We start from the raw sequence: 56,329 nt of genomic DNA, 5'->3' as shown, positions 1-56,329 counted from the left end.
ACGCGCAGGGCTTCCACGGGGCGGACGGCGCGGTGGCGCGGCGGCTGGAGGGGGTGGGCATCGCCACGGACACCCTCGCGGTGCTTCCCGGCGACCACCGCTTCATCGAGACCCGGGGCGGCCTGGGGGCGCCGTGGGTGCTCTTCCTGGGCACGGTGCGCCTGCGCCAGTTCGGCTACCACGAGATCCGCCAGTTCGCCGTCCGCGCGCTCCAGCTCCTGGAACCCCGCCCGGCCCTCCGCCACGTCGCGTGCACGGTGCACGGCCCCAACTACGGGCTCGACGAGGACGAAGCCGTGCTGGCCCTGGTGGGCGGGTTCGTGGAGGCCTTCCAGCGGGGCGTGGGGCCGCGCGACCTGGAGCGCCTCACGGTGGTGGAGATCAATCCCAAACGGATGGAGCGGATGCGCAAGGCCCTGGCGACAGGCCTGGGCGCCACCGCGGGGGTGGAGCCACTGCCCGGCGGCATGGGTTTCCGCGTCCGGCGCACGTCCCGGTTCGTCGCGGCGGCCCCCATGGCCAGCGCGGGCGCGAATTCAAACGAGAAGCCCCATGCCTTCGTGGCGATGCCCTTCGCGCCGGAGCTGGAGGACACCTACCACTACGGCATCCTGGGCCCGGTGAAGGCGGCCGGGCTGCTCTGCGAGCGTGTCGACCAGGCCACCTTCGACGGCCCCATCATCCAGCGCATCCGGGACCGCATCGACACCGCGAAGGTCGTCATCGCGGACCTGTCGCTGGCGAACCCCAATGTGTATCTGGAGGTGGGCTACGCCTGGGGGCGGGGCAAGCCCACGCTGATGCTGGTGCGGGACGTGCGGGAGCTGCGCTTCGACGTGTCCAGCTATCGCTGTCTCGTCTATCGCAACATCCGGCACCTGGAAGAGGTGCTCAGCCAGGAACTGCAGCGGCTCCTCTGACAGCCGGACGCGTGAACGCTTCGGCGGATGAAAAGCTGGCCCCCCTCGTGGCCTTGTTGCCGCGAGGTCCATCTCCAATTTTCCATCAGCGACACGTGGAGGTGGAGCCATGCGTGAAACAGACGGATATCGTGATGCATTGCTGAGGATTGCCGATGTGGCTCGGCAGGCGTTGCAGGAAGACGCGCTGCTGGAACGGCGGCAGGGGGATGGTCAGGGACGCGCGCAGTTCACGGCCGCGAGCCACACCGGCTGTACGCTGAAGGTCCTTCCCGGTCGCCTGCTGGTGAGGGCGGCGGAGGTCGCCAGGAAGATCAACCCGGTCAATGCGCCGCTGCCAGGGCTCGTGGCCGCGTTGGGTTCGGACCTTCCGCTGACCCCGATGCGGATCGCGCTCCTGACGTCGAAGTACTGGGGACCGGCCACCCGCGAGCTGACCGTCAGCTTCATGGAGTCCGCGCCGGCCGACCTTCGCGCCCGCATCGTCAGCCACCTGAACGCCTGGTCGACGAGCGGCGGCATCTCCTTCGTCGAAACGAATGGGACCGGCGACGTGAGGATCTCACGGGAGCCGGGGGGCTACTGGTCGTACCTCGGGACGGACGTGAAGCTCATCCCGACCGACGAGCCGACGATGAACCTGGAGGCGTTCTCGATGAACACCCCGGATTCCGAATACAGCCGTGTCATCCGGCACGAGGCGGGGCACACGCTCGGCTTCCCGCATGAACACATGCGGCGCGAGCTGGTGGCGCGAATCGATCCCGACAAGGCCTACGCGTATTTCCTCGCGACCCAGGGCTGGGATAAGGCCACGGTCGATGAGCAGGTGCTCAGTCCGCTCGATGACCAGTCCATCTTCGCCACCCCGGCGGATCAGACCTCCATCATGTGCTACCAGCTCCCCAGTTCCATCACCCGGGACGGGCTGCCCATCCTGGGGGGCACGGACATCAACGTGACGGATTACGTGTTCGCGGGCCTCATCTACCCGAAGCTCAACTTCGAGGACATCCAGGCCGTCCGCAAGACGAAGCCCAAGCTTGGAGAGGACATCGCCGCTTCGATGCGGCAGGTGGGCGTCAAGGACTGGGGCGCGGCGCGGGACCCGCACCTGAGCATGTAGCGATTCAGCGGCGGTGGGTCTCCTGCCTGAGGGCCGGGAGGCCTACCAGCCGCGCGCCGCGACCTCCCAGGTCGCCACGGCTGTTTCGCCTCGGACGACGTGCAGTCGCGGGTGCATGGGGACCGAAACACAGACATGGTTCGGCACCACGCGCACGCGGTCACCGATGCGCGGTCGCCACGTCGAGGCGGACACGTCCAGCAGTCCGTGTTCCTCCGACAGGTTCTTCACCACGACCTCCGGCCGTTCCAACAGGACGCCGTACCCCGGGGCCAGTCCCTCTTCTTTCGCGAGCGCCTTGGCCCCCGCGTCGATGACCACCTGCCCGGACACGGCGGTGCTCACCACGGTGGCCAGGACCGAGTAGGCGCACTCCGTCCAGTCATTGGCGCCGATGACGGTGCTGTTGCGGTCGTTCAGCGCATTGAGGCCCGGACGGATCTCCGTGAGGCCGTGCACGGCGTGGGATTGCCAGAGGGTGGGGGTGGAGCCGCCGCTCACGACCTCGGGCGAAAGTCCCGCACCGCGCAGGGCGTCCACGAACGACGCCAGTGTCTGGGATTGGGCGTGCATCGCGGCGGGCAGCTCCGCTTGTGGGATGCGGATGTGGCCCGCATAGAACGTCACCCCCCGAAACGCCACGCCCGGCGTGGAGGCCGCCGCGCGGGCCAGGGCCACGGCTTCGTCCGGCGTGCGCAGGCCGACCCGGCGCATGCCCAGGTCCAACTCCACCAGCACGCCCACGGTGCGTCCCGCATTCCGCGCCGCGAGTGCCAGCCCGTCCAATACCTCCACGGAATCAAGCGCCACGGAGATGCGCACGTGCTGGGGAAGGGCCATCAGCCGCGCGAGCCGGCGGGCTCCCACGGGTGGGTACGCGAGCAACACGTCGTCGGACACGGAGGCCATGACCTCGGCTTCCAGGACCGTGGCCACCGTGACACCTGAAGCGCCCGCAGCCACCTGGAGCGCGCCCAGTTCCACCGTCTTGTGGGTCTTCGTGTGGGGCCTCCAGCGCAGCCCGTGCTCGCGCGCATAGGTCGCGACGCGCTGGAGGTTCCGCTCGACGCGGTCCAGGTCGACGAGGGCGGCGGGGGTGTCGAGCGAGTCGAAGGAGGGCATGCGGCCCATGCTGGCAGTTGGCGCGGATGCCCTCCAGCACTCCCGTCGTGGGTGCTCGAACCGACGTGTGGCAGGCAACGTCACCCGAGGCGATTCACTTCCTGGGGTGGGCTTCCAACCCAGGATGGAAGCCGGCTCAAGCGTGCTTCTTCGTTTCGGTGAAGACCGGTTCGTTCCGCCGGATGCGTTCAAAGAGTTCGTCGTGGTCGATTTCGCCGAGATCGATGTTCCAGAGCCCGGGCACCAGGAAGGCGGAGGCCTGCGACGCCGCCTCTTCGTCGGAGCGCCCGTTCTCGAAGCGATACTCCGCGTGGAGTTCTCCGTAGCACGCGACTTCGTGATCATTCTCATCCAGGAAGCGCGTCGTCAGGTTGCCCGCCACGATGAGACTCTCATCGTTGTAGACGCCCTGGATGACGTCCCGGACCACAAGGTCGCCCAGGACCAGGAAGTTCCCCGACGTTCGCAGCCCCTTCGCGACACAGCGGCCCAGGACCACGATGGTCGAATCCGGCCCGCAGTCGTCCAGGAATCCATTGACCTCCAGGTCGCCCAGCACGAGGAGGGGGCAGGTGACGAGCAGCGAACCGGGAGCCTTCGCGTTCCCCGTCACGACCGTGGACCTGGACAGCGACGCGTCCAGCACGGCGTCCACGGGTTCGAGGAACTCGCGCATCACCACGGCCGCCAGGCCGACATGCGAGACAGGCCCGGGACACAGCGCCTTGGCGAGTCCGGCGGGTTCAAGGGGCGCGTCCTTGGGGAACGCCCTCCCCAGGGAGGTGACCAGGGGCGCGCCCTGATGGGAGAGCGCATCCCTGCGGGCACCGTCCAGCCGGGCGAGCGTGGCCTCCGCGCGCGCAAGGAAGTCGTTCTTGGAAAGGAGCATGGGCGCATCCTATCCAGCGCGAAGAAGCGCGGTGGGTCTGATTCACGCACCAGCCCATCGACTCCCGTCCAGCCCTGACCTTCGTCGGGTGCTGTTAGTGTCCGGCCCTCCCATGCACGAACACCTCCTCGACCGCGATGGAGTCCGCATCTCCTACCAGGTGGCCGGACCCCTCCAGGCTCCACCCGTGCTCCTGCTCGCCGGCAACGGGTGCGGCGCCAGCTATTGGCCCGATGCGTTCTGCGCGCCGCTGCTTCACGCCGGCCTGGGTGTCATCCGCTTCGACTACCGCGACACGGGGGCGTCCACGCACCGCGCCTTCGAGGCACATCCCTACGACCTCGACGACCTGTCCGGCGACGTCCTCGCGATCCTCGATGCATTGGACGTGGAGCGGGCGCATCTGGTGGGGCTGTCGATGGGAGGCTTCCTGGCGCAGCGGATGGCCCTCCGCACGCCACGACGCGTGGCCTCGCTGACGAGCATGCTGTCCACGCCGGACTATGGGGTGATGCTCCACACGTTCTGCGGAAGCGAAGCCCCCACGTCGGGACTGCCGCCTCCTTCGGCCCAATGGCTCGCGGAGCTCGGACGCCTGTCGCCAGACCTGTCCCCGGCAGAGCTGGTCAGCGAGAGCTGGCGGCTCGCCAACGGTTCGCGCGCACCCTTCGATGCGGCCTATTGGCGGGACCTGGTAGCGAGCGCCGCCGCGCGGGGTGAAGACACGGCGGCAGGAGATGCCCACCGACAGGCCTGCCTGCGCAGCTCCCAGAAGGATCAGCTCCAGGCCTTGCGCCGCCTCACGGTGCCTGCCCTGTTCATTGGCGGCTCCGAGGACCCCATCTTCCCGCCAGGACATGCCGCCGCGGCAGCCGACGTCTCCGGAGGGAAGGCCTTGCTCATCGACGGAATGGGGCACGCCCTGAATCCCGCTTACTTCAATGTCCTCACGGCGGCGATCCTCACGCACGTCCAGGCTTGAGCCTCGGTGGAGTGCGGCCGCGCTTCGTCGCGGCTTAAGCCGCCGGCTCGAAGCCGATGCGCGGGCGCTGCCATGCCCAGCCGCCCGACTTCAGCGCCGCCATCGCCTGCGCATCCAGCTCCCGCAGCGCCGCCAGCACCGCCGCCGGAGGACGGGGCGCACCCGGCGCGCTCTCCACCTCGAAGCGGCCCGGAATGGCGCTGGCGTCCTGGCCGCCCATCACCACGCGGACCTGACAGTTCTGCGGCGACAGCTCCGTCTCCCCGGACCACGACACGTCCTGGACGAACAGGTCCACCGCGCCCAATACCTTCTGCCCTCGCAGCTTCGCCACCACCGCGTCCAGCGACCCCTTCGCGCGTTCGTTCCGCCGCTTCCCAATGCGGGTGAGCGTGAACCAGGCCAGGCCGCCCGCGACGATGGGCGAAAGGATGAAGAAGGGGATGAGCGGGCTCATGGGGCGCCAGGGTGCCACGAAACACGGGAAAGGAAACGCCCATCCCTCCGCTCGGGAAGGGATGGGCGCGGATGAAACCGACTACTGCGGCGCGGGAGCGGTGGGCTTCTTCGTCGCGTTGGGCTTGTACGTCATGCCCAGCTCATTGAAGACGAAGGAGTAGACGTCCACCTCCTCCTCGATGCGCGCGGCCAGCGGCGTGCCCAGGCCGTGGCCCGTCTCCGCGTCGGCGCGCAGCAGGATGGGCTTCGGGGCGCTGGTGGCCGCCTGCATCCGGGCCACCATCTTGCGCGAGTGGAACGGATCCACGCGCGGATCATTCGCCCCGGAGGTGAAGAGCACCGACGGGTACTTCGTCCCGTCCTTCACGTGGTGCACCGGCGAATAGGCATACAGCGCCTTGAACTGCTCCGGGTCCTTCACCGTGCCGTACTCCGTCACGTTGAACTGGCCGTTGGGCGTCAGCTCCGTGCGCAGCATGTCGTAGATGCCCACGCGCGCCACCACCGCGCCGTACTGCTCCGGGTGCTGCGTCACGGCCGCGCCCATCAGCAGGCCGCCGTTGCTGCCGCCCTGGATGGCCAGCTTCTTCGGCTGCGTGTACTTCTGGTCCACCAGCAGCTTCGCGCACGCGTAGAAGTCGTCGAACACGTTCTGCTTCTTCGTCAGCGAACCCGCTTGGTGCCAGGCCTCACCGAACTCCGAGCCGCCGCGCAGGTTCGCCACCGCGAACACGCCGCCCTGCTCCAGCCACAGGCCCGCCGTCGCGCTGTAGCCGGGCGTGATGGAGATGTTGAAGCCGCCGTAGCCCGTGAGCCACGCCGGGTTCTTCCCGTTCAGCTTCGTGCCCTTCTTCTTCAGGATGGTCAGCGGCACCTTGGTGCCGTCCTTCGACGTGGCCTCCGTGCGCACCACCTCCACGTCGCTCATGTCGATGGCCGCCGTGCGCGCCAGCGCCGTCTTCGTCACCTTGCCGTCCGCCGCCGAGTACCGGTACCACGCGGCCGGCGTCGTGAAGCTGGTGTTGGCGAACAGCACGTCGTCCGCGCCCTGCCGCACCGCGCCGCCCACCGACGACACCGGCAGCGTGGGCACCAGCCCCAGCGCCTTGCCCGTCAGGTCCACGATGCGCATCTGCGACGGCCCGCCCAGCTGCTCCATCAGGTACAGGCGGCTCTTCGTGGGCAGGATGGACTGCACCGTGGCCTCGCCCTCCGGGACGAGCACCGTCGCCTTGTCCAACGTCGGCGTGTTGAGCGGCAGGCGCAGCACCTTGCCGCGCGAGGCGTCCTTGCGGCTGAGCAGGTACGCCGCGCCGTCGCTGCCGAAGCGCGCCGACACCACCTTGTCCGTGAACTTCGCCACCTGCGTCCACGTGCCCTTGGGGCCGTGCAGGTACAGCTCGTACTCGCCGCCGTCCCCGTTGGCCACGCGCGCGAACGTGTACTGGCCGTCGTCGCTGGCCTCCAGCTCCGTCATCGCGATGCGCGGGAAGTCCTTGCCCAGCGCGTACGTGTCCTTCTCCGTGGGCGTGCCCAGCGCGTGGAAGTACACCTGCTGGTACACCTCGCGGTCGATGGCGGGACGCTCCTCGCCGCGCGGATAGCGCGTGTAGAAGAAGCCCGTGCCCTGCGCGTTCCACGCGAGGCTGCCGCCCGCCGTGCCGCCGTTGACGCGGGGGACGACCTCGTTGGCCAGCGCCTTCGACGTGGCCACGTCGTACACCGACACGTCACCGCTCTCCGTGCCGCTCTTGGACAGCGACACCGCCACCTTCTTGCCGTCGTTCGTGAGCTGGAACCAGTCGATGGTCGTCTTGCCGGACGGGTCCACCTGCGTGGGATCCAACAGCACGCGCTCCTTCGACGTGTCGTCCAGCGAGCCCAGGATGACGAGCGTCGGCTGCTGCTTCGGCGGCTGGAACTTCATCGCCACGATGACGCCGCCCTTCTCCTCCAGGGCCCCGTACGCGGGAGACTTCCACGACAGCAGTTCGGTGATGCGCTGGCGCAAGCCCTCGCGCCCCGGCAGCTTGTCCAGCGTCGCGCGGGTGTACGCGTTCTGGGTGTCCGTCCACTGCTGCACCTTGGGGTCGGTGGCGGACTCCATCCACTGGTAGGGATCCGCCACCGTGGTGCCGTGGTACGTGGTCTCCACGGGCTGCTTCTCCGTGGCGGCGGGCTTCGCGGGCGCCTTGCCCGCCGCTGCGGACACGAGCGGCAGGAGCAGCGCGGCGGTGGTCACTGCGGTCTTCAGCTTCACGGTTCACCTCGCATGGGTGCTGTGCCCTGGGAAGAGTGCGCCCCGCAGCTTCAATGCAGGGGCAGCTCCACCAGGGCGGTGGAGAAGACGTCGAAGGTCTCGTTGGCGTTGGGCTTCGTGCCCTCGTCCATGTTGCCGAGCATCAGCGCGAAGACGACGCGCGGGTGCTCCACGTCATTGGGGCGCTCGGCCACGCCCACGAAGCACTTCTGGCCCGTCAGCGTGCCCGTCTTCGCGCGCACGCGGCCCGCGGTGGCCTGCGTGGTGGGCCGGCCCGCCAGCGTCCCGTCCACGCCCAGCACCGGCAGGCTGTCCACCAGCGCCGGGCCATAGGGCTCCTGGAGGCTGGTGAGGATGACGCGCGCCATGCCCCGGGGCGTGGCCAGGTTGTAGCGGGACAAGCCGCTGCCATCCACCGGGCGCAGGTCCTTGGAAGGCACGCCCCGGCGCAGCAGCTCCGCGGCCAGCGCCGTGCGCAGCGCGGTGTAGCCCTCCTGGCCGGTGCGCTCGCGCGCGAAGCGCATGCCCAGCCGCTCCGCGTACAGGTTGAGGCTCTCCTTGTTCGTCACGCGCACCAGCTCCGACAGGGGCGGGCTGGTCAGCTCCACCAGCGGCACCGGCACCGGGGGCATGGGCGAGGTGGGGGCCTCCAGCGTGAGGGGCAGCCGCGTCACGCCCTTGCGCGCCAGCGCGTCGTCCACGCACGCGGCGAAGAGCTCTTGCGGCGCGTCCACGGCCAGCTTCACGCCCGCGGACTGGGGGCAGGGGCCGCCCTGGGGCGAGCGCCACGTGCAGCGCACGCCGGTGCCCCCGCGCATGCAGGACAGGTTCGTGCGCTCCGCGTTGACGTCCACGCGCACCACCGCGCTCAGCGTGGCGAAGGTGGGGGTGAGCTGCACGGAGGGCGCGTCCGCGCAGGTGGCGCCGGGCGCGCGGGTGAGGGCCAGGTCCACCACGTTCTCGCGGAAGACGAAGGGCGTGGGCGCCGCGCTGTAGGCATACGCGGCGTCGTCCCAGGCCCAGCCGGGCCCCATCAGGCCGTCCACGCCGTCGGTGCCGGCGATGCGCACGCTGCCGCGCCACTGGTGGATGCCGCGCGCCTGGAAGGCCTCCGCGATGCGGTCACACGCGAGCGCTGTCTCCGGGAAGCGCCACGAGCCCAGGGACGGGTCGCCGGAGGCCTGCGCCACCACGTCGCCCAGGAACAGGCCCCCCACCTGCGAGCCCTCCAGGGACACCGGCGTCACGAAGCGGAAGTCCGCCCCCAGCGCGGACAGCGCCGCGGACGTGGACACCACCTTCATCACGGACGCGGGCAACAGCCGCACGTTCTCCCGGTGCGTGAAGAGCGGCTCGCCGGTGCGCGCGTCCACCACATACGCGCCCGCGAGCGCCCCGTCGGCCTCCAGGGTCTCCAGCAGGGCCTTCGTCACCCCGGTCAGGGTGTGGCCCGGGGGGCCCTCCGGTGTGGAGGGCGCGTGGGCGCAGGCGGTCAGGAGGACGCAGACGGTGGAGACGCGGAGGGCGCGGCGCATGGCGGCGGCCACCGTATGTCGCGCTCCTGGGAGTGTCATCGTTTCCGGCCAGCGGGGGAGGGCGGAGGCGTGCTCGGGTGAACGCCCGGCAGGGGACTTCGGGGCGCGCAACGCCCTGGACGGCCGGCTATTCCCAGCGCCCCACGTCCAGCCACGCCGAGTGCCTTGACGCCACGGCACTGGACGCCCATCCTGCCGCGCCCCATGCCTGTCCTCCGTGGTGCCGTGACCTTTTCGCGCTTCCGGACCGAGCCTTCCAAGGAAGCTCCGTCCGATGTGAAGCGCTGGTTGACGAAGGGACTCAAGTCCCATGCGTTCGAACCCATCGACCGTCGCTCCGAAGATGAGCGCGCGGCCGGTTTCGTGGAGCTGGAGAACGCGGAAGCGTCCGACTTCTCCACCAGCAACCTCTTCTACGGCGAGTACGCCCTGTTCTCCTTCCGCATCGACACGCTGAAGGTGCCCGCGTCGATGATGAAGGCGGAGCTGGACAAGTGGACGTCCGCCTTCACCAAGGAGAACAGCCGCCCGCCCGCGCGCGCGGAGAAGAACAAGCAGAAGCTGGAGCTGAAGCAGCTGCTGCGCCAGCGCGCGGTGCCCCGCACCAGCGTGCTGGACGTGACGTGGAACCTGAAGACGCAGCAGGTGCAGATCTGGGCCGCGTCCCGCAAGACGGTGGATGAGATCTCCGTCGCGCTGGAAGGCGCCCTGGCGGTGAAGGTGATTGGCATCACGCCCGCGTCCATGGCGCAGCGCGCGGGCATCGACGACAAGGCCCTGGGCCCCACGGCGGAGCTCATCGGAATGGACCTGCCGGCGACGGCTTCGGTGGAGGACAGCCATGGCGAAGGGTGAGCAGGCGCGGATCGAGGCGGCATTCGCCCGGGGTGACGTGGGCATCGACGGAGCCTCCACCGAAGAGGTGAAGGACGAGGCGGAGCTCGAACAGGGCAAGGCGCGCGAACAGCTCCTGCGCGGCCGGGCCTACCTGGGCCGCGAGTTCCTGACGTGGCTGCTGTGGCGCTCGGAGTCCGGCGACCCGCTGGTGGACCATGACGGTTCGGGCATCACCGCGCTCTACCTGGGCAAGGTGGTGCTGCGCGGCGTCGCGGGCGACGTCACGGAGCTGAGCGCGCGCGGCACGCTGGCGCCGTATTCGGAGAACGTGCGGCACTCGCTGGACCGGGGCCTGCTCGTGTCCCAGGCCCGGCTGCGCATCTCCCACGGCGAGCGCGAGTTCGAGCTCACCCTGGATGCGGAGTTCCTGGACATCCGCGCCGCCAAGCTGCCCGCCCTGATGACCGAGGAGGAGGATGATCAGCTCACCGAGCGCCTGGAGCTGACCGAACAGCTCTCCACCCTGGTGGACGCGCTGGTGAACGACTTCCTCACCGTGCGCGGTGGCAAGGCCTGGAGCAAGACGGTGGTCCCCGCCATGAAGGCGTGGATGAAGGGCGAGGAGAAAGGCTCCGACCTGCTCTCCAAGGCCGCCCGCGCCAAGGGCCGCGACGCCCGGGCCGCTCGCGGCTGAGCCGGCTGAAACATCCAGATTAAAACAAGGAAGAATTGGACTCTTGGAAAAATCCGGGAGGGATGACACACTGCGAAAAGCGGTTTATCCTCTCTCCTGGAGTTTTTTGATGAAGCATCCCTTCCTGTCGTTGGTGGCCGCCCTGGCCTTCCTCCTGCCGCTGCACGCGAACGCTCAGACGAGCATCGTCGCGTTCGGCGACAGCCTCAGTGACAATGGCAACAACGGCACCGCCACCAGCGGTCCGACGACGAACCCCTCCAGCCAGATCTCCGGCACCTGGGTGAAGCAGCTCGCGACGCAGTTGGGCCTGCCCCTGACGGCCTCCGACAACGGTGGCACGAACTACGCACGGGGCGGCGCCGTCACCAGCGGCATGTCCGGCCAGGTGAACACCTACCTGGCGGCCCACCCGACGGCGTCCGCCACCGCGCTGTACGTCCTCTGGGGCGGCGGCAACGACATCAACTACAAGGCCCAGGCGAACCCGTTCGACTCGGCGGGCATCAAGGCCGCCGCCACGACGGCCGCCAACAACATCAACGCGCAGATCCGCAAGCTCGTCGCCGCCGGCGCGAAGCGCATCCTGTGGGTCAACATGCCGCCCCTGAACAAGACGCCAGCGGCGCTGTCCGTGCCGGGCGGTCTTGGCAACACGGTGCTCGCGCCCCCCGTCACCCAGTTCAATTCGCTCTGGACCTCGCACCTGACGCAGCTGCGCAAGGACTTCCCGTCCGTCACCTTCATCGGGATGAGCGCCTACAACCAGTTCAACGCCATCCTCGCGTCGCCTTCCGCGTACGGCCTGACGAACGTCACCGGCACCGCGAAGGGCAAGGCGGTCAACCCGGACAAGTACCTGTTCTGGGATGAGATCCACCCCACCAGCTACAGCCACCGCATCTTCGCGGATTACGGCTACGACCTCGTGTCGGACGCGTTCGGCTTCAGCGCCGGCCTCTCCGCCGACGAGTGGACCGTGCAGGACTGGAGCGTGCAGCCGTGAAGACCCCCTTCCTGATGCTGTCGGCCGCGCTCGTGGCCCTCGCCCCTTTCCAGGCGGATGCGCAGAGCGGCATCGTCGCGTTCGGCGACAGCCTGAGTGACAACGGCAAGTACAGCACCGCCACCAGCGGCCCCACGACGAACCCGTCCAGCCAGATCTCCGGCCCCTGGGTGAAGCAGCTCGCGAACCAGTTGGACCTGCCGCTCGTGGCCTCCGACGAAGGTGGCACGAACTACGCGCAGGGCGGCTCGGTCACCGCCGACATGACAGGCCAGGTGAACGCCTACCTCAAGGTCAGCCCCACGGCGTCCCCCACCGTGCTGTACGTCCTCTGGGGCGGCGGCAACGACATCCATCACAAGGCGATGGACAACCCGTTCGACACCGCGGGCATCAAGGCAACGGCGACGAAGGCCGTCTCCAACATCGAAGGGCAGATCCGCAAGCTCGTCGCGGCGGGCGCGAAGCGCGTCCTCTGGGTGAACATGCCGCCCTTGCACAAGACGCCCGCGGCGCTGGCCATCCCGTTCGGCCTGGGCAGCAGCGTGCTGTCTCCGCCCAGCAGCCAGTTCAACACGCTCTGGTCCCAGTCCCTGACGCGGCTGCGCGGTGAGTTCCCGTCCGTCACCTTCATCGGGATGAATGCCTACACCAAGTTCAACGCCATCATCGCGGCCCCGTCCGCGTATGGCCTGACGAACGTCACCGGCACCTCCAAGGGCAAGGCGGTCAACCCGGACAAGTACCTGTTCTGGGATGAGATCCACCCCACCAGCTACAGCCACCGCATCTTCGCGGACTACGCATACGACCTGGTCTCCGACGCCTTCGGCTTCAGCCCTGGCTTCACCGCCGACGAGTGGACCGTGGAGGCGTGGGGCGCGCAGGCACAGTAGGCAGCACCGCACCGGTCTGGACCGCCGCCCGCCCCGGAATGGAGCGGGCGGCTGTTCCAGTCCGATGCGCGGTGGAACCGTTCCGGGGCGGGGAGGGGGCGGCACGCGGCTGGCAATGACACACGGATGAACCTTCCACCGTGTGAGCAGGTGTCCCGTGCCTTCCGCCCTCCCCAGCACCGAAGCCATCCAACGCATCTCCCTGAAGAACCGCGAGTACGCCTACATCGAGGACGCGAACCGGGGCGTGGTGCTGATGGAGGTGGGCCCCCGGGTCCTCACGTTGGAAGCGCACCTGACGCTCGTCGCCAAGGAGCGGATGGTGGAGGTGGGCGCCGGCAACTGGTGCGTCGTGCGCAACCCCGTGGTGCGCGAGAACGGCCAGGTGGCGCTGGACGACTTCGGCCAGGCGCGGGTGGCGGTGGGGGACCGCGAGGTCCGCGTGGGCCCCAAGGTGTTCCCGCTGTATCCGGGCGAGGAGCTGGAAGGGGACATCATCCCCGAGTACGTGCTGGGCGTGTCGGAAGCGCTGCGCCTGCGCGCGCTCACCGCCTTCACGGACGACCGCGCCAAGGACGCGCCCCGCCGCCGCGAGGCCGGTGACGAGTGGCTGATGCGCGGCCCCGGCCGCTACGTGCCCGGTGAGGCCGTCTCCGTCGAGTCGCTGGAGAAGGCCCGCGTCCTCAAGGAGACCGAGTACTGCGTCATCTTGAATCCGGTGGACCGCGCCACCGGCCGCATCCAGGAAGGCCGCCGCAAGGTCGTCTCCGGTCCGGATGTCTTCTTCCTGGAGCCCGGCGAGGCGCTGGAGGGCGACGTGCGCCGCAAGCACGTCCTGTCGGAACTCCAGGGCTTGAAGCTCCAGGCGCTGGACGATCTCACGGAGGAGGAGGGCGGAGAGCCCCGCCTGCGCAAGGCCGGTGACACGTGGATCGTCCGCGGCCCGCGCACCTACGTGCCCAGCGAGAAGGTGCTCATCCACAAGGAGATCGCCGCGCTGTCGCTGGGGCAGGGCGAGGGCCTGTACGTGAGGGACCTGCGCTCTGGCAAGGTGACGCTCGTGCAGGGCCCCTGCCAGTTCATGCCGGAGGCGCACCAGGAACTGCACGAGAAGCGCCTGTCCCCGGAAGCCGAGGCCCTGCTGGGCCTGTCCCCGCCGCCCGCGTCCACGGAGCCGAAGGAGGCCCGCGCGCCGCGCCCCACGTCGGCGCCGGAGAAGGGGGACCGCACGCGCGCCATCGTGCTGCGCATCGAGGACAACACGGCGGTGCTCATCAACGACTTCGAGAGCAACCAGGCGCGGGTGGAGTTCGGTCCGGCGAAGGTGATGCTGCGCCCGTACGAGGACGTCACCGTGCTGGACTTGTCCGGCAGCACGCCCAAGCGCCCCCGGCAGCTCAAGGTGCTGATGCTGCGGCTGGGGCCGGACTTCGCCACGGACCTGTTCGAAGTGGCCACGCGCGACCACGCGCGGCTGCGCATCAAGCTCTCCTACAAGTGGCAGTTCGACGTGGTGGGCGACCCGGAGAAGGACAAGGCCATCTTCCGGGTGAACGACTTCATCGGCTACGTGTGTGAGAACCTCGCGTCGCGCATCCGCCAGGTGGCCGCGGAGAACGAGTTCGAGACCTTTCACAAGAACGCCAGCGTGCTCATCCGCCGCGCCATCTTCGGCATGGACGACGCGGGCCGCGCGCGCAAGGACCGGCTCTTCTCCGAGAACCAGCTGCGCATCATCGACATCGACATCAAGGACATCGCCCCCGTCGATGAGAAGACGGCCCTGAAGCTGCGCGAGGCCATCGACACCAACATCCAGATCCAGCTGGACGCCTCGCGGCAGGAAGCGCAGGCCGCCGCGGAGCTGAAGCGCATCCGCAGCGAGGAGGAGAAGCAGTTGGCGGACATCTCCAGCCACCGCAAGTCGGAGGCGGAACGCCAATCCCTCATCGAATTGCAGAACCGCAACCACCAGCTCGAAACGCTCAGCCGCGCGAAGGTGGAGGCGGAGGCTCAGTTGGAGAAGGCGCGCGTGGAGAGCGAGGAGGCCCTGGCCCGCGCCGAGTCCGACGCCCGCGCCTCCCGCATCCGCTCCGAGGCGGAGCTGGAGCGCGAACGCCTCACCATCCAGATGGCCCTGGAGCGCCAGCAGCGCCTCAACGACCTGGAGGTGGAGCGTCAGTCACGGCTCGCGGAGGTGGAGGCCTCGCAGTTCCGTCAGCGCGTGGAGTCGCTGGGCGGCGGGGAGAACTTCGTGAAGGTCGTCGCGGCGCAGGCGCAGGCCGCCGTCGTCGGGGGGTTGGAGAAGGTCGTCTTCCTGCCCACCGGCTCCAACCTCAACCTGTTCGACGCCATGCAGGGTCTGCTGGGCCCGGGCAGCGCGCCCCGCCTGTCCACCCTCAATGCGCCGAAGCCGGAGGACACCTCCGCATGAAAGTGTGTTTTCGATATTGAAAATGAGAATCGTTATCGATATGGATGGGCACCTTCGACGAGGGCGGAGTTCCGCATCGAAAGGTGACGACGATGGGCTTTCCTGGAGGCGTGGTCCTGAAGCGCGGTGCAGGGCGGTTCGGCATGGGGGCCCTCGCGGTCCTCGCGCTGACGCTGGCGGCGGGGGGATGCAGCGGCGACGAGTGCGTCGATGCGTTCGACTGTCGTGACAAGGGAGCGCCCCCAGAGGGCCAGGCGTATGTCTGCAATGCCGATAACGCGTGCGAACTGCGCACCCTGACCCCCGTGCCCGAGGAGGACGCGGGCACCGGGACGGATGCCGGGACGACGACGGACGCGGGCACGACGACGGATGCCGGGACGACGACGGACGCGGGCACGACGACGGACGCCGGGACGACGACGGACGCGGGCACGGAGACGGACGCGGGCACCCCCACGGACGGCGGCTCGCAGGTGTGCGGCGGCGCGGTGGCGTGCAAGGAGCAGAGCATCGACGAGCTGTCCCTGCGCACCAACATCGCGACGGGCACCCTCGTGGAGGAGGGCACCACGCCGGGGCAGTTCTTCACGCTCATGGATGGGCGGGCCGGTGGATTGTCCGCGCCGGAGTCGTACACCTACGCGCGCTTCACGCCGACGGGGCTGGTGAAGGTGGAGATTGATGATCAGTCCGCGCTCGCGTCGACGGCGTGGGACATCGCGGTGCGCCGCAGCGTCATCCGCGTGAACAGTGGCGTGTCCGGTCCGTCCTGCGTGACGGTGGCCCAGACGGTCGCGGGCACCACGTTCGACGCGGTCACCACCGTGGAGCCGACCGCGAGCTTCGCCGCGGAGGCGTACTTCACCGCCAACACCTGCGAGCTCATCGTGGACGGCTCGGGCATCAGCTCCCCGGCCACGGCGCTGGCCTCGTTCTGGCGCTACAACAACTGCCTCGTGATGACGGACAAGGTCTTCCTGTTGCAACTGGCGGACGGGCGTCACGTGAAGTTGCAGGTGGCGTCGTACTACGAGCCCGCCGCGCAGGCGCAGTGCAACTCCACCGGCACGTTACCGGCGGTGACGGGCTCGGGCCAGTACCGCTTCAAGTGGGCGTACCTGCCGTGATGGTCCCCGGGGTTCCCGCGCTGCTCCTGCTGCTGACCGGCGCGGGGACTCCGCACCGCCTCCTCCACGAGGAGGCGGTGGCGCCGTGGGCGGTCGCCGAGTCCGGACGGCCCACCTCGGCCACCGCGCCCGCGCCACGCTTCGAGCCGACGGATACGGTGGAGTCCGCTGTCTCCGAGGGCAATCGCTTCCGCATCCACTTCACCCGCCAGGGGCCGAACGCGGTGCCGCTGGCGGACACGGATGGCAGTGGCGTGCCCGACTTCGTGGAACTCGTCGGACGCACCTACGAACGCGTGGCGACGTTCTACGCGGGCCTGGGCTTCCACCTGCCACCCGACGACGCGACGACGCCGGGAGACAACGGCGGCGACGGCCGCTTCGACGTGTACCTGGTGGACTTCGCCCTGCGCGCCGATGGTGCCTTCCGGATGGAGGCCTGCCTGGACGGCACCACGCGCTGCACCGGCTACATGCTCCAGGAGAACGACTTCACGGGCTATGGCTACCCGTCCGACCAGGAGGCCGTGGAGATCCTGGCGAGCCACGAGTTCTTCCACGCCGTCCAGGCCGCGTACCGCCCCGACCTGGGAGGCATCGCGTCCGAGGGCACCGCCGTCTGGGCCACCGAGCGCTTCGAGCCCGCGCTGGATGACCTGGAGGGCTTCAGCCACTCCTACCTGGAGCTCCCGGACCGCAGCCTGCTGACGGATCCGAGCGGTCCCGGCGTGGGCTTCAGCTACGGCGCGGGACTCTTCTTCCAGTTCGCGGGCGAGCGCTTCGGGGATGCACTCCTGGTCGCGCTGCTGGAGGAGTCCGTGCGGCAGCCGGAGGTGCGCTGGCCGCTGCTGCTGGACACCTGTCTGCGCCGCGACTTCGCGTCGTCCTTCGATGCGGCCTTCGCGCAGTTCTCCGCTTGGAACCTGGGCACCGGTTCGCGCGCGACGCCCGGTTTCGGCTACGCGCGAGGGGAGGGGTATGCGCCGCTGGTGACGACCGCCTCGGCGCTGCCCACGTCACTCGCCTCCGTGCGGGTGGCCGGTGCCTCCTCGCGCATCTTCGAGGTCGCGGGCGGTGCGTCCTTCGTCTCGGCCTCGTTCGAGCCCGAAGCTGGTACGGACCCCGCCGCGCTGTATCTGCTCGTGGCGGCCGTCACCGACGACGCCGTGCTGCGAGTCCAACAGGTGGGCGGTCCGGAGCCCCTGCGTGCCCAGGTGGCCGCGGAGGATGCGACGCGGGTCCTGGTCGCCGTCGTGGATGGAAGGACGCAGGGCCTGGGGCGCTATGGCCAGCTGTGCATCGCGGCCACCGGCCAGGATGCGGGCTGTGCACCGGTGCTGCCTCCTCCTCCCGATGCCGGGGCGGACGCCGGTACGGAAGACGCCGGGACCGTGGACGCCGGGACGGGTGATGCAGGCTCCGCGGATGCCGGACGGCCCCAGGAGCCCATCGATGACCCGCGGGACCCGTCAGGGTCGGATGGCGGATGTCAGGCTGCGGGGGGCCCTTTGTCGGGTGCGCTCATCGCGCTGCTTCTGGGTGGAGGGCTCAGGCTCCGACGACGGCGGTTGGGAGCGGATCGCCCTGAGCGGATGCGCAGCGACGACTGACCTGGCTCCGCACGGCGAGGCCGCGCCAGCCGGACGACTGTCAGGAGTTGTCTTTCCAGCAGGGATGCCTTACGACCAGCGGACCGGGCTGTTTGTATTTGCTCGTTCGCACGCGCGCTTCCGTCAAGATTTCGGAGGACGCGGAGTGCTCCTCGAATGAGCATCCGCGGCCCCCTCATCTGGTAGAAGGCGCGAGGAACGCATCCGCGCAGGAAGTAGGAGTGAACCGTGGCCTCGAACAACATCGCTCATCCCGGTGGACCTGGGCTGTCAATCCTCGCCGTGGGCGATGTCTTCGTGGACCGCGATGACCCGGCGACGGCCTTCCACTCCGCCCGCGACGTCCTGCGCTCCGGTGACGTCGTCTTCGGCAACTGCGAGGGCGTCTTCAGCGACGACATCCAGCGTGCCCCCAGCGCCGGCTCGACGCTCACGGCGCCCGCGGCGAACGCCGCCCCATTGGCCAAGGCGGGCTTCGACATCATGTCATTGGCCAACAACCACAGTCTCGACGGAGGACATGCCGCGCTGCTGTCCATGCGCCGGACACTGGCCGATCTGGACATCGCCACGGTGGGTGCGGGCGCGAATCTCGCGGAGGCCACCGCGCCCGGGTATCTCGATCGCAATGGAACACGGCTGGCCTTTCTGGCTTTCAGCTCCGTGTTTCCCTACGGCTATGAGGCGCGCCCGGGTGTCCCCGGCCTGGCTCCCTTCCGTGCACACACCCGATACACTCCCCTGGATCTGAACGCATGGAATCCGGGCATGGCCCCTCTGGTGAGCACCGAGCCGCTGGTCGAGGATCAGAAGGCGTTCATCGACAGCATCACCGAAGCACGCGCGAAGGCCGACATCGTCGTCGTCAGCTTCCACTGGGGTGACTCCACCGTGCCGTTCTCGCTGACCGACCACGAACGACGGACGGCCAGGCTCGCCATCGACAACGGGGCCGACGTCGTCGTGGGCCACCATCATCACATGCTCCGCGGCGTCGAGTTCCATTCCGGAAAACCCATCTTCTACGGTCTGGGACACTATGTGTTCGACCTGCCGAACCTCGCTGAGCGCCTCGCGAAAGACGGTTACCTGGGCGTGGGACGGCCGGGAGAGATGGCGGCATGGGCCCGCAAGTTCGGCGAGTTCATGATTCGCCCGCGGCAGGGCTACCCGTTGCTGCCGTTTCACGAGGATTCCAGGCTGACCGGCGCGGCGGTGATCCACATCGCGCCGTCCGGGCGCATCTCCGCCGGCTTCCTGCCCGCGATCATCAATCCGGCCAACGAGCCGATGCACGTGTCCGCGGACAGCGACGAAGGCAGGCGGGTGGTCGCCTATCTCGAACGCTGCTGCACGACCGAACAGCTTCCTACAAGGCTGGTCGCCCCTCGGCCCGACTCCGGACTGCCCACCTCGTGCATCGAGTTCGTCTCGACCTCAACCGACTGAGCCGATGCGTGCCCGGAGGTGCTCGGCGAGACGCACCCGTGTCTGCGCCGGACGGATACAAGGTACACCCATGACAACGACGTACGCTCCCAATCAGACGACAACTCGCGGGCATGCCGTTCAAATCAACGACATTGAGATGTACTACGAGGAGTATGGAGTCGGAAAGCCCCTGGTGCTCTTGCATGGGTTTGGCGGTTGTTCACAGAACTGGCATCCCTTTACCGCCAAACTCTCAGAGCGCCATCGACTGATCGTCGTGGATATGCGTGGCCATGGTTACTCCACCAATCCCGAGAACAAATTTACACATCGGGAAGCGGCCCGTGACGTGTTCCTCTTGCTTGAGAAGCTGGGGGTTGGTCGGTTCTCGGCCATGGGTATGAGTTCTGGCGGGATGGCGCTGCTTCACATGGCAACGAGCCAACCCAAGCGCATCGACTCAATGGTATTGATTAGCGCGACTTCCCATTTCCCCGATCAGGCAAGGGCCATCATGCGCAGGGCTTCGTTTGAGACGATGCCCCAACAAGTGCGAGAGATGTATCGGGAGTGCGCAAAACGCGGAGATGCGCAGATTCGTCAACTCATTGCGCAGTTCAATGCGTTGAGTAAAGACTACGACGACATGAATTTCACTGCGCAGAGCCTGTCGGCCATTACGGCTCGTACGCTCGTTGTGCACGGTGATCGCGACCACTTTTTTCCCGTTGAAATTCCTGTGAGCATCTACCGGTCCATACCGGATGCCGCGCTATGGATTGTTCCTGGCGGCGACCACGTTCCTGTTTTTGATTCCACGGTTCCATTCACCTCAACAGCCCTTCGATTCCTTGAGGGGCCAGACAGCAAGCAGCCATCAGCGGCCTGACAAGGCGCTCCGCCTCCGGTTCCGCGGGCTGACTGCCAGCAGCCGTAGGACTACGCGTGGGCCGCGTTGCGCTGCGCAGGCTCTTCCCCGCGCAGCTCCGCGACCTCCGCGCGCAAGAGCCAGTCCGACGGGAAGTCGGAGGAGGCCCGGGCGATCTGCTCCAGCCGGTCCGCCGCGAGCTGCCCCGTCTCACGGAGGCGGCGCACCTCCGTGTAGAGGGCCGCCAGGGACGGGTGCAGCGCCTTCGCCTTGCGCTCGCGCGCCTGCGCCTCGCCGTCGCCCGCGGTGAAGGCGTTCATCTCCCCGAACCAGCGGTCCCACGCGCCCGGATCCGCGGGGCCACCCGCCACGGACGGCAGCCGCTCGGTCAGGTACACGCGCGCCATCGACGGCAGCTCCAGCGGCTTGCCCGCGAGCGTCCCGCTCAGGGCAATCACCTCGCCGCCATCCACCGCGAAGCCCTCCAGCACCAGCCCGCTGTCCAGCGCCAGTCGGAAGTTCCCGCGCTCCGGCAGGGTGCCCGTTCCAAAGGCCACCAGCGCCGCGCCGCTGAACGGCTTGTCCAGCGCCTGGCCATCGCGCGACGTGACGATGGGGCCTTCCAGCCGAGCCATCGCGGTGGACAGACCCGGGGCCACCTCCTGCGCGGCCGGCAGCAGCTCCACCACCTTGCCCGTCACCTCGCGGCCGTCCGAGAGCACCAGGTGGTTCACCGTGCGCGCTCGCAGCGCCTCGTCCAGGCCCAGGTCCCCGCCGCGCTTCCACGCGAGCGTGGCCTCGAACTCCGCCAGCACCTCGAACAGGTGCTCGAAGTCGCGCGCCACGAAGAGCTGCGGCTGCATGCGGGTGATGTCGTAGTCCGTGTCCGCGCACGCCACGCCCAGCGGCAGCTTCCGCACCGCGGACGTCAGGCAGTGCTTCGCCTCGCCGATGCTCGACAGCAGGCCCGCGCCGTAGATGCGCGGGCGCTCCAGGTCGCCCACGAGCCCGTACTCCGCCGTCCACCAGTACAGGCGGCTCGCGCGGGTGCTCTCGCTGATGTAGCGGTGGCTCTCGTTGGCGGCCTCCAGGCGGGCCTGCGCGTGCGCGATCTCCGCGTCGCTCGCCGTGGGGTCCTCCTTCACCACGGACAGGTTGCGGATGGCCTCGAAGACGGCTTGGTCCTCCACGCTCGCGATGGCCTTGAACCCCACCAGCCCCACGGCCTTGAGGTACTCCGCGTAGCGGCGGTTCGCGATGATGGGCGCGTGCCCCGCGCTCTCATGGACGATGTCCGGCGCGGGCGTGTACTGGATGTGCTCGTGCGTGCGGATGTCCGCCGCGATGGCCAGCACCCCCAGCGCCTGCAGCTCCGTGAAGACCGCCGGAGGGATGAAGCCGCGCACCGCCACGCAGGACCAGCCCAGCTTCGACAGCTTCTCGTTCATCTCGTCCAGGCTGGGGATGGCCTCCGCGCCAATGCCGGTGGCCTCCAGACCCTCCAGGTAGACGGGATGCGCCTTGTCGCGCAGATGCCCCCGGAGCTGCCCCAGGATGTGACGCCACACCGCCTGGTCGCGGGGCGTGTAGGCCGCGTAGTCCTGCGACACCACGTAGCGACGCAGGTGGGCGGGCAGGCGGGCGATCGTCCGTTCCGTGGGGGTCATCTCGGAGGCTCCTTCAAGAGAAACAGGACACCTGGAAGATACCCATGTCAGCGGAGGACGGAAATCCGGCAGAAAACGACGTCTTCGTCGGATTATCGCCGTTTCTGGAGCCGACGTCGCAGGCCCTCCAATACGGCCCGGGCCCCGGGACTGAGGCCGCCGGAGGGCCACAGGGCGACGACTTCGACCACCTGGGGTTCCGCCTCGCGCAGGGGCCAGACGTGGACGTCGGCGGGGAACGGCTGGGTGGGCCGTACGTCGGGGGCGATGGCGCAGGCGCGGTAGGCGCGCAGCAATTCGTAGAGGTGGAGGAAGCTCTCCACGCGGCCCACTTCGTCCACCTTGACCCCCTGGGCGGCGAAGCGCGCGCTGTTGGCGCCGCCGTACGGGTCGTCTCTCAACCAGTCCACGAAACGTTGACCCTGCAGGTCCTTCACATCCAGCGCGCGCCGGGAGGCCTGTTCGCGCACCAGCGCGGAGTCCGGGCCGGCGAGCACCACGAAGGACATGCGCAGCAGGGACTCTGAATCCACGCCGTCGTGGGGTGGCAGGGGGGTGAAGTCCAGCACCAGGTCCTGCTGCCGCGTCTGCACCTGCCGCACCAGCTCGTGCGAGCCGCCGAAGCCCACCACCAGCTTGAGGTCGGTGGCGGCCGCGTCCTGCGCGATGCCGCCCAACAGCGACATGGACAGGGTGGGGTTGAGCCCCAGGCGCAGGGTGGGCTCCACGCGCGCCAGGTCCATGAGCCGCTTCATGTCCAACTGGTGCAGCGGCGTCTGGGTGCCCGCGTAGAGGCGCTCGCCGCGCGCGGACAGTTGCAGCCTGCGCCCGGGGCCGCGCTCCAGCAGGACCGCGCCGTCCGCCAGGGCCTCCTCCAGCGCTCGGATGTGCTCGCTCACCACGGAGCGGGCGACGCCCAGGTGTTCGGCGGCGGCGTCGATGCTGCCCGCCTCCACGGCGGCGGTGAAGGACTCGAGCCAGACCAGGTGTCGCAGCAGCTTGCGCGGGGGCATGAGGGCCTTGTTCCTGGCGCACCCATGCGCCCCGGGGTGGGTGCGACGGTCAGATGAAGTAGTCGGGGAACAGCTCCGCGCCGGGCACGGACTGGTACTTGTCGAAGTTCGTGACGCCCACGCCGCGCAGCACGTCCTCGTCGATGCAGAAGTTGCCGGTGAAGGAGCGGCTGGGCTTGGTGAGGATGGCGTGGGCCGCGTCGGCCATGATCTCCGGCGAGCGGCTGCCCTTGATGGTCTCATCGCCGCCCAGGAGGTTCTGCACGGCGGCGGTGGCGATGACGGTGCGCGGCCAGAGGGCGTTGACGGCGATGCCCTCGTCCTTGAACTCCTCCGCCATGCCCAGCACGCACATGCTCATGCCGAACTTCGCCATGGTGTAGGCGACGTGGGGGCCGAACCAGCGCGCCTCCATGTTGAGCGGCGGCGAGTTGTTGAGGATGTGCGGATTGGAGGACTTCTTGAGGTACGGCAGGCACGCCTGCGAGCACGCGAAGGTGCCGCGCGTGTTGATGCCGTGCATCAGGTCGAAGCGCTTGAGCGGCGTCTCCAGTGTGCCGGTGAGGCTGATGGCGCTGGCGTTGTTCACCAGGATGTCGATGCCGCCAAAGGTCTCCACCGCCTTGGCCACGGCCGCGTGGATCTGCGCCTCGTCGCGGATGTCCACCACGCAGGGCAGCGCCTTGCCGCCCGCCGCTTCAATCTCCTTCGCCGCGGTGTAGATGGTGCCGGGCAGCTTGGGGTGCGGGTCGGTCGTCTTCGCCGCGATGATGATGTTGGCGCCGTCCCGGGCCGCGCGCAGCGCGATGGCCAGGCCGATGCCGCGGCTGGCGCCGGTGATGAAGAGGGTCTTGCCTTTGAGGGTGGACATGGGGCGCATCCTCGCTGATTCAAGGCAGGCCGCAATGCCCGGAGCGGCCGGACCCGTGTGGGTCCGACCGCCCGTCAACGGAACTTCAGCCCGGGCTCAGGGGGTGTAGAGGAGGGCCGCGTTGACGCTCGCCCCCGCGTCCCGGTCATACCCGCCAATGAAGAGCACCTTGCCGTTGGGCAGCAGGGTGGTGCCCATCGAATAGCGGTTCGACGCCATGCTGATGGAGAAGGACGTCGTCCCGGTGGCCGGATCGAAGAGCTCCGTCGTCAGGCCCACCAGGGAGTTGCCTCCCGCCAGCAGGAGCTTTCCCGACGCCAACTGGACGATGGAGGACGTCGGGCGGTCGTAGCTGAAGTTCCCCGCCGTCGTCTGGACGTTGAGCACGGGGTCATACAGCGCGATCAGGGTGGTGCTCCCGGCCAGCAGGAGCTTGCCCGATGGCTGCAGGAAGGCGTGCGTGAAGTTGCGGTTGATGAGCCCCGTGGCGTTGCTCCAGGTGTTGGTGGCCGGATCATAGAACTCCGCCGGGGAGTTGCCGCCCAAGACGAGGATCTTGCCCGACGGCAGCAACACCGCCAGGTGGCCCGTATGGACGAAGGTCGAGGCCGCCACCGGCACGAACGTCATCGTCGCGGGGTCGAACAGCTCCGGGATGCGATTGCTCGCGGTGTCGCCCGACGTGTTTCCGCCGATGATGAGCACCTTGCCGTTGGGCAGCAGCGTCGACGTGTGGCTCCCGCGCGCGAACGCCATGGTCGGCCCGGCCGTCCAGGTGTTGGTGGCGGGATCGTAGAGCTCCACGTTGCGCAGCGGGGTGGTGCTTGGGTAGAGCCCGAAGCCTCCCGTGACCAGGAGCTTTCCGGAGGGCAGCAGGGTCACCGCCGGCGAGTAGTGCGCCGTCCCCATGGAGGTGGCCGGGGCCCAGGTCGCCGTGGCGGGATCATAGATTTCGCCGGACACCAGGACGGGGTTCGACACGGTCACTCCCCCGAAGACGAAGATCTTGCCGGAGGGCAGGGGGATGACGCTCGCGCCGAAGCGACGGACCGTCATGGCGGCCGTGGCATCCCACCGCGCGACGGTGCTCTCCGGAGGCGGGGTGCAGGTCGGCACGCCCACCACGGCGACGCTGAAGCTCGTGGACGCGGAGAAGCCCAGGGCGTTCGTGACGGTGGCGCTGATGGTGGGGCTGGGGCCATCGGGGATGCAGGCCGGGGCCTTCCAGGCGATCTCGCTGGAGGTGAACCCGGAGGTGGCCGTGCCCAGCGTGCCGTGGCTCGACGCCCAGGCGAAGGTGAGCGCGCTGCCATTGCCGTCCTCCGCGAGGACGCGGAACGTCACGGTGCCATTGCCCGCCACGGAGAGCGCGCTCTGGTTCGACAGGACGATGCGCGGGGGCACGTTGGCGACGGGACCCGTGCCGACGCAGATGCGCAGGGTGCCCTGCGTCTGGCCGCCGTTCGGATCCTTCACGGTGACGGTGAGCGAGCAGTTGCCGCAGGACTCGCCGGCCGGCACCGCGCTCGGGGTGAAGGACGCCGTGCTGGCGGTGGCGTCGGTCCACGTTCCGGCGCAGGACGCCGTCCACTGGTAGGTCAGCGCATCGCCGTCCGGATCCGTCACGTCCGCGACCACGGTGGTGCTCTGGCCCACCGGCAGCGGGGACTGCGACGCGGTGACGCGGTTCACGGCGGGGGAGACGTTGAAGGTCACGGACACCTGGGCCACGCCCGAGTCCGGTCCGCCGTCCGTCGAGATGACCGTGATGTTGATGCGGATGACCGCGGCGGCGCCGCGCGAGTCGGTGACCGTCAGCGTCAGCGTGACGACGCCCGGCGTCGCGGGGGCCGTCCAGGTCGTCGAGGCGAGCGCGGCCGAGCCGAAGGTGCCGCCCGTCGCCGTCCACGCATAGGTGAACGTGTCCGAGGTGTCCGGGTCATGCGCGGTGGCCTGGAGGGACAGCGTGCCCCCGGGCAGCACGGTGCTGGCGGACGCCACCAGCGAGTCGATGCAGGGCGCGGAGTTGTCGAAGGGCCCGGGCACATTCAGGGCCTGGAGCGTGATGGCGACGACCGACGTGGTGCCCGCCGTGATGGTGACATCCGTTGCCGCGCCGCGGTAGCGCAGCGAGCCGTCCGCCGCGAAGGCCTCCGCGGTGAAGGTTCGCTGGGTGCCCGCGGGGACCTGGTACAGCGTGCCACTCCAGCTGTCCGCGCTCTTCGTGAGCACGGCCGTGGACGAGGGCACGCCCGTGGCCGTCAGCGTCACGGTCACCCGGGTGACCTCATCGCCCGCGAGCGCCTGGGGCACCGCGCTGATGAACCGCACGTCTCCGGTTTCGGGCACGGGCTCGGCGGTGTCAGGGCTGCAAGCCATGACAGCCATTGCAAAGCTGGTTACCATGTAAAGCATAACGCTAGACAGAGGGGGCTGCCGACGCATCGCACCTTCCTGGTGGGGGAGAGTGTTTCGATCTACCAGATTGAATCAGGAAACACAGACTGTGATTGCATTGGAGGCGGGTGTCTGTTCAAACCCTTCGGGTCGGTGGTTACCCTGGACGTCGGTTGGGAGGGCGCTACGCTCCGGAGCCATGAACCGACTCCTCCTGTCGCTTGTTGTCGCGGTGACCGTCCGCTGTGCCCACGCGCCGGAGGCCGCGCCCCCGGCCGCCGCGCCTGCCACCCTCGCATGGCCGGAGCCCCGGCCTCCCGTGCTGCGGCTGCCGGACACGGTGCGGCCCCTGCGCTACGCATTGGACCTGAAGCTGCTGCCCGCGGAGGCCACCTATCCGGGCAGCGTGAGCATCGACGTGGAGGTGCGCGAGCCGGTGCGTCAGGTGTGGCTGCATGGCCAGGACCTGGAAGTGACGCGCGCCAGGGTGACGGTGGGCGGCCGCACCTTCGACGCGAAGCCCGTCTCCGAAAGTGAAGGACGGCTGGGATTGCTGTTGCCGGAGGAGCTGCCCGTGGGCACGGCGACGCTCACCCTGGACTTCACCGGCAAGGTGGACCGCGAGCGCAGCCAGGGTGTCTATGGACAGGCGGAGGGCGGTGAGTCGTATCTCTACACGTTCTTCGAGCCCATCGACGCGCGGCGCGCCTTCCCGTGCTTCGACGAGCCGGCCTTCAAGGTGCCATGGAAGCTGCGCCTGACGGTGAAGCCGGGGCACGTGGCCCTGGCCAACCATCCCGTCGTCTCGCGCGAGCCCGTGGCGGACGGGCTGGAGCGCGTCACGTTCGCGGAGAGCCGGCCCATGCCCAGCTACCTGGTGGCGTTCATCGTGGGGCCGTTCGACGTGGTGGAGGCGGGCGCGGTGGGGCGCGCGAGCGTGCCCCTGCGCTTCATCGTGCCGAAGGGGCGGGGCGGGGAGACGCGCTACGCCGCGAGCGTCACGCCGCGCATCGTGAAGGGCCTGGAGGACTTCTTCGACCAGACGTATCCCTACGAGAAGCTGGATGTGGCGGTGGTGCCCCGGTACTGGGGCACCATGGAGCACCCGGGCCTCGTGGCGCTCGGGCAGCCGTTGACGCTGATTCCTCCCGGGGAGGAGACGCTGAACCGGCGCCGTTCCTACGCGGTCATCGCCAACCACGAATTGGGGCACTACTGGTTCAGCGCCGTCGTCACCAATGCCTGGTGGGATGACATCTGGTTGAACGAGTCGTTCACGGCGTGGCTGGATCGGCAGACGGTGGACCGGCTTGAGCCGTCCTGGAGCTTCCAGCAGGAGCGGGCCATGTCCGCGACGGAGTCGGCGTTGGCTTCGGATGCGCTGGAGGCCGCGCTGCCGGTGCGCAAGCCGGTGGCGAGCAACGACGACATCGTGGGTTCGTTCGACAATGGGACGACGTATGACAAGGGCTCGTCCGTCATCGCCATGTTCGAGGCGTGGCTGGGGGCGGAGCGCTTCCGCGACGTGATGCGAGGCTACGTCCGCAAGCACGCGTGGGGCGCCGTGACGACGGAGGACTTCCTGGCGGAGGTGTCCCAGGCGGCGGGGCCGGAGGTGGCGAGCTCCTTCAAGGGCTTCATCGAGAAGGGCGGGGCGCCACGAGTGTCCGCCCAGGTGACGTGCCCGGCGGGGGGCGCGCCGACGGTGAAGCTGTCGCAGGAGCGGTATCTGCCCGCCGGCTCCCGGGCGAGCACGCAGCAGGAATGGCAGGTGCCGGTGTGTCTGCGCGCGGGGACGGGGACGCGGTCATCCCGGGTGTGCTCGATGTTGCAGGGGCCTTCGATGGAGGTGGCGCTGCCGACGAAGCAGTGCCCGGCGTGGGTCCTGCTCAACGCGGGCGGCACGGGGTACTACCGCGGCGGCTACACGCGTGAGCAGCTCGCGAAGCTGCTGGCGACCCCGGCGTCGGCGTTCACGACGGGAGAGCAGGTGGCCCTCTGGGCGGACGTGGACGCGGCGGTGGGTCGCGGAGACCTGCCGCTCGGGGAGGCGCTGGAGGCTGTGCCTGCCACGGCGCGCTCGCCGGAGCGGCTGGTGGTGGAGAGCGCGGCCGCGCTGCTCTGGCAGGTGCGGGTGGACCGGCTTTCGGTGGAGGAGCGGAAGCGCTTTCGCGCCTGGGTGGCGTCGCTCTATGCGCCGCGTGCACGGGCGTTGGGGTGGGTGTCGAAGCCCGGCGACGGTGACGACGTGAAGCAGTCGCGTTCGCTGTTCCTGCGGCTGGCGGGCGGGCTGGGTGAGGATCCGGCGCTGCTGAAGGAAGCCACGCCGTTGGTGCGTGCGTGGCTCGCGGACCGGAAGTCCGTGGACCCGGAGGCGCTGGCCAGCGCGCTGCCCCGGGCGGCGTCCCACGGCGATGCCTCGCTGTTCAATGCATTGTTGGAGGCCGCGAAGAAGGAGCAGGACCGCAACGAGCGCGTCCGGCTGCTGTCGGCGCTGAGCTATTTCCGGCAGCCGGAGCTGGAGCGACGGGCACTGGGATTGGTGGTGGGGTCGGACTTCGACACGCGGGATGCCCTGGCCATCCTGAAGATGTCGCTGAACATGCCGGAGACGCAGCCTCTGGCCTGGGAGTTCTACCGCCAGCAGTTCGACGTGCTCTCGCAGCGACTGCGCTCGGATGAGCAGGGTGGACTCATCAACCAGGTGGGCAATCTCTGTGATGCGACCCAGCTCGCGGAAGCGGAGGCCTTCCTTGCGCCCCGCGTGAAGCGCGTGGAGGGCGGGCCGCGCGCACTGGCCCGGGCGCTGGAGTCCATCCGGCTGTGCATTGAATCCGCGAAGCTGCAGCAGCAGAGCGTCCAGGACTTCCTCCGCGCTCATTAGGAGTCGCTGCGTGCTTTTGCGGGAGATCGCCTCTCATCTCGCGAAGACTTGGCTTGACGCGTTATTGAAAGTGGATTGGGGGGCGTGTGCGCGATTGTGAGGGGGCAATGCCAGTTGAGTTCGTAAGCGGGGTTTGCCGGATTGACAGGGGCGCGTTAGCTGTTGGATGCTTCGTCAATCTTGTGCGGGGCGGACTTGTGGGGGAGGAGGGCACCTTGGTGCCCTGTGCTGTCTGGAAGGTGCTTGTGTGAGTCGAATCCCTTCCCAGGCGCAGGCCAGGAAGGATCTGCTCCACTGCCCTCGGTGTTGCCAAGGCTGTGTCAGTCCCGTCGCGCTGAAGGTGGGGGCCCAGGTCGCCATCCACTCCAGGTGTTGTACCGCAGTGCCACCCAAGGGAGCTGAACATGAACGAGAGCAAGACGCAGGACGCCGTTGCCCAGAACGAGAAGACCCAGAAGCTCAGCCTCGAGCTCGGCAAGGCCATCGACAGCGTGGACTCGCGCCTGCTGGACATCACGGGCGGCCTCAAGAGCGGCAGCGATGACGGTGACATCATCATCTGCAGCTCGAAGTGCGCCTAGTTCAGTCTGACGTCCGTTAGGCAACCGTTCCCAACGGAGCTGTCTCCGGCAGGGTGACCGACGGGAGGGCAAAGTGATCAAGCTTCAAAGTTCATTTGAACGGGAGCCAGATGGCTCCTATCGCATCACTCCGCATGCGACTTGGAGCATGCCTCATCCTGAGTCGTTCACCCTGTCGGGGCCAGCGGCCCAGCTCTGGGATACCTTGGTGGGGCTCGCGGAGCTCCAGAGCGACATGCAGCACACCGTCATGAGGGGGTTGGACCTCCCCAGCCGGGCCCGGGTGCTGGCTGCCATCTCCAAGCTCGCCACCCGGGGCGCCTTGGAGAACGAAGCCGACTTCGACCTGGACTCGCGTGAACCCCCGCCCCGTCCGCAGCTCCGGAAGATGCATCTGGAGTTGACGCATCGCTGCAATTTCGCGTGCAAGGGCTGCTATCTGGGCGCACGCCTTGCCCCGGTGTCTGGAGCATCGCGCCACGAGGGGACCACCGAGCAATGGTTGACGCTCATCCGGCAGGCCGGTGAGCTGGGGTGCACCTACGCCACCATCACGGGTGGAGAGCCCTTCATCCGCCCCGACATCCTCACCCTCCTGGATGCGCTCAGCGCGCAGAACATCTCCGCGGAGATCAACACCAACGGCTCCTGCATCACGCCTCGCATCGCCAAGGCCTTGCGCAACGTGCTCGTCTCAAGCGTGGAGGTCTCCATCTACGGCTACGACGCGGCCTCCTCCGAGGGCTACACCGGCTCCAAGGCCGGACATGATGCAAGCATCCGAGGCGTGCGTCACCTCGTGGAGGAGGGCGTTCCTGTCCACGTGAAGTATTTCGCGACCTCCACGACGAACCATGGCTACGAGCAGATCAACCAACTGCTGATGCCGCTGGGCGTGAAGGTGAAATATGCGGCGGTCACCATCCATGGTGACATCTTCGACGGCAAACCCGCACCGGATGGCTTGACGGTGGACATCCCGCGCAAGGAAGTGAAGCAGAAGCGGGAACTGCCTTGTACGCCGTCCATGAACGGCCTGGGAATCGAGCCCGACGGCAGCGTTCGGGCATGTCCCAAGCTCACCCTCCTGTTTGGAAATGCCTTCGAGCAGGGGCTGGAAGCCATCTGGAACCGGTCCGCGGACCTGACGGCGTTTCGTGAATTCTGGATCGAATACTGCAAATCAGCGGGCTTCGTTCGTGGCGCCAGTTTGAAGTCCCCGTGTCCCGCGAACAACCTCCTCATGCGCGAGGGCGGGCTGGCTGAGTTCCGAAATCAGTGGGACACGTGGCGGGAGAAGGAGCGGGCATGATCTCGATCTATCGAAGCGAGGCGGTGGTCCTCCGTTTCTATGATGATGAGCTGGCCGTCCTGAGTCGCCGCGATGGCGCGCGTCATCTGGCCCACGGCCCCCTGGTCACGGTGATGCGCAGACTGGTCGAGTCTTCAGGGCTCGACGGTCTGCTGCGCCTGGTGGAGGGGGGCTCTTCCGACAATGCCCAACAGCAGGCGGTCATCGAGGCGATCCGCGGCGTCTTCGCCCAGTTCCAGCAGGTCTCGCAGCCGATCCCGATGGGAGGACTCTTCAAGGGGGCGGCAGGAGCGCGGCTGCCCAAGCTGTCCCTCCAGGAGCGCATTCCCCTGACGGGAATGTGTGAGATCACCTACCGCTGCAATCTGCGGTGTCAGCACTGCTTCGTCCTGCACAAGATCGAGGAGGAGCGGCCGGCGCACGTGGATGACGAGACGGTGCTCCGGATGCTGCGGGACCTGGCGTCCATGGGCTGTCTGGATGTCAGCCTCACCGGCGGTGAGGCGACGCTCCATCGCGGCTACCAGCGCTTCGTCACCGAGGCGAAGTCGCTGCACCTCTATACGGTGCTCAAGACGAACGCGACGACGTTCACCGCGCAGCGGGCCCGGGACTATGCGAAGGATCCCGCTCACGAAACCCACGCCAGCCTCTATGGGTCGACCGCCGAGGTCCACGACGAGTTCACGGCGGTCGCAGGCAGCCTGGTGAAGACGATGGCGGGGCTGCGGGCCCTGGCGGACGTGGGCATCCGCGTGAAGGTCAATTGCACCATCTGGACGCGCAACACGGATCAGCTCGCGGAGATGAAGCAGCAGATGGAGGAACTGGGCCACTACATCGTCTTTGACGACATCATCCACGGCCGGCTCAACGGAGACCGCTCTCCCCAGGCGCTGAGGATTTCGCCCCTCGTGCGCAACCAGCTGGTCAGCAACGGCTGGCTGAAGCCCTTTGCTCCCTCCCCCTGCGGCGCGGGAAAGATGAAGGTCAAGATCGACGCGGAGGGCCGCATCGCCACCTGCGAGCTGTTTCCCGGCGGCTTCGGGAACGCGCACGAGGCCTCCCTCCCCGAGGTCTGGGCCGCGCCTGGCTTCCGGGACGCGTCGGACGAAACCATGATGCTGGCCAATTCCGAGCGTGACGGAGACAAGGTCGTGCGGTCCTGCCCGGGGTTGAACCTGCTCAACACAGGGCAGATGGCGGGCAGGACGACCATTTGATCGCGTCTGCTCCGGCACTGTAGGCTGGCCCTGGAGATGAGGTACTTCAAACGCTGGTCGACCACTCGGCTCGGCGCTGTCGGACTGCTGGCGGCGCTGTCCGCCTGCCTGGGTTTGGTCATCGTCAAGAGCCGGGTCATCCCCCTTCGTGAACCCTCTTCAAGCCTGACGCGTGGGGGGCCCTGCAGGCCTCCCATCGCGCTTCGACGTGAGGAGTGGCTGGGGGTGGCGTTGTCCGCGCAGTCGGCGGAGGTGACCGCGCGCGTGGAAGGCAGGCTGAAGCGGCTGGCCGTGCGCGAGGGGGACCGGGTCAAGGAAGGCGCGGAGCTGGGTGTCCTGGAGCTGAAGGAGGAAGAGCAGCTGCTGGCCGTGGCCGAGGCCGCGCTCGCGGTCGCCCGGGCGGAGGAACTCCGCGCGCGGGTCAGCGTGGATGAAAAGAAGGACTTGCTGGCGCGCGCGGAGCTGCCCGCGGCGGGGGTGTTGCCCGCGCAGGAAGTGGCGCAAGCCCGCTTCCAGCATCAGATGGCCGTCGCGGACCTGGAGGCCGCCCGGGCGCGCTTGCAGCAGCGGCAGGCCGAACTGGAGCAGGCACGGGCCCGGCTGGCGGAGGGCCGGTTGCGCTCGCCCTTCGATGGCGTGGTGACGGCGCGCTATCTCTCCGTGGGAGCCCTGGTGCGCGTGGGCACGCCCATCCTCCGGGTCATCCAGGACAAGGATGGCTGGGTTCGCTTCGCCATTCCCGAGGGGCAGGTCCGCGACCTCGCGGTGGGCGCCTCCGTGGTGGTGCGTCCCAAGGCGGGGGAGGCGCTGCTGCGCGCGAAGGTGACCAGCATCGCCGCGGAGGTGGATGCCGCTTCCCGGATGGTGTTCGCGACGGCGGTGCAGGACACCGGTTCAACCGACATGCGGTTCACCTTTGGCGAAGTGGTCCGGGTCCGGCCCGAAGCGGATGGCGGTGGCGCGACGACCGAGTCGGCCCCCTGCGTGTCTCAATGAGGCCAGACGGCTTCTGGAAGGAGCACGCTCATGCCGCGTAAGCACGAGGAGCTTTTTCGCCCCGAGGCGCTCGAGGCCTACAACCAGAACCAGCAGTACAGCGCGGTCCTGCGCATCTCGCCTTCCTGGACCCACTCGCTCTTCTGGCTCGTGCTCGTGGCCTCGGTCTTCTTCGTCGCGTTCGGTCTCTTCGGACGCGTCTTCGAGTACGCCACGGGGCCCGCGGTCATCCGCCTGGAAGGTCGTACGGAACTGCCCGTCCAGGAGTCAGGCGTCGTGACGGCGGTGGAGGCGCGTCCGGGGCAACGGGTTGAACAGGGCCAGGTGTTGGTGCGGCTTTCGGACACGACGGAGCTCGCCGACCTGGAACGTTTCACCCGGGAATTCGAACTGCAGCTGACGCGGCGGTTGACCGACCTCAACGACGAGGGGGCTCGCTCGGCGCTGACCAGCCTTCGTGCCCAGCAGGAGCTGGCGCGGGCCCGGCTGTCGTCCCGGAACGTGCTGGCGCCGCATGCGGGCGTGGTCAGCGACGTCCGCATCCGCGAGGGCCAGCATCTGGTGGCCGGCGAGGTGGCGCTGTCGATCCTGGAGCCGTCCCAGCGGCTGACGGTGACCGCGATGCTTCCGGGCGAATACCGGCCCCTGCTTCGGGCGGGAGGCTCCATGCGTTTGGAGGTGCGGGGTTTCGCCTACCAGTACCAGGAGCTCGTCATCGATTCCGTGGGCGAGGAGCTGGTGGGGCCGAGCGCCGTGCGTCGCTACCTGGGCCCCGAACTGGGGGAGAGCTTCACGGTCGAGGGCGCCGTCGTGCTCGTGCAGGCGCATGTGCCCCGGACCTCCTTCGAGGTGGAGGGGGAGCAGCTCGACTACTTCGACGGAATGCTCGGGCAGGCCCAGGCACGGGTCAAGTCAGAGCGCCTGCTCGTCCTCCTGGTTCCAGCGTTGAAGGCCTTCCTGCCCTGAGCGCGTCATGCCCGATACTTCAAGGTCCCTGCTCGAGCGGTTTCCGTCCCTGCGGCGGCTGATTCCCAAGGCCCCTCGCAAGCGGCTGCCCTACATCCAGCAACTCAGCGCCACCGAGTGCGGCGCGGCCTGTCTGGCCATGCTGCTGAACTACCATGGCCGAGAAGTCCGCTTGGACGAGGTCCGGGATGTGATGGGGCTGTCCCGCGATGGCGCGAGCCTCGCCGGGATCCTCGCCGCGGCCAGCCACTTCCGGATGCGGGGGCGCGCCGCCCGATTGGAGCTGGGAGATCTGCAGTACCTGCCTCCCGGGTCCATCCTCCACTGGGAGTTCCAGCACTTCATCCTCTTCGAGCGGCTCGACGGAGAATGGGTCGACGTGGTCGATCCAGGGGTGGGGCGGCGCAGGATCGCCCTTGCCCAGTTCAGCCGTTCCTTTACCGGCATCGCCCTGTTGCTCGAGCCGGGAGAGTCCTTCGAGAAGGCCCGCTCCGACGAGCGGCCGTTGCGACGGTACGCTTACAAGCTGCTGGTGCAGTCCGGGCTGTTGGCGCGAATCCTGGTCGCCTCGTTGCTTGTGCAGCTCTTTGCCCTTGGACTGCCCGCGCTGACGGGAGTCCTGGTCGACAAGGTGGTTCCGCGCGGGGATGTCCAGTTGCTGTGGATCCTCAGCGCGGCCATGGCGTCGGTGATGCTCTTCTACCTGCTCTCCTCCCTCACGCGCTCGTTCTTCCTGGTGGCCATGCGGGTGGAGCTGGATGCGCAGATGACCCTGAGCTTCCTGGAGCATCTGCTCGACCTGCCCTATGCCTTCTTCCAGCGGCGCTCCTCGGGCGACCTGATGAACCGCCTGTCCAGCAACTCCGCGGTGCGGGAGTTGCTCACCACGGGGCTTCTGTCCTCGGTGCTGGATGGGGTGATGAGCCTGCTGTGTCTGGTCATCCTCGCGTTCATCAGCATCCCCATCTTCCTGTTGGTCCTGGGCCTGACGCTGGTCCAGGTCATGATCTTCGTGGCGACGCGGCGGCAGCAGTACGAGCTGATGGCGCAGAACCTGGAGGCGGAGGCGCGCTCGCGCACGTTCCAGATCGAGATGCTGGCGGGCATCGAGACGCTCAAGGCGATGGGGGTGGAATACCGGGCCGCGGAGCGCTGGTCGGGGATGCTGGTGGATGTCCTCAACGTGGCGCTCAAGCGGGGGCACCTGAACGCGTTGACGGAATCCCTCCAGGCCACCTTGCGCCTGGGCTCGCCGCTCGTGGTGCTCTGTTTTGGGGCCGCGCAGGTGTTGGGGGGACAGTTCAGCCTTGGCACGCTGATGGCGCTCAGCGCGCTGTCCGCGGGCTTCTTCATCCCCCTGTCGAACCTGTTGTCCACGTCAGCCCAGGTCCAGGTGCTCAACGGCTACCTGGAGCGGATCAACGACGTCATGCAGGCGGAGCCGGAGCAGGCAGCGGACTCCTGCTCTCCGGTGGGAGTGCTTCAGGGAGGCATCTCTTTCGAGAAGGTGTCCTTCCGGTATGCGTCCAACGGGCCGTTGGTGCTCCAGGACCTCGATCTGGTGGTCAAGCCCGGGCAGCTGGTGGCCATTGTCGGACGAACGGGCGCGGGCAAGTCCACGCTCGCGAGTCTGCTTCTGGGCCTCTACTCGCCGTCGGAGGGGCTGATTCGCTTCGATGGACGGGACCTGCGCGAGGTCGACCTGCGCTCGGTCCGGCGTCAGGTCGGAATCGTGATGCAGAACGCGTACATTTTCGGCGGCTCCCTGCGCGCCAACATTGCCCTGGCCGATCCCGAGCTGCCGTTGGACGACATCATCGAGGCGGCGAAGCTGGCGCAGATCCACGATGAAATCATGGCGATGCCCATGGGCTATGACACGCCGTTGGTGGACCGGGGCGCCTCGCTGTCCGGCGGTCAGCGGCAGCGGCTGGCCCTGGCGCGTGCACTGGTCCGCAAGCCGTCCATCCTGCTGCTGGATGAGGCCACGAGCGCCTTGGATGCCATCACCGAGCAGCGCGTCCAGGCCTCGCTTGCCGCGCTGAACTGCACCCGGATCGTCATCGCCCATCGACTCAGCACGGTGGTGGGCGCGGATCTCATCATCACGCTCGACAAGGGCCGCATTGTCGAAATGGGGACCCACCGCGAGTTGCTCTCCCAGGGCAGCCACTACAACGCGCTGGTGGCCGCCCAGCTCCGGTGATCAGAACGCCAGTCGCTCGAGGAGCTTCGCGTTCCAGTGCGGCCGGGTACCGCCAGCCTTCGCCGTGGCTTCTTCATACGCGCCGGGCAGGAGGCGTGGATCCTCCATGCATTGAAGGAGCCGGGCGTGCCCCAGATGCCGCTCGACGAGGACCGCCATCTGGTAGCCGACCGTGTACCAGGGGCCTTGTTCAGGACCGTAGAAGCGGGCGGCTTGCTGGCGCAAGGCATCTCCCTTGAGTCGGCCTTCGAGGATGCTCACGAAGAAGGCGTCCAGCTCCGCGAAGTGTTGGGGGAAGTTCGCGATGTCCCGGTCCCAGCGCTCCCGGTCCTCGACCTTGCTCACCGCATGGGGATGCGCGTCGGGTCCCCCCGCGGCCGCGAGCATGGCGAAGCCTTCTCCAAAGGCGCCCATCCATTGGCAGGCGTCCTGGACCTGCTGGGACTGCGTTTCGACCTTCGCGAGGAGGTCGGGACGCTTGTGCCCTCCAAGCCCCACGTGATGCGATTCGTGGGCGACCATGACCTCGAACTGCGGCTGGGTGAGGTTCGGATCGAGATACAGGAAGATCGAAGGCTCCTTGCCGCCCAGGTCGAAGACGAAGGAGTTGTCCTGTGGCTTGATCATCGGGCAGAGGGTGAACGACTGCGGACTCCCGGTGGGAAGGAAGCGCTGCACCTTGCGCGAGAGTGATTCCAGGTCCGTCTTCTTCCATTCCTGAAGGGAGCGGAGGAAGGTCGCTCTCTGGCTTCGCACTTCCGGATTCGTGAGGTGACGGCGGAACGCCTCCAGGTCGACTGTCCGAGGCGTTCCCAGTGTCTTGCCCAGCGCGACCTCTCGCGCTTCGAGCCGCACGAAGCACTTGCTGCGAAAGAGCTTCTTCCAGTCGGAGGGGCTGGCCGCCTCGCCTTTCTCCAGGATGGCGAGGGCCGCGTCTGCTTCGGAGGTGTCCCACCGGATGTCGAGCCGGGCCGCTGGCGTCGCGCCAAGAAGGTGTGCGGAGGTCATCAGGGAAAGAACAAGCATGGGGCCGCCTTGTGCATGAGCCTGAGCGGTGCGGATTCTATACCCGTTGGAAGGTGGCGGCTCATCCAATTCAATTCATGGCAGAGGTGCCACGGGCGGCGCCGGGTCAAGGCCCGTAGGGGCACAGCTTCAGCATCTCCGCGATGGGCGGACGGCAGAGCTGGACGAGCTGCGACTCATCCAGGAATGAAGACGTCCGTGCCTTGAGGAAGCATGACGCGGGATCATCCGACTGCGTGGCGTACTGGCAGAGCTGGAGCGCCTGCGGATCCGACAGGAAGCCTCCCTCCTGGACGCGGCGGAAACACCGGGCCGGGGCTTCGGAACGAGCCCCCTGACAGAGCTGGGCCGCGAGGGTTTCACTCGCGGCGCCTCCTCCCGAGCGGAGCTCCTCGAAGCAGGAGAACTGCGGCGACCCTTCGGACCCTTCTTCGGGCGGGTCCGCTGTCTGTCCCAACGCTGGAGACCCGAGCAGCAGGGCCGCCAGCCCCATGAGCCCTGCATTCCTGAACCCATCCCTCATCGTGCACCCCCGGAAAGAAGGTGGGGGAGTCATTGCCCGCATGCGACGGGGGGAGATGCCACCCACGGGGCTGTCCGAACGGAAGGCCTCTTGGAGACCTGTCGTCGCCCCTCCAGCTCAGCCGTGCACGGTGCGACTGTCGGCGGGCACGGCTGCCCGGTCCTTCAGGCTGTAATCCCTGACGACGTGGGCCACTCGCAGCCGGTAGTCGCGGAACACGGACTCTCTTCCTTCACTCTGGGCCTCACGGTGGGCTTCCAGGCGTCGCCACTCGGCCACCGCGGCCTCGTCACGCCAGTAGGACAGCGACAGCAACTTGCCCGGTTCGCTGAGACTCTGGAAACGCTCGATGGAGATGAAGCCATCGATGCCCGACAGCAGGGGCCGCAGGGCCGCGGCGAGGTCGAGATACCGCTGGCGGTGGTCCTCGTGGGCCCAGACTTCGAAGATGACGGCGATCAAGACAGACCTCCCAGGATGCGAGCGTTGGTGGACGCACGCCAGGTGACGGATTGCGACAGAGGGGTGAGATCCAGGCCGCTCGCGAGCACCCGCTCCACGGCCGCGGAGGCCATCGTCACCGCGAGCGCCTGTCCCGGGCAGGCATGGGCGCCCAGTCCGAACGTGAAGGTCCGGCGGGCCTCGCGGCGGGGGAGGAAGGCGTCGGGCTGGGGATTCACGCGGGGATCGCGGTTCGCGGCGGCGAGCACGACGACCACCGTCGCTCCCGCTTCCAACTCCTGCCCCGCGAGCGTCGCGCGCGCAGGGAGGAAGCGCCGGGTGTTCTGGACCGGCGACTCGTGGCGGGCTGCTTCGCGGACGACGTCCTCGAGCGAGCACTCACCCCGGGCAAGCTGCTCGCGCAGCTCGGGCATCCGCGCGAAGGCAAGCAGTGAAGCCCCCACGAGGCCCGCGGTGGCTTCATACGCCTGGGTGAGCAATCCCACCGCGTTGGGCACGAGCGCTGCGATGGGCGCTCCCACCTGTTGCATCCGCGCGGCGAAGGCGCTCAACACATCAGGGGTGCGAGGCCTTGCTTGAAGGCTGACGGCCACATGTTCAGTGAGCCGCGCGGCCGCCTCTGCTCCCGCGTGGCTCGCCGCAGGATGGGCGACCGAACGGACATAGGCCTCCACGTCCCGCGCGCGCTCCTCCAGCGTGTCCTCTGGAAATCCCAGCAGGGAGCCGAGCACGAGCACGGGGAACTGGAGCGCCAGCTCCGGCAGGCGCGACAGCCGGGACTCCGAGAAGAGCCGGGCGGCCTGGCGGTGGCCCTCCGTTGCCACCGCTTGCATCACCATGGGGAGCACGTCGGCCAGCGCCTGCTTCACGAGCGGGTAGGGCGCGGCGTCGTTCATCCGCACCAGCCGCCCGAAGAGCACGCCAGCGGCGGAGTCCACCAGATGCAGGGGAACGGGCTCCGACGGGGGCCGCACCCGGCAATGCTCGCTCGTGAGCACGGCCTGCACCGTGGCGGCATCCGCCGCGATCCACGGCTCGAAGCCCGGGATGCGCTGCAGGCCACCCTGTTCACACAGGGCGGCGTAGTACGGGTAGGGGTCGGGGTGGGTGACGGCCTGATACGGGTCGGTGGGCGGTGTCATCAGTCCTCGCTTCGGGCACTGTCCTCCTCCTGGACCCTCCCTGTGCTAGGAAACGGTTCGTCATGGAACGAACGATGGATGCAGGGCCGGACCTCGCCGCGCTGGCGGGCGCCGTGGGGGATGCCACGCGGATCCGGATGCTGGAGCTGCTCATGGAGGGGCGGTCGCTCGTCGCCAAGGAGCTGGCCTTCGGCACCGGCGTCAGCCCCGCGACGGCCACCGTGCACCTCAAGCGCCTGGAGCAGGCCCGGTTGATCCGCTCGACCCGCCAGGGGCGCAACAAGGTGTTCCGGCTCGCCACGCCCACCGTGGCGCGGATGGTGGAGGCGCTGATGACGGTGGCCGTCCGAGGACCCCGGGCCTCGGCCACGCCGGAGCCGCTCCGGGCCGCTCGCTACTGCTACGACCACCTGGCGGGAAGGCTCGGGATGGGCATCACCGATGCGCTCCTGCGCGGTGGGCACCTCTCCCTGCGGCGCCGCGCCTTCGCGCTGACCCCGAGCGGCGAGGATTGGTTCGAGGCCTTCGGCATCGAGCTGGCCCCCTTGAGAGAACAGCGCCGCCAGTTCGCCCACCGCTGTCTGGACTGGAGCGAGCGGCGCGACCACCTGGCCGGGGCGCTGGGGGCGGCGCTCGCCTCACGGGTGTTCTCGCTGGGCTGGGTGGAACGTCAACCCGACTCGCGCGGACTCGTCGTCACGCCCTCGGGCCAGCGGGGCCTGCGCCGTCACTTCGGCGCGCTGTGAGCGGAGAGCTCCGCGCGTTCCTTCGCGCGCTGGATGCCAATGGACACGGCCTCGCCCACGACGCGTGAGAGCCCGTGGGTCTCCAGCGCTTCCAGCCCCGCCACGGTGATGCCGCCCGGGGTCGCCACCTCGGCGATGAGGCCCGTGGTGGTGGCGCCGGGTTCGGCCAGGAGCTTCGCCGCGCCAATCAGCGTGCCCCTCGCGAGTGCCGCCGCCTCCGTGGCCTCCATCCCGTGGGCCATCGCGGCCTGGGCCAGCGCCTCCACGAAGCGGAACACATACGCGGGGCCCGTGCCGGACACGCCGGTGCAGACCGTGAGCTGCTCCTCCGTCACCCACAACGGCTGGCCCGTCGCCGCGAACAGGGTGTCGGTCGCCTGCCGCGCGGCCTCCGTGACCCGCGTGCCCTGCGTGAGCGGTGTCAGCCCCGCGCCCACGCCCACCGGGGTGTGCGGCATGGCCCGGATGACGGCGACCGTGGACGGCAGCGCCGCTTCCAACTGCGCGAGGCGCACGTCCGAGGACAGCGACACCACCACCTGGCCCGGCTCCAGCGCGGGGGCGATGAGCGCCATCACCTCCGCCATCTGCGCCTGTCGCACCGCGAGCATCACCACCGCCGCGCCGCGCACCGCCTGGGCGTTGTCGGTGAGGACGTGCACGCCGTGCCGGGAGCGCAGCTCCTCGCCCCGTTCGGGCCGGCGCACGGTGACGCGGAGGTCGGACGGGCTCACCTGTCCGGAGCGCAGCAGCCCCTTGATGATGGCTTCCGCGAGCTTTCCTCCACCAAGGAGGACGATGGGTGTGGGGACGGGATGGGACGCCATGGCGGGCAGTCTACTCCTAGAACTTCACGCCCACGGTGGTGCGAAGCTGGGTGTCCATGGCCGGCACCGTCGCGGGGGGCGCGCTGTCGTAGGTGAGGTTGAAGCCGATGCCCACCGTGCCGAAGGTGAGCCCGGTGGCCTCCTCGTTGAACAGCACGAAGCGTGGCCCGGCACCCAGGAGGGCTCGCAACTGGAGCCGGCGGAACTCGTTGTATTCGTGCTGGACGAACGCCTCGCCGGACACGCGCTCCGTGAAACGCCTCCGGAAGCGCACGTGCTCCAGGACCTGGCTGACGATGCGCTCGCCGCTGGCGAAGGACTACTCGCCCCGGATGACGCCCAGCCAGACGTTGCGCTCGGAGCGGAGCTGCCCCACCAGCGAGCCGCGCACGGAGAACAGCTGCGTGCTGCCCGTGCGCCAGTCGCCACCCAGTTCGATCGCGGCCGCCGGTCCCAGCTCCGCCTTCTCGTCGAAGAGCGCCTGCACGTTGACGATCTGCGCGGACGCGCTGCCCGCCAGGAGCAGCCCCGCCAGCACCCCTCACCCGACCTTCTTCGCGTGATTCATGCCTGCCTGCTGTGCCTGCTCGGAGCCGCTCGTTCAACCCTGTTATGGGAGAAAGGACGGTGACGGGCCATGGGCAGGCCCGGCCATGCTTCCACCGGAGCCGTTGTGCGGGCGGCAGCCTCTTGATGGCGCCCGCGCGGACCGCCAGCTTTCAACTGGGATGATCTCATCCCACTTCGATTGGAGGGGACTGCCCGACGGGCCAGAGGCCGGCCGGGCCGCTCTCCGAGGAGGCTGTCATGGCAACCGAAAACGTGAAGGCCGGGGGCTCCGGGGGCTCGAGCACCCCACGGGCTGGGACCCAGGGAACGGAGCAACCCAGGCAGGCCGACGTCCCACGCGAAACCGCTCCCACCCGCGCTTCCTCCAGGGGCTCGGGAATCTCGCGCCGTGAAGCGCAGGTCCCCGCCGTCCAGAGGGGAGGCATTTCCCAGAGTCCATTCGGGTTCTTCCGCCGGATGATGGAGGACATGGATCAGCTCTTCATGGACTTCGGGATGGGACGCGGCCTCGGCCTCCGGAGCGGAGGCGACGTGGAGTTCGGCTCCTGGTCGCCGCAGGTGGACGTGGTGGAGCGGGACGGAAACCTCCTGGTGAGGGCCGACCTGCCCGGGATGAAGCAGGAGGACATCCAGGTCGAGGTGCGCGAGGACCTGCTCATCCTCGAAGGTGAACGGAACTTCGAGCAGGAGGAGGAGCAGGAAGGCATCTGGCGCATGGAGCGCGACTTCGGCTCATTCCAGCGCGTCGTACCGCTCCCGGAAGGCATCGACACGGAATCCATCCAGGCCCGGTTCGAGGATGGCGTCCTGGAGGTCTCCATGAAGCTGCCGCAAGCCAGGGCCCTGGGCCGGCGCATCGAAGTGAAGGGTGGCGCCAAGGGCGCTCCGAAGAAGCCCATCCACTGAAGGGCCCCGCGCTTGACGGCGACCGAAGGGCGGAGCATGCCTCCGCCTTTCAGCGCCCCTTTCTTCGCTCGGAGTGCCCCATGCAGGTGCAGATCATCGATGCCTTCACCCAGACCCCGGGGCAGGGAAACCGGGCAGGGGTGATGCTCGACGCGTCCTCGCTCGATGTCCCCACGATGCAGCGGATCGCCGCCGTGGTGGGGGCCTCGGAGACGGCCTTCGTCCTGTCCCGGCCGGAGGACCCCACGGTGCGCCTGCGCTACTTCACGCCCGTGGATGAGATTCCCTTCTGTGGTCACGCCACCGTCGCCACCTTCCACCTGCTCGCGGAGAAGGGGCTGCTGCGAAGCCCGGGCACCTACCGCCTGGAGTGCCCCGCCGGCATGTTCGACATCGAACTGGAGCCCCGGGGCCCGCGCGGGACGCAGGTCTGGATCGTCACCCCCCAGCCCGCGGCGCAGCCCAGCCCCGTGTCGTTGGAGGCGCTGATGCCCCTGCTGGGCGGCACGGTGGCGCAGGTGGACACGGGGCTGCCGGTGATCCGCCAGGGCCACCGGTTGGTGGTGCCCCTGAGGCGCAGGGAGGACCTGGAAGCGCTGGCCCCCAGGGGCGCGGCGATGAACGCCCTGCTGATGCCGCACGGCGTGCGGGGCGTGTATCTCTTCACGCGGGACGCGAAGGAGGAGGGCAGCGTGGCGCAGGCGCGCTACTTCGTCCCGGGCTTCGGCATCCTGGAGGATCCCGTGACGGGCTCCGCCGCGGGCCCGCTGGCGGCCTACCTCGCGGAGCACGGCGTCCTGCGCCTGCCGGAGCAGGGCGGCACCGTGAGCAGCCGCATCGAACAGGGAGACACCCTGGGCAAGCCGGGCCGCATCGACATCGAAGTCACTGGCAGGCCGGGCCGCATCGAGCGCGCCCGCGTCGGTGGGGTGGCCCTCACCGTGATGGAGGCCACGATCGTCGCGTAGGGCATGTGGGTGTCATGCCAGCAAGCCGCTGCGGGCATTCTGTGTTTGGGAAACACCCGCGCGATACGGCCGCCAACATCGTGTGCGCGAGCCCTGGACTTTCGCGGTCGGGCGGGTCGCGCCAGGGGCGAAGACGACCCAGATTCCAACGCAACCCTGTGCAGGTAGCTTCGCGCCGCGCTCCTTTCGACGCTTCCCTGGCGGTGCCCTGCACCCGGGAGCTGGAAGAGGAGCCGCGCCCGTTCCGAAATCGAAAGAGGCTCGTATGAAGTCAGAAGCACGGCAGTGGTGGGGGTGGATGCTCTTCGTGGTCAGCGCCGTGATGGTGGGCTGTGGGGGCGAGCCGTCCGCCTCCGGTGCCACCCAGGAGGCACGGACGCAGCCACTGGCGTTGAGGACCGCCAGCAACCGCCTCACGCAAGGGGGCCGGATCGCCGCCGGCTGGTACCACTCCGTGGCCGTGCTGGAGGACGACACCGTGTGGGCCTGGGGCGAGAACACCTTCGGCCAGGTGGGCGACGGGACGAACGCGACCCGGAGCTCGCCGATGCAGGTGGCGGAGCTGACGGGTGTCACGCAGGTGAGCGGGGGCGCCTACCACTCGGTGGCGTTGAAGGCGGATGGCACCGTGTGGACCTGGGGCTACAACGTCTATGGCCAGCTCGGTGACAGGACGACCTTCGCGCGCAACGCGCCGGTGCAGGTGGACGGCCTCACGGAGGTCACCGCCCTCGCGGCGGGGGGCTACCACTCGGTGGCCTTGAAGGCGGACGGCACGGTGTGGACCTGGGGCTACAACGGCTACGGGCAGCTCGGGGATGGGACGGACACGGAGCGCGCCCAGGCCCTTCAGGTGCCGGACCTCACGGGAATCACTTCCATCGCCACGGGGCGCAACCACGTGCTGGCGTTGAAGGAAGACGGCACGGTGTGGATCTGGGGCGACAACACGTTTGGCCAGTTGGGTGACGGGACGACGGTGCACCGACGTTCACCGGTGGAGGTGCAGGGCCTGACGGGCGTCACGGGCGTCTTCGCTGGCATCTTCCACTCGTTCGCCGTGAGACAGGACGGCACGGTGTGGGCCTGGGGCTACAACGTCTATGGACAGCTCGGAGATGGGACGACCCTGGAGCGCCATGCGCCCGTGCAGGTGTTGGACCTCACGGACGTCACGGCCCTGGCCGCGGGGGGCTTTCACACGCTGGCCCTGAAGCAGGACGGCACGGTGCGGGCCTGGGGCTACAACGGCTACGGCCAGCTCGGGGATGGCACCGACAACGAGCGCAGCAGGGCCGCGCTGGTGCCGGACCTCACGGGCGTCACGACCGTGGCCGCTGGCTACAATCACTCGCTCGCCGTGAATGCGGACGGCACGGTGTGGACCTGGGGCTACAACGATTACGGCCAACTGGGTGACGGGACGACCGTGCACCGACGTTCGCCGGTGGAGGTGCCTGGACTGGCGGGCGCCGAAAACGCACTCCAGGGTCCCTGAATCCAGCGAGCGCCTGTCCGCGTCGCGCGCGGGATGCGGGAACCCGAGCTGAAGCGCGGGCTCGGCGGTCTGGATGCCAGCTCGCTCTCTTGGCGAGGGTGCCGGGCCCGCCCGGGTGCCGTGCGCCCTCGGGAGAACGACAGGCCGGGCTTTGAGCGGCGGGGGGCTCGGGCGAGACTGGAGGGCGGTGCCCATGCCCTCCACTTCACCCACCCTGCGACAGTGCCTGGACGGCAGGCGCAACAACCTGGACTTCATCCGGTTCGTGGCCGCGGTGGGCGTCATCTTCTCGCACGCGTTCCCCCTGGGACAGGGCGCGGGAACGCCGGAGCCGTTCGAGGCGCTGACCCACGGGCAGATGACGCTGGGCCGGCTGTGCGTGGCGGTGTTCCTGCTCATCAGCGGCGTGCTCATCACCCAGAGCTACGAGCGCTCGCCGAGCATGGCCCGTTACCTGTGGGCGCGGGCGCTGCGAATCTTCCCAGGGCTGGCGTGCGTGTTGTTGGCGACCGTGTTCCTGCTCGGGCCCGCGCTGACGGAGCTGCCCCTGGCGGGCTACTTCCAGTCGCCGGAGACGTATCTCTATCTCCTGCGCAACCTCGCCCTGTACCAGCCGCAGTGGAACCTGCCCGGCGTCTTCCACGGCAACGCCTACCCGGACGCGGTGAATGGCTCGCTGTGGACGCTGCTGTACGAAGTGGGGTTCTACCTGCTGGTCGCGGGGCTGGGCGTGGTGGGGCTGCTGCGGCGCCAGGTGGCCCTGGTGGCCTGGGCGGTGGCGGCGCTGGTGCCCTTCGTGCCGCGCGTGGGCCCCCGGCTGAACCTCTGGCCGGAGCTGTATCTCTACTTCGGCGGTGGCCTGTTGCTGTACCTGTTCCGGGAGCGGCTGCGGATGAGCCCCTGGCTGGCGCTGGGCTGCGTGGGAGTGCTGGTGGCGACCGCGCGCTGGGGCGGCCTGAAGTACGCCGTGGGGAGCTGTGGCACGTACCTGGTGCTGTACCTGGCCTTCCTGCCGAGCCGCCTCTCAAGCTTCGCGCGCCACGGAGACTTCTCCTACGGCGTGTATGTCTATGCGTTCCCCGTGCAGCAGACCGTGACCTGGCTGATGGGTGGCTCCGTGGCGTGGTGGGTGAACGCGACGCTGTCGCTGCCCGTGGTGGTGCTGCTCGCGGCGCTCTCCTGGCATCTGGTGGAGAAGCGGGCCCTCCGGCTGAAGAACTCGCCTCCGGTGTTCGGGTTCATGGCCCGTTTCTCTTTCGGGAGTTTTCGCCGACGTGGGTGAGCTGAAGTCATCGCGGACCGGTGTGGCGTCCCCCTGACCCAGCGGCGTGATGGGTGCACGGTCGGTAAGGTCGCCGACTCCCTTTTCTGGTGATCCTCCGGATACGTCTCCGCGGCGACGCCTGGGAAGGAGTCCATCGAATACCGCGTGCGGAGAAACACGATGTCTCAAGAGCGAAGAAGCAGGCTGTTCTGTCTGGCTGTGGGCCTGATGGTCGCGCTGGCCGGGTGCGTCTCCGAGGATGCGTCCGGAAGCGCGCAGGTGGTGGTGACGCTGCCTCAGGGGCTGAGTGCCAGTGATGTGGTGCGGGTGGAGTTGACGGTGAGCGGAGAGGGGATGACCGCTCGCACCGACGCGCTGGTGAAGACGGGCGCCCAGTGGGGCGGAGTGCTGGGAAAGCTTCCTGAGGGAGAGGGGCGCACCTTCCATGGAGAGGCTTTCGACGCGCAAGGTGCGAGGCGCTACGAGGGAGAGGCGACGGGTGTCCGCATCTTCACCGGTGAGACGACGGCGGTCGCGCTGGTGCTCCAGGAAGTGAATGCCCCCGCGCCCTTTGAAAACACGGCGCCCGTCATCACCTCGCTGGTGGCCAGTCCTTCGACGGTCGGACCGGAGGGGGTGGTGGCGCTCCAGGCGAGCGCGGAGGACTCCGACGCGGAGGACGACCTCACGTATGCATGGACAGCGAGCGCGGGCAGCTTCAGTTCGCCTGGCAGCCTCACCACGACGTGGGTGGCGCCTTCCGTGCCCGGCGCGGTGGTGTTGACGTTGACGGTGACGGACTCGAAGGGGGCCTCGGACGCCGTCAGTCTGAGCATCACGGTGACGAGTGGCACGGGGAGCGCGGCCGTCAACGTGACGGTGAATACGTGGCCCAGGGTGACAGGGGTGACGGCGATGCCCTCATCCGTGGCGGTGGGGCAGGCCACGTCCGTGACGGCCCTGGCGGGTGATGCGGATGGGGACGGCCTGGGCTACCAGTGGACGTCGGATTGCCAGGGCACGTGGACGGATGAGACCTCGCCGAACGCAAGCTTCACGCCGACAGCGCAGCCGCCCATGGGAAGCGCGTGCGCCCGGTGTTCGCTGAGGGTGACGGTGGCGGACGGAAGGGGAGGGCAGACAACAGGGACGCTGGGCGTCTGCGTTGGGCCCTCGACGCAGGCGCGCTTCCCGCCGGAGGTGGTGGAGACGTTCCAGTCCGTCGTCAGTGTTCCGGCGGAGGGGGGAACCGTCGTCTTCAGGGTGAAGGCGAAGGACCCGCAGGACAGCGCGCTCACCTTCGCCTGGACCACCAACGTGGGGGCGCTGGGCGCGGCCTCCAGCGGCAGTGTGACGAGCGAGGTCCTCTGGACGGCGCCTTCCTGCATCCCCGAGGGCACGACGCCCGCGGTGACGGTGTCCGTCACCAACGCGCTGGGGCTCTCCTCCAGCGCTTCCTTCGGTCTGCAAGGGGGCACGGTCTGCACGGCACCGTCGGGGCGCGTGATTCGAATCGCGGGCTCCTTCTACTCCACCATGGCGTTGAAGCAGGACGGCACCGTGTGGACCTGGGGCCGAAACAATTTTGGCAACCTTGGGGATGGGACGACCGTCAACCGCGACACGCCAGTGCAGGTGCAGGGCCTGACGGGGGTGACTGCCATTGCACCAGGCGACACCCACATGCTCGCCCTGAAGCAGGACGGCTCCGTTTGGGCCTGGGGTGACAACGGCGCCTACGAGCTGGGGGACGGGACCACGGTCCCTCGTCCCACCGCGGGGCTGGTGCCAGGTCTGACGGACGTCGTGGCGATCGCGTCAGGTGGCTATCACTCGCTGGCCTTGAAGCAGGACGGCACCGTGTGGGCCTGGGGCTGGAATATCGACGGCTCCCTTGGAGACGGCTCGAAGGCCGCGCGCGCGGTTCCGGTCCAGGTGCAGGGGTTGACGGGCGTCGTGACGCTCCGAGCTGGCTGGCACCACATGATGGCCGTGAAGCAGGACGGGACCGTGTGGGGCTGGGGGCTCAACTCCAGAGGTCAACTCGGGGACGGGACGACCGCTGAGCGCCTCACGCCAGTCCAGGTCCAGGGCTTGACGGATGTCGCGGCCATTGTCCCTGCCGCCTACCACACGCTGGCCTTGAAGCAGGATGGCACGGTGTGGGCCTGGGGCTACAACGACTACGGACAACTCGGGAATGGGACGACCACCAGCAGCTCCTCGCCAGTGCAGGTGCCGGGCCTGACAGGTGTCGTCGCCCTTGCCGGGGGCCGATACCACTCGCTGGCCCTGAAGCAGGACGGCACCGTGTGGGCCTGGGGTTGGAACCACCGTGGCCAGTTCGGGGATGGGACGACCACCCACCGCGGCGTGCCAGGACGGGTGCCAGGCCTGACGGGGGTTTCGGCACTCACCGCGGGGCAGCAGTCCACGTTTGCCTTGAAGCAGGACGGCACCGTGTGGGCCTGGGGTGACAATGGCTGGGGTGCCCTGGGGGCCGGACCGTCCACGGACCAGCACTCGCCCGTGCAGGTCCACGTGTTGGGGCACTGAGACGTCGAACGGCCGCCCCGCGCCCGGTGGGCAGGGCGGCCGTTGCGTAAGACGCGTCGTGAGCCACGCGATGCTGTACGTGCGCACGAGTTGAGCGTGGGGCGTCTGGTTATCGCTGGTAGCCGATTGCGATGATCTGGCCTGACGCGTCGCTGCTCACGAACAACTCGCCATTGGGGCCCACCCCCAACCCCACCGGCCGATGCGGCCAGCCGGCTGCGGTGTCGCTGGTTCCGTCGAACTCGAAGAACGGCTCGTAGCGAACCGGCAACCCGTTCTCGAACACCACCCGCGCCACCTCGTAGCCCTGGGCGGGCTGTCGATTCCAGGAGCCATGGAAGCTGACGAAGGCGTCGTTGACCACCTCGGGCGGGAAGGACGCGCCGTCGTAGAAGATGATGTCGAGCGGCGCAACGTGAGCGGGCATCGCCAACATTGGAGGCACCACATGGTTGACGTCGCGGCACCACGCATCGGAGTGGGTGCCATCATTCATGAAGCCCGGATCTGCCCACTGTGTCTTCGGGCCCATTCCCACGCCAGCCGGAAGCAGGAACTCACTGAAGCAATAGGGGTAGCCATAGAACCGCCCGGCTTCAGCGAAGAGGTTCAGCTCTTCAGCGGGATTGTCGGTGTGAATGTCGCCCCCGAGGTCAGCACGGTTGAGGTTGTCTCGCCCGTTTTCCACACCCCACAGCCGGCCCTGGCTGTCGAAACGCAGGCCCGCTTCGTTCCGAAGGCCATCGGCAAACACCTCGCCGTCCGTGAAGGCCACATTGCCCGCCTGAACCTGGGCCGCGGTGAAGCGACGAATGCGAGCGCGCGTCGAGTTGCTGTCCACGTTCGCGGCTGAACCGACGCTCACGTAGAGGCGGCCTTCGGCGTCGAAGATGATGGTCCGGGTGACATGGCCGCCCGCGGGGATGCCGGTCACCACTTCTTGCTGGCCGCTCAGCGCTGCCCTCATTCCGGTTGCGAACGGCCAACGCAGGACGCGCGTCGCGGAAGAGGCATAGAGAAATCCGTCGTGCAGTGTGATGCCATGGTTGAGCCCGCTGACTTCGACCAGCGTCGCCCGTTCGGACGAATCCGAAACGCCGTCACCGTTCGAGTCGTAGAGCGCGGTGACTCGACCCGCGCTGCGCTCGACCACCAGGACGTCTCCGTTCGGAGCGACGATCAACCCTCGCGGATCAGAAATGGTCGCCCAGGTCCATGCACAGTACCCCGCTGGTAACCTCGCATTGGCCACGTTGGCGCTTGCGGGCCCCAGGCAACTGTTCTTGAGAGAAGCGCCGGCATCGGAACTCCCGCCGCCGTCGGCCACACCGGCGTCACCCGTTGGGTTTTGATCTCCGGCATCGGTCCGATCCCCGGCATCCATTTCGACGCCGGCATCGCTCGCGGTAGAGGACGGGTCTGAACAACCCAGGAGGACAGAGGCACAGAGCGCTGCGACGAGCCCAAATCGCTGGTGGGACGGGAGGGAGAAGCATCTTCCAGTCATGGTGTTATTGCCTCAAAGAAAGAGGGGTTTGCTGCGGCCCGTGTTCCTTGTCGAGCGCTCCAGTGCTTCTGGCCGGGCGATCGACAGAAATACGCCCCGAGCCCGCAGGGCACCAGGGACTGAAATTGAATGGGCTTTAAAGGAGAGATTTAAAATGGGGTGCGCCCTGCGAGCATTGAAGAGGACACCGACGCGGCGATGCTTCACTTCGCACTGGGCCAGAGCGCGAGGGCAAGTACGAGATCGCGCCGCGGGTCGTTCTCGTAATCCAGGCTGGCGGTTGAGGTCTGGCAGCATACCAGCGCCCGCCTACCGTAGGTTCAACTGGTGCGAGGTGGTCGTGCCGAACAGCGCATTGCCGGGTACGCACGAGGTGTGAAGTGTGAGGCAGCGTCGCTCATTGACACTCGCGCGCTGTTGGGGCCACGCTGCGACGATGACCAATACTCGTCACAGTGGCTCCCTTCGACAAGCGCTGACTGTAGTGGCTGCGTTCGCGCTCATGCTCGGCATCGGCAACGAGGCTGAGGCTCAACAAACGGGCAAGACGACCCGATACTGGGATTGTGCCAAAGGAAGCGCTTCGTGGACTGGGAAAGCCTCAGTTACCGGTCCGGTTAAAGCTTGCGCAAGCGATGGCGTCACCGTGCTCAGTCCGAATGCGCAAAGCGGTGCGAATGGTGGTACTGCCTTCATGTGTAACAATAATCAGCCATGGGCTGTGAATGATAGTCTGGCGTATGGGGTTGCCGCAGCGTATGTGCCCGGCGGGTCAGAAGCCACTTTGAGCTGCGCCTGTTACGAATTGACATTCACCAGCGGGTCCGCGAATGGCAAGAAGATGGTGGTTCAGGTTGTTAATACGGGAGGGCCTTCGGGTGACACCCATTTCGACCTGCTAATCCCTGGCGGGGGTGTTGGCATGTTCAATGCCTGTACGCCTCAGTGGAATGCTCCCTCCAGTGGTTGGGGTGGCCAGTACGGCGGCATCAGCAGCCGAGATCAATGCTCCATGCTGCCGTCTCAATTGCGGCCGGGCTGTTATTGGCGATTCGATTGGTTCAAGAACGCGGATAATCCTACCGTGAGCTTCAAGCCGGTCGCCTGTCCCACGGCAATCACCAATAAAACTGGCTGCATCCGCAAGTAAGGTAGGCGAACGTATCGTTGACCCCCTGCGCGGGCCGGGTTCCTTCGGGGACTCGGCCCTTTGCATTCTGAGGGAGTGATCGGGCGAATGAGCTAACCCAGAGCCCGTTTGACGCGATCGCCGAGGTTTGATCTCCTCGGGGCATGAGCGAAGGACTTCCCACGCCGGAGAAGTTGCGGCGGGCCATCGTGCGCGCTTTCCACGAGGAGCGCCTCTCGTACGAGCAGCTTGCCCACTTGCTGGGCATCGGAGAGGCCACGGTCAGTGCAATACCTCCATGATTCGCGAGTACGGATGGGCGCCCGTGGGCCAACTGTGGAGGCGGAGGGAATCGAACCTGCCGTCTGGCAAGAAGACGCTCATCTTTCAAGGCGAGCACTACGGGGTTTGGCGTCTGGCAGAGCACATCCCGCGCAACGTCGAGTCGCCGTATTTCAATCTCCAGTGGAAGCTGGCATTCGAGGCCTCGACGGGAAGAGGCCGCAGTCCCTGGTATCAGGACAAGAAGCTGAAGCCGCATACCGTCGCGGTGTCCCTCGAGGCATTCCTCGAAAGCGATGAATCCGCCGGGTTTCAAGGCGGAGTCCGGTACTTCTTCGGCCATCGTATCGACGCGCCGTAGCGCAGCCGTGACGCGCGTCACCCTACCGTCCTCTCGCCGCGGCTCACGGCACGTACAGCTCCCGCCGCAGTGGGGGGGGCAGGACCTGGCTCCCGCCCGCGCCGCGCCCTGCTCAGCGCATGAACCGTGTCAGCGCGGCGAAGTCATCCTGGCCATGCCCTGTCCGGAGGGCTGCCTGGAAGAGCTGATCAAAGGCTTCGGGCACCGCACGGTGGAGCCCGCGCTCCTTGCACAGCTCCAGCAGGTGTCTCAGCGCCCCGGCGTGGACTTCGATGGTGGCCAGCGTCGCCGTGTCGGCGGCGAAGCGGCGCTGCTGGACCCGCGTGACGAGGTCCGTGACGCCTCCGTCCACCACCGGGGCGAAGGCCTTGACGTAGCCCAGGAAGGTGTCGAGCGGGATGCGCTCCGCCTCGCAGACGGCTACGCCCTGGAGCACGCCGAACAACTGTCCCCACATGGACACGAGCAGCGCGCTGTCGAGCGCGGCGGCATGCCCCACGTCGCTGCCCACGTGCTGCGTATTGCCACCGAGCGCGAGGAGGATGGGTCGGGCCTGCTCGAACAGCTCGCTCGGACCCGAGTAGAGGAGGGTTCCCCCAGGCTGCCCGATGAAGTCCGGTGTCCCCATGATGGCGCCATCCAGGTAGGGGATGCCGTGTTGCTGCGCCCAGGTGGCCTGCTCCCGTGCCTGGCCCGGTGAGCCGGACGTCAACTGCACGAGCAGCTTTCCGCGCAGCGCTTGTGTCACTTCGTCCGGCCGGAGCAACGCGTCGCTCGCTCCGTAGTCGCTCACGTTCACCACGACGAGGTCCGCGGTGGCCACGGCGTCCCGCACCGTCGCCGCGATGCGGGCGCCCTGGGCGGCCAGGGGCTCGCACTTCGCCCGCGTGCGGTTCCAGATGTCGACCGTGTACCCCTGCTTCAGGAAGGCACTCACGAGCGCGGAACCCATGCGCCCGACCCCGAGGACTGCGATTGCTGGCTTCATGTCGGTGCTCCTCTTCGTGGGAAGTGCTAGCGGTGCGGCGTGGCGACCTGCGTGAGTCCCCCATCCACGGGCAGCTCGGCCCCCGTGGTGAAGGTGGCCTCGAAGGCGAGGAACAACACTGCCCGGGCGACCTCCTCGGGCGAGCCGATGCGTCCCATGGGGGTGGTGTCGTTCCCCTCCTTCTCGAAGGCTGCCAGCTCCTCCGCGGACGCGCCATCGACACCCATGGTCGGCGTCTTGATGAAGCCGGGACTCACCGCGTTCACCCGGATGCGTCTGGGCAGCAGCTCCGCGGCGAGCCCTTGCGCGAAGGAGCGGAGCGCCGCCTTGGAGCCCGAGTAGACGCTCATGCCGGGAACCCCCGTCACGTTGGCGACGGAGGTGGTGAAGACGAACGCGCCACCCTCGTTGACGAGCGGGGCCAGGCGCTGCGCCGTGAAGTACGCGCCCTTGGTGTTGATGTCGAACGTCTGGTCATACACCTGCTCGGTGACGTGCTCGAACATGCCGAGGCGCGCGAAGCCGGCGTTGATGAACACGAAGTCCACCCGGCCGAGCTTCTCCTCCACGGCCCTCGCCAGCGCGTCGATGTCGGCAAGGCTTGACGTGTCCGACCGCACCGCGTGTGCCCGGGGCCCGAGTTCCCGCCGCGCCACTTCGAGGCTCTTCTCGTTCCGGCCCGTGAAGAGCACCTCGGCACCTGCGTCGAGGAGCGCCTTGACGGTCGCCAGTCCCATTCCCTGCGTCCCGCCCGTCACGACTGCCTTCTTGCCTGCGTACCTGCCCATGGACTTCTCCTTGGTGACGCGGCAATGAATAGGGAGAAGGCCCGCGGCGGTCGCACACGTTCGGACGCGCGTGGAGCACGTTCGGACGGCGGCGGACGCGGCCTCCCGGCGCTATGTCAGCAACGCACAGCGCGGCACCGGTGCAAGGAGCGCGAGGCATGGACAGGCAGATGCAGACGACGGGCACGCGGGAGTCCATCGACGCGGTACGCCCCCGGCTCGGGCTGCACGTGGACTTCCACACGGCCGAGGCCGGGGTCATGGAGCTTGATTCCGTTCCCGACCACCGTCTCAAGATTCATGCGGGGACGCCCCTTCGCGGGGCCTGCCGCGTCCACCGCTTCGTCTACACGCAGGGCGACATCGACCTCTTCCCGGCCGGGATGTCGGATGTCTGGGAGAACCAGGACGCGAGCGCCTCCGTGCTCGTGCGGCTCTCCCCGGCCCTCCTGCGGCGCGCGGCGGAGGACATGGGACGGGACCCCGACCGCGCGGGCCTGGAGCCGCGCCATCAGTTCAGGGACCCGCAGATTGAGCACATCGCCTGGGCGCTCGACGCGGACCGCAGGGCCGGCCATCCCGGCGGGCTGCTCTACACCGAGTGCCTGGGCCTGGCGCTCTCGGTCCACCTGCTGGGCCGCTACCCGGCGCCCTTCGGACGCGAGCGCGGCCTGTCGAAGCCGCAGCTGCGGCGCGTGACGGAGTACATCGAGGAGCACCTCGACCAGAATCTTTCCCTGGCACGGCTGGCCGGCGTCGCCGGAGTCAGCGCGTCGCACCTGAAGACCCTGTTCAAGCGCTCCACGGGGCTGCCGGTGCACGGGTACGTCGTGCAGCGACGGGTGGAGCGCGCGAGGACGCTGCTGCAGCGGGGCGGAAGGTCCGCCGGTGAGGTGGCGCTCGAAGCGGGTTTCTCGCACCAGAGCCACATGGCGCGTTGCATGCGGCGGGTCCTCGGGGTGACGCCCTCCGTGGTGGCGCGTGACGCGCGCACCGGGAGTCCTCCGCGAGAGGGGCAACGAGGGTGAAGCTCGCACGAACGGAGTGCGCTTCGCGGGTCGCTACTTCACGAGATCAAACCACCACACCTCCGCCCAAGCTGTTGTCTGTTCAGTTTGAATCACGACATTCGAATTCGACGTCATCGCGGCGATCGCGAGGGCCAGCACTTCATGGTTGTGCTCCTGCTTGGCCAGGAACGGCGTCCAGTCGAATGCGCCGTCCAAGGCCTTGAGCGAGAAATGGACGCGTCCATCGCTGGAGTTGATGCCAGCCGAATTGATGAGACATCTTCCGCTGTAAGCCATCGATATCCTCCTTGTTCTGCGTCAATCACCCTGGACCGCTCATCAGCAGCGGCACGAGAAACGAAACGTCCGTGCGCCTGGGCGGCCGTGGGCTCAGGAGCAGCGGCACGAGAAAGGAGACGTCGGTCCTCCTGGTGGGCTGTGGCTTGAAGAGGAACCTGGCGATCTCTCTCGCCAGGAAGGCGGGCCGCTCGACGTGGATCGAGTGCCCGGTGCGGAGCAGGAAGAGACTCTCCCCGGGCGTGTTCGCCATCAGGTTCGACAGGGTCCGGGTCGCGTCAAAGATGTTGGAGCCCTGGAAGTTGTCGTCCTGGCCCGCCGCGAGCAACTGGCGCACGGTGTTCAGTTCGTACCGCCAGGGGGTGGTGTTGTCGAAGTGATTCACGCGGTCGACGTGGCTGTAGATCAGTTGCTCGCCAGCGAGGCGCCAATGCCATTGGCGAAAATTCGCGCAATACGTCTCACGTCGTGCCAGTCGTGCCTCCCTGATATGGAATTGCCTGCAGGGGATCCAGGATTGGCTGTACCAGAACTCGGGCTGCTGGGTTCGCATGAACACAGGGTCGATGAACCTGTCGAACACCTCGGCGAAGTAGTCGGCGCGTGAGCCTGTGATTTCTGGCAGGTCCCAGTGGTCCCGGCAGCGGTCGGGTCCCTTGCGTTTGATCTCGTCCCGGATCATCGGGTCCCACACCGAGGCCGGAGACCACGACACGATGCCTGCGCCAATCCATGGCTGGGCACGCAGGTCGCGCCGCCCGAGCCGCAGTCCCAGGTTGCCTCCGAGGCTGCCGCCAATCACTCCGGCGAAGCGATCCTTGATGGGAGTGATCCGGTCCAGCGCTTCGACAAAGGCGACCACGAAGTCCTCCTCGAAGTCGAGGATCGGGGTGCGGACCAGTTCGCCATCGAAGATGCCGCCAGGGTAGGTGGTGGCGTTGGACAGGGCGGCCCTCGTGTGCGCGAAGGTTTCCGCGTAGCCACTGTTCGGTAGGTCGAAGGAGATGACCGCGTACTTCGTACCAATGGCGAGGCCTGCCTTGAGGAGCTCCGGGATGAGGGGGAGCGCTTCGTCCGCACTCGAGCTGTGACCGTGAAGGAACAGGATCACGCGGTGCCCGTCGGGAATGTACGGCACGGGATCCGGCGGCAGGGTGCGGGGGG

At 68.1% G+C, this 56,329-nt stretch carries 50 protein-coding genes (1 of these 50 cut by a window edge); 29 read left to right on the top strand and 21 right to left on the bottom strand.

The features are described 5' to 3' along the window. On the top strand, positions 1-920 hold the 3' portion of the coding sequence (locus D7Y13_RS02575) for a TIR domain-containing protein (RefSeq protein ID WP_120582398.1). 76 nt of this gene lie to the left of the window's left edge; the window shows 920 of its 996 coding nt (coding positions 77-996); its start codon lies off the left edge, out of view; its stop codon occupies positions 918-920. 157 nt (positions 921-1,077) lie between these two features. Further along, positions 1,078-2,046, top strand: a complete 969-nt coding sequence (locus D7Y13_RS02570) for a M12 family metallopeptidase (RefSeq protein WP_199732666.1) — start codon at positions 1,078-1,080, stop codon at positions 2,044-2,046. A gap of 42 nt (positions 2,047-2,088) precedes the next feature. Here D7Y13_RS02570 and D7Y13_RS02565 read toward each other — a convergent pair whose 3' ends face one another. Beyond that, a complete protein-coding gene (locus tag D7Y13_RS02565) occupies positions 2,089-3,168 on the bottom strand; it encodes an alanine racemase (protein WP_120582432.1) in 1,080 nt (359 codons plus the stop codon). A gap of 136 nt (positions 3,169-3,304) precedes the next feature. Continuing rightward, the gene (locus D7Y13_RS02560; protein ID WP_120582399.1) at positions 3,305-4,057 is read right to left on the bottom strand and encodes a hypothetical protein; all 753 of its coding nucleotides are present in this window, start codon (positions 4,055-4,057) and stop codon (positions 3,305-3,307) included. Between the two features lie 112 nt (positions 4,058-4,169). On the opposite strand from D7Y13_RS02560, the gene D7Y13_RS02555 reads away from it, so the two are divergent. After that, positions 4,170-5,039, top strand: a complete 870-nt coding sequence (locus tag D7Y13_RS02555; RefSeq protein WP_120582400.1) for an alpha/beta fold hydrolase — start codon at positions 4,170-4,172, stop codon at positions 5,037-5,039. 34 nt (positions 5,040-5,073) lie between these two features. Here D7Y13_RS02555 and D7Y13_RS02550 read toward each other — a convergent pair whose 3' ends face one another. From D7Y13_RS02550 to dacB, 3 genes are all read right to left on the bottom strand, one after another. After that, the gene (locus D7Y13_RS02550; protein ID WP_120582401.1) at positions 5,074-5,496 is read right to left on the bottom strand and encodes a hypothetical protein; all 423 of its coding nucleotides are present in this window, start codon (positions 5,494-5,496) and stop codon (positions 5,074-5,076) included. Positions 5,497-5,577: 81 nt separating this feature from the next. Beyond that, complete coding sequence (locus tag D7Y13_RS02545) at positions 5,578-7,758, bottom strand: prolyl oligopeptidase family serine peptidase (RefSeq protein ID WP_120537189.1); 2,181 nt, start codon at positions 7,756-7,758, stop codon at positions 5,578-5,580. 50 nt (positions 7,759-7,808) lie between these two features. Continuing rightward, positions 7,809-9,293, bottom strand: a complete 1,485-nt coding sequence (gene dacB / locus D7Y13_RS02540) for a D-alanyl-D-alanine carboxypeptidase/D-alanyl-D-alanine endopeptidase (protein WP_120582433.1) — start codon at positions 9,291-9,293, stop codon at positions 7,809-7,811. A 204-nt stretch (positions 9,294-9,497) separates the two neighbouring features. Here dacB and rdgC point away from each other — a divergent pair, with 204 nt between their 5' ends. The 9 genes from rdgC to D7Y13_RS02495 all read left to right on the top strand — a co-directional run bounded on the left by rdgC (position 9,498) and on the right by D7Y13_RS02495 (position 20,220). Further along, positions 9,498-10,148, top strand: a complete 651-nt coding sequence (gene rdgC / locus D7Y13_RS02535; protein ID WP_120532910.1) for a recombination-associated protein RdgC — start codon at positions 9,498-9,500, stop codon at positions 10,146-10,148. Then, positions 10,135-10,824, top strand: a complete 690-nt coding sequence (locus D7Y13_RS02530; RefSeq protein ID WP_120532911.1) for a hypothetical protein — start codon at positions 10,135-10,137, stop codon at positions 10,822-10,824. The genes rdgC and D7Y13_RS02530 overlap by 14 nt, the downstream gene beginning before the upstream one ends. Positions 10,825-10,933: 109 nt before the next feature. Then, positions 10,934-11,830, top strand: coding sequence for an SGNH/GDSL hydrolase family protein (locus D7Y13_RS02525; RefSeq protein WP_120582402.1), 897 nt, complete (start codon positions 10,934-10,936; stop codon positions 11,828-11,830). Then, a complete protein-coding gene (locus D7Y13_RS02520) occupies positions 11,827-12,726 on the top strand; it encodes an SGNH/GDSL hydrolase family protein (RefSeq protein WP_120582403.1) in 900 nt (299 codons plus the stop codon). The genes D7Y13_RS02525 and D7Y13_RS02520 overlap by 4 nt, the downstream gene beginning before the upstream one ends. A gap of 157 nt (positions 12,727-12,883) precedes the next feature. After that, positions 12,884-15,160 carry a hypothetical protein gene (locus tag D7Y13_RS02515; protein ID WP_120582404.1) on the top strand — a complete coding sequence of 759 codons (2,277 nt, stop codon included), beginning with the start codon at positions 12,884-12,886 and terminating at the stop codon, positions 15,158-15,160. 44 nt (positions 15,161-15,204) lie between these two features. Then, complete coding sequence (locus D7Y13_RS02510; protein ID WP_120582405.1) at positions 15,205-16,290, top strand: HmuY family protein; 1,086 nt, start codon at positions 15,205-15,207, stop codon at positions 16,288-16,290. Then, positions 16,290-17,900, top strand: coding sequence for an MXAN_6640 family putative metalloprotease (locus D7Y13_RS02505; protein ID WP_120582406.1), 1,611 nt, complete (start codon positions 16,290-16,292; stop codon positions 17,898-17,900). Before D7Y13_RS02510 ends, D7Y13_RS02505 begins: the two co-directional genes overlap by 1 nt. A gap of 228 nt (positions 17,901-18,128) precedes the next feature. After that, the gene (locus tag D7Y13_RS02500) at positions 18,129-19,349 is read left to right on the top strand and encodes a CapA family protein (protein WP_199732668.1); all 1,221 of its coding nucleotides are present in this window, start codon (positions 18,129-18,131) and stop codon (positions 19,347-19,349) included. A gap of 70 nt (positions 19,350-19,419) precedes the next feature. After that, positions 19,420-20,220, top strand: coding sequence for an alpha/beta fold hydrolase (locus D7Y13_RS02495; RefSeq protein ID WP_120582407.1), 801 nt, complete (start codon positions 19,420-19,422; stop codon positions 20,218-20,220). A 50-nt stretch (positions 20,221-20,270) separates the two neighbouring features. Here D7Y13_RS02495 and D7Y13_RS02490 read toward each other — a convergent pair whose 3' ends face one another. The 4 genes from D7Y13_RS02490 to D7Y13_RS02475 form a co-directional block, all read right to left on the bottom strand. Continuing rightward, positions 20,271-21,866 carry an aromatic amino acid hydroxylase gene (locus D7Y13_RS02490; protein ID WP_120532918.1) on the bottom strand — a complete coding sequence of 532 codons (1,596 nt, stop codon included), beginning with the start codon at positions 21,864-21,866 and terminating at the stop codon, positions 20,271-20,273. Between the two features lie 92 nt (positions 21,867-21,958). After that, entirely contained in the window at positions 21,959-22,879 is a 921-nt protein-coding gene (locus D7Y13_RS02485; RefSeq protein WP_120532919.1) for a LysR family transcriptional regulator, read from the bottom strand. 49 nt (positions 22,880-22,928) lie between these two features. Then, entirely contained in the window at positions 22,929-23,750 is an 822-nt protein-coding gene (locus D7Y13_RS02480; protein WP_120532920.1) for an SDR family oxidoreductase, read from the bottom strand. Positions 23,751-23,846: 96 nt separating this feature from the next. Further along, positions 23,847-26,129, bottom strand: coding sequence for a Kelch repeat-containing protein (locus D7Y13_RS02475; RefSeq protein WP_147446538.1), 2,283 nt, complete (start codon positions 26,127-26,129; stop codon positions 23,847-23,849). Positions 26,130-26,346: 217 nt separating this feature from the next. On the opposite strand from D7Y13_RS02475, the gene D7Y13_RS02470 reads away from it, so the two are divergent. The 7 genes from D7Y13_RS02470 to D7Y13_RS02445 all read left to right on the top strand — a co-directional run bounded on the left by D7Y13_RS02470 (position 26,347) and on the right by D7Y13_RS02445 (position 36,315). Beyond that, positions 26,347-29,031 carry a M1 family metallopeptidase gene (locus tag D7Y13_RS02470; protein WP_120582409.1) on the top strand — a complete coding sequence of 895 codons (2,685 nt, stop codon included), beginning with the start codon at positions 26,347-26,349 and terminating at the stop codon, positions 29,029-29,031. A 404-nt stretch (positions 29,032-29,435) separates the two neighbouring features. Continuing rightward, the gene (locus D7Y13_RS45625; protein ID WP_158620272.1) at positions 29,436-29,612 is read left to right on the top strand and encodes a hypothetical protein; all 177 of its coding nucleotides are present in this window, start codon (positions 29,436-29,438) and stop codon (positions 29,610-29,612) included. A gap of 148 nt (positions 29,613-29,760) precedes the next feature. After that, entirely contained in the window at positions 29,761-30,924 is a 1,164-nt protein-coding gene (locus tag D7Y13_RS02465) for a radical SAM/SPASM domain-containing protein (RefSeq protein WP_120582410.1), read from the top strand. Beyond that, the gene (locus tag D7Y13_RS02460; protein ID WP_120582411.1) at positions 30,921-32,147 is read left to right on the top strand and encodes a radical SAM protein; all 1,227 of its coding nucleotides are present in this window, start codon (positions 30,921-30,923) and stop codon (positions 32,145-32,147) included. Before D7Y13_RS02465 ends, D7Y13_RS02460 begins: the two co-directional genes overlap by 4 nt. Positions 32,148-32,372: 225 nt before the next feature. Continuing rightward, on the top strand, positions 32,373-33,143 hold the full coding sequence (locus D7Y13_RS02455) for an efflux RND transporter periplasmic adaptor subunit (RefSeq protein WP_158620273.1): 771 nt from the start codon (positions 32,373-32,375) through the stop codon (positions 33,141-33,143). A 30-nt stretch (positions 33,144-33,173) separates the two neighbouring features. Beyond that, positions 33,174-34,109 carry an efflux RND transporter periplasmic adaptor subunit gene (locus tag D7Y13_RS02450; protein ID WP_120582413.1) on the top strand — a complete coding sequence of 312 codons (936 nt, stop codon included), beginning with the start codon at positions 33,174-33,176 and terminating at the stop codon, positions 34,107-34,109. Positions 34,110-34,116: 7 nt separating this feature from the next. Further along, entirely contained in the window at positions 34,117-36,315 is a 2,199-nt protein-coding gene (locus tag D7Y13_RS02445; protein WP_120582414.1) for a peptidase domain-containing ABC transporter, read from the top strand. Here the strand turns inward: D7Y13_RS02445 and D7Y13_RS02440 are convergent, their stop codons facing one another. The 4 genes from D7Y13_RS02440 to D7Y13_RS02425 form a co-directional block, all read right to left on the bottom strand. Beyond that, positions 36,316-37,341, bottom strand: a complete 1,026-nt coding sequence (locus tag D7Y13_RS02440; protein ID WP_147452419.1) for a DUF5700 domain-containing putative Zn-dependent protease — start codon at positions 37,339-37,341, stop codon at positions 36,316-36,318. Positions 37,342-37,447: 106 nt separating this feature from the next. After that, positions 37,448-37,834, bottom strand: coding sequence for a hypothetical protein (locus D7Y13_RS02435; protein WP_120532924.1), 387 nt, complete (start codon positions 37,832-37,834; stop codon positions 37,448-37,450). A gap of 147 nt (positions 37,835-37,981) precedes the next feature. Further along, a complete protein-coding gene (locus tag D7Y13_RS02430; protein ID WP_120582416.1) occupies positions 37,982-38,326 on the bottom strand; it encodes an antibiotic biosynthesis monooxygenase family protein in 345 nt (114 codons plus the stop codon). Further along, on the bottom strand, positions 38,323-39,468 hold the full coding sequence (locus D7Y13_RS02425; protein ID WP_120582417.1) for a cytochrome P450: 1,146 nt from the start codon (positions 39,466-39,468) through the stop codon (positions 38,323-38,325). Before D7Y13_RS02425 ends, D7Y13_RS02430 begins: the two co-directional genes overlap by 4 nt. 62 nt (positions 39,469-39,530) lie before the next feature. On the opposite strand from D7Y13_RS02425, the gene D7Y13_RS02420 reads away from it, so the two are divergent. Further along, positions 39,531-40,214: an ArsR/SmtB family transcription factor gene (locus D7Y13_RS02420; protein ID WP_167508719.1), complete on the top strand. Its 684-nt coding sequence runs from the start codon at positions 39,531-39,533 to the stop codon at positions 40,212-40,214. On the opposite strand, the gene proC is transcribed toward D7Y13_RS02420, so the two are convergent. From proC to D7Y13_RS47675, 3 genes are read right to left on the bottom strand one after another with little or no spacing between them, the layout of a single operon-like run. Then, positions 40,196-41,041, bottom strand: coding sequence for a pyrroline-5-carboxylate reductase (gene proC / locus D7Y13_RS02415; protein WP_120582418.1), 846 nt, complete (start codon positions 41,039-41,041; stop codon positions 40,196-40,198). The genes D7Y13_RS02420 and proC overlap by 19 nt on opposite strands. A 16-nt stretch (positions 41,042-41,057) precedes the next feature. Beyond that, a complete protein-coding gene (locus D7Y13_RS47680; protein ID WP_233595303.1) occupies positions 41,058-41,315 on the bottom strand; it encodes a DUF481 domain-containing protein in 258 nt (85 codons plus the stop codon). Positions 41,316-41,360: 45 nt separating this feature from the next. After that, positions 41,361-41,579 (bottom strand): hypothetical protein, encoded by a 219-nt coding sequence (locus D7Y13_RS47675; RefSeq protein ID WP_233595304.1) that lies wholly within the window; start codon positions 41,577-41,579, stop codon positions 41,361-41,363. 500 nt (positions 41,580-42,079) lie between these two features. On the opposite strand from D7Y13_RS47675, the gene D7Y13_RS02405 reads away from it, so the two are divergent. From D7Y13_RS02405 to D7Y13_RS02385, 5 genes are all read left to right on the top strand, one after another. Further along, positions 42,080-42,517, top strand: a complete 438-nt coding sequence (locus D7Y13_RS02405; protein WP_158620274.1) for an Hsp20/alpha crystallin family protein — start codon at positions 42,080-42,082, stop codon at positions 42,515-42,517. An 80-nt stretch (positions 42,518-42,597) separates the two neighbouring features. Next, complete coding sequence (locus D7Y13_RS02400; RefSeq protein WP_120532929.1) at positions 42,598-43,485, top strand: PhzF family phenazine biosynthesis protein; 888 nt, start codon at positions 42,598-42,600, stop codon at positions 43,483-43,485. Positions 43,486-43,750: 265 nt separating this feature from the next. Beyond that, on the top strand, positions 43,751-44,983 hold the full coding sequence (locus D7Y13_RS02395) for an RCC1 domain-containing protein (protein ID WP_120532930.1): 1,233 nt from the start codon (positions 43,751-43,753) through the stop codon (positions 44,981-44,983). A 193-nt stretch (positions 44,984-45,176) separates the two neighbouring features. Beyond that, complete coding sequence (locus D7Y13_RS02390; RefSeq protein WP_120582420.1) at positions 45,177-46,265, top strand: acyltransferase family protein; 1,089 nt, start codon at positions 45,177-45,179, stop codon at positions 46,263-46,265. Between the two features lie 162 nt (positions 46,266-46,427). Continuing rightward, the gene (locus D7Y13_RS02385; RefSeq protein WP_147444182.1) at positions 46,428-48,803 is read left to right on the top strand and encodes an RCC1 domain-containing protein; all 2,376 of its coding nucleotides are present in this window, start codon (positions 46,428-46,430) and stop codon (positions 48,801-48,803) included. Positions 48,804-48,912: 109 nt separating this feature from the next. Here D7Y13_RS02385 and D7Y13_RS02380 read toward each other — a convergent pair whose 3' ends face one another. Next, positions 48,913-50,187, bottom strand: coding sequence for a PQQ-dependent sugar dehydrogenase (locus D7Y13_RS02380; protein WP_158620275.1), 1,275 nt, complete (start codon positions 50,185-50,187; stop codon positions 48,913-48,915). Positions 50,188-50,812: 625 nt separating this feature from the next. Between D7Y13_RS02380 and D7Y13_RS02375 the strand changes: the two genes are divergently transcribed. From D7Y13_RS02375 to D7Y13_RS02370, 3 genes are all read left to right on the top strand, one after another. Then, positions 50,813-51,460: a hypothetical protein gene (locus tag D7Y13_RS02375; RefSeq protein ID WP_158620276.1), complete on the top strand. Its 648-nt coding sequence runs from the start codon at positions 50,813-50,815 to the stop codon at positions 51,458-51,460. Positions 51,461-51,603: 143 nt separating this feature from the next. Next, positions 51,604-51,741 (top strand): antitoxin Xre-like helix-turn-helix domain-containing protein, encoded by a 138-nt coding sequence (locus D7Y13_RS45620; protein ID WP_158620277.1) that lies wholly within the window; start codon positions 51,604-51,606, stop codon positions 51,739-51,741. Continuing rightward, on the top strand, positions 51,738-52,082 hold the full coding sequence (locus tag D7Y13_RS02370) for a hypothetical protein (protein ID WP_120582424.1): 345 nt from the start codon (positions 51,738-51,740) through the stop codon (positions 52,080-52,082). The genes D7Y13_RS45620 and D7Y13_RS02370 overlap by 4 nt, the downstream gene beginning before the upstream one ends. A gap of 112 nt (positions 52,083-52,194) precedes the next feature. On the opposite strand, the gene D7Y13_RS02365 is transcribed toward D7Y13_RS02370, so the two are convergent. Both D7Y13_RS02365 and D7Y13_RS02360 read right to left on the bottom strand, forming a co-directional pair. Beyond that, positions 52,195-53,070 (bottom strand): NAD(P)-dependent oxidoreductase, encoded by an 876-nt coding sequence (locus tag D7Y13_RS02365; protein ID WP_120582425.1) that lies wholly within the window; start codon positions 53,068-53,070, stop codon positions 52,195-52,197. A gap of 26 nt (positions 53,071-53,096) precedes the next feature. After that, positions 53,097-53,858, bottom strand: a complete 762-nt coding sequence (locus D7Y13_RS02360) for an SDR family oxidoreductase (protein ID WP_120582426.1) — start codon at positions 53,856-53,858, stop codon at positions 53,097-53,099. A 158-nt stretch (positions 53,859-54,016) separates the two neighbouring features. Here D7Y13_RS02360 and D7Y13_RS02355 point away from each other — a divergent pair, with 158 nt between their 5' ends. Continuing rightward, entirely contained in the window at positions 54,017-54,886 is an 870-nt protein-coding gene (locus tag D7Y13_RS02355; protein WP_233595306.1) for a helix-turn-helix domain-containing protein, read from the top strand. A gap of 33 nt (positions 54,887-54,919) precedes the next feature. On the opposite strand, the gene D7Y13_RS02350 is transcribed toward D7Y13_RS02355, so the two are convergent. Next, a complete protein-coding gene (locus D7Y13_RS02350; protein WP_120536663.1) occupies positions 54,920-55,165 on the bottom strand; it encodes a hypothetical protein in 246 nt (81 codons plus the stop codon). Between the two features lie 25 nt (positions 55,166-55,190). Then, positions 55,191-56,329: alpha/beta fold hydrolase (locus D7Y13_RS02345; RefSeq protein ID WP_120630630.1), on the bottom strand; the 1,139-nt coding region annotated here is incomplete at its 5' end.

Origin of the sequence: Corallococcus praedator (assembly GCF_003612125.1) — a bacterium.
Lineage (GTDB): Bacteria > Myxococcota > Myxococcia > Myxococcales > Myxococcaceae > Corallococcus > Corallococcus praedator.
Note: the sequence above shows the minus strand (reverse complement) of the source record. Positions and strands in the feature narration are given on the sequence as shown.

What these genes read in the sequence shown, in the direction of transcription:
- D7Y13_RS02565 (WP_120582432.1), bottom strand. Translation starts at nt 3,168, where the DNA reads ATGCCCTCCTTCGACTCGCTCGACACCCCCGCCGCCCTCGTCGACCTG.
- D7Y13_RS02560 (WP_120582399.1), bottom strand. Translation starts at nt 4,057, where the DNA reads ATGCTCCTTTCCAAGAACGACTTCCTTGCGCGCGCGGAGGCCACGCTC.
- D7Y13_RS02555 (WP_120582400.1), top strand. Translation starts at nt 4,170, where the DNA reads ATGCACGAACACCTCCTCGACCGCGATGGAGTCCGCATCTCCTACCAG.
- D7Y13_RS02550 (WP_120582401.1), bottom strand. Translation starts at nt 5,496, where the DNA reads ATGAGCCCGCTCATCCCCTTCTTCATCCTTTCGCCCATCGTCGCGGGC.
- dacB (WP_120582433.1), bottom strand. Translation starts at nt 9,293, where the DNA reads ATGCGCCGCGCCCTCCGCGTCTCCACCGTCTGCGTCCTCCTGACCGCC.
- rdgC (WP_120532910.1), top strand. Translation starts at nt 9,498, where the DNA reads ATGCCTGTCCTCCGTGGTGCCGTGACCTTTTCGCGCTTCCGGACCGAG.
- D7Y13_RS02530 (WP_120532911.1), top strand. Translation starts at nt 10,135, where the DNA reads ATGGCGAAGGGTGAGCAGGCGCGGATCGAGGCGGCATTCGCCCGGGGT.
- D7Y13_RS02525 (WP_120582402.1), top strand. Translation starts at nt 10,934, where the DNA reads ATGAAGCATCCCTTCCTGTCGTTGGTGGCCGCCCTGGCCTTCCTCCTG.
- D7Y13_RS02510 (WP_120582405.1), top strand. Translation starts at nt 15,205, where the DNA reads ATGGGCACCTTCGACGAGGGCGGAGTTCCGCATCGAAAGGTGACGACG.
- D7Y13_RS02505 (WP_120582406.1), top strand. Translation starts at nt 16,290, where the DNA reads ATGGTCCCCGGGGTTCCCGCGCTGCTCCTGCTGCTGACCGGCGCGGGG.
- D7Y13_RS02495 (WP_120582407.1), top strand. Translation starts at nt 19,420, where the DNA reads ATGACAACGACGTACGCTCCCAATCAGACGACAACTCGCGGGCATGCC.
- D7Y13_RS02490 (WP_120532918.1), bottom strand. Translation starts at nt 21,866, where the DNA reads ATGACCCCCACGGAACGGACGATCGCCCGCCTGCCCGCCCACCTGCGT.
- D7Y13_RS02485 (WP_120532919.1), bottom strand. Translation starts at nt 22,879, where the DNA reads ATGCCCCCGCGCAAGCTGCTGCGACACCTGGTCTGGCTCGAGTCCTTC.
- D7Y13_RS02480 (WP_120532920.1), bottom strand. Translation starts at nt 23,750, where the DNA reads ATGTCCACCCTCAAAGGCAAGACCCTCTTCATCACCGGCGCCAGCCGC.
- D7Y13_RS02475 (WP_147446538.1), bottom strand. Translation starts at nt 26,129, where the DNA reads ATGGCTTGCAGCCCTGACACCGCCGAGCCCGTGCCCGAAACCGGAGAC.
- D7Y13_RS02470 (WP_120582409.1), top strand. Translation starts at nt 26,347, where the DNA reads ATGAACCGACTCCTCCTGTCGCTTGTTGTCGCGGTGACCGTCCGCTGT.
- D7Y13_RS45625 (WP_158620272.1), top strand. Translation starts at nt 29,436, where the DNA reads ATGAACGAGAGCAAGACGCAGGACGCCGTTGCCCAGAACGAGAAGACC.
- D7Y13_RS02465 (WP_120582410.1), top strand. Translation starts at nt 29,761, where the DNA reads ATGCCTCATCCTGAGTCGTTCACCCTGTCGGGGCCAGCGGCCCAGCTC.
- D7Y13_RS02460 (WP_120582411.1), top strand. Translation starts at nt 30,921, where the DNA reads ATGATCTCGATCTATCGAAGCGAGGCGGTGGTCCTCCGTTTCTATGAT.
- D7Y13_RS02450 (WP_120582413.1), top strand. Translation starts at nt 33,174, where the DNA reads ATGCCGCGTAAGCACGAGGAGCTTTTTCGCCCCGAGGCGCTCGAGGCC.
- D7Y13_RS02445 (WP_120582414.1), top strand. Translation starts at nt 34,117, where the DNA reads ATGCCCGATACTTCAAGGTCCCTGCTCGAGCGGTTTCCGTCCCTGCGG.
- D7Y13_RS02440 (WP_147452419.1), bottom strand. Translation starts at nt 37,341, where the DNA reads ATGCTTGTTCTTTCCCTGATGACCTCCGCACACCTTCTTGGCGCGACG.
- D7Y13_RS02435 (WP_120532924.1), bottom strand. Translation starts at nt 37,834, where the DNA reads ATGGGGCTGGCGGCCCTGCTGCTCGGGTCTCCAGCGTTGGGACAGACA.
- D7Y13_RS02425 (WP_120582417.1), bottom strand. Translation starts at nt 39,468, where the DNA reads ATGACACCGCCCACCGACCCGTATCAGGCCGTCACCCACCCCGACCCC.
- D7Y13_RS02420 (WP_167508719.1), top strand. Translation starts at nt 39,531, where the DNA reads ATGGAACGAACGATGGATGCAGGGCCGGACCTCGCCGCGCTGGCGGGC.
- proC (WP_120582418.1), bottom strand. Translation starts at nt 41,041, where the DNA reads ATGGCGTCCCATCCCGTCCCCACACCCATCGTCCTCCTTGGTGGAGGA.
- D7Y13_RS02405 (WP_158620274.1), top strand. Translation starts at nt 42,080, where the DNA reads ATGGATCAGCTCTTCATGGACTTCGGGATGGGACGCGGCCTCGGCCTC.
- D7Y13_RS02400 (WP_120532929.1), top strand. Translation starts at nt 42,598, where the DNA reads ATGCAGGTGCAGATCATCGATGCCTTCACCCAGACCCCGGGGCAGGGA.
- D7Y13_RS02395 (WP_120532930.1), top strand. Translation starts at nt 43,751, where the DNA reads ATGAAGTCAGAAGCACGGCAGTGGTGGGGGTGGATGCTCTTCGTGGTC.
- D7Y13_RS02390 (WP_120582420.1), top strand. Translation starts at nt 45,177, where the DNA reads ATGCCCTCCACTTCACCCACCCTGCGACAGTGCCTGGACGGCAGGCGC.
- D7Y13_RS02385 (WP_147444182.1), top strand. Translation starts at nt 46,428, where the DNA reads ATGTCTCAAGAGCGAAGAAGCAGGCTGTTCTGTCTGGCTGTGGGCCTG.
- D7Y13_RS02380 (WP_158620275.1), bottom strand. Translation starts at nt 50,187, where the DNA reads ATGGATGCCGGGGATCGGACCGATGCCGGAGATCAAAACCCAACGGGT.
- D7Y13_RS02375 (WP_158620276.1), top strand. Translation starts at nt 50,813, where the DNA reads ATGCTCGGCATCGGCAACGAGGCTGAGGCTCAACAAACGGGCAAGACG.
- D7Y13_RS45620 (WP_158620277.1), top strand. Translation starts at nt 51,604, where the DNA reads ATGAGCGAAGGACTTCCCACGCCGGAGAAGTTGCGGCGGGCCATCGTG.
- D7Y13_RS02370 (WP_120582424.1), top strand. Translation starts at nt 51,738, where the DNA reads ATGATTCGCGAGTACGGATGGGCGCCCGTGGGCCAACTGTGGAGGCGG.
- D7Y13_RS02365 (WP_120582425.1), bottom strand. Translation starts at nt 53,070, where the DNA reads ATGAAGCCAGCAATCGCAGTCCTCGGGGTCGGGCGCATGGGTTCCGCG.
- D7Y13_RS02360 (WP_120582426.1), bottom strand. Translation starts at nt 53,858, where the DNA reads ATGGGCAGGTACGCAGGCAAGAAGGCAGTCGTGACGGGCGGGACGCAG.
- D7Y13_RS02355 (WP_233595306.1), top strand. Translation starts at nt 54,017, where the DNA reads ATGGACAGGCAGATGCAGACGACGGGCACGCGGGAGTCCATCGACGCG.
- D7Y13_RS02350 (WP_120536663.1), bottom strand. Translation starts at nt 55,165, where the DNA reads ATGGCTTACAGCGGAAGATGTCTCATCAATTCGGCTGGCATCAACTCC.